Source organism: Dyadobacter subterraneus (assembly GCF_015221875.1).
Classification (GTDB): domain Bacteria; phylum Bacteroidota; class Bacteroidia; order Cytophagales; family Spirosomataceae; genus Dyadobacter; species Dyadobacter subterraneus.
This window is the reverse complement of sequence record NZ_JACYGY010000002.1, coordinates 1,036,259-1,093,376: the sequence shown is the minus strand read 5'-3', so window position 1 is coordinate 1,093,376 and position 57,118 is coordinate 1,036,259. Positions and strand designations below refer to the sequence as shown.

Genomic DNA, 57,118 nt, shown 5'->3' with positions numbered 1-57,118 from the left:
TGGCCAATCAGGAAGTTTCTGAGTAACAATTGCAAATGTAGAATCAGCAGATAAATACATATTTCTTTTGTTAGCAGCAATTTGTGCGCTATCGCCAGCAGCATTATTCAATGATCCCAAAGCACCAGCTGATTGAAACTTAGAAAGACCCAGGTAGTAATAGTCATTTGCAGTTGCCTTCGCTGTATCCAAAGCAATACCTTTGTAATAAGTTTTTGCTGAATTAGGGAAGTCCTTAGCAGCATAGTACAGCGCACCAACTTCTTTGTAAGTAGTTGCAGCATCTGTTTTGCTCGTATCCATGTCAGCACCTTTCAAAATGTAAAGTACACCTGTAGAATCGTAACCTTTTCCGTCAGTCACTTTTGCATTGTAAGCACGTCCAAGATATTTATAGTCATCTCCAATAACTTTATCCGGAGCTACTTTAATGAATTCATTCAAATTTTGAATGGCCATATCAGGATTATTTGTCTTGGCATAAGACCAACCATACATACGCAAAGTAATCGGGTTGTTAATTTTTCCTTTCATTTCATCCAAAATCTGTAATGACTTTGTATAGTCATCGGCTGTAAAGGCAAACTGTGCAGCGCGAAGCTTTGTTTCAGGATCCGATGCAAGACTTTTTTGCATATATAGATCGTAGTTTTCAGCTGCTTGTTTGTATTTACGTGCAAAGAAATAAAGCTCAGCAAGATCCTGATAAGCAGGTGCAAAATTTGGATCAGCTTCAAGTGCTTTTTTGTAGTTTTCAAGAGCAAGATTGTAATTTTTACCTCTCAAATACACTGAACCAATTCTGTTGTGAGCAACTGCATAATTTGCTTTTGCAGTTAAAGCATATTCATAAGCAGTCACCGCAGCACCACCTTCGTTGCGCAACATTAAGGCATCACCTTTTATAATGTAAGCATCAGCCAGATTTTTATCTCTTTTGATAGCTTCGTCAGCTAATCTTATAGCTTCCGCAGGATCACTTTGTTTTTCAAACAAAGTATAAGCTTCCGCTATACGGAAAAGAACCTCAGCATCTTTACCTTTTTTCTTCTCAGCAGCAGTAAACAATTCCTTCGCTTTCGCACGATCTCCTTTTCCAAGTGCAACAGTACCAAGACCAATCTGGTTAAGTACTGATTTCTCATCCAGAGATATACCCTTTTCAAAAGCCTTTTGAGCTTCATCCAATTGCTTATTGATTACAAAATAATAACCAAGGTAATATTGATTGTCAGCCGAAGGAGTACCTGTGGCCAATTTTGTAAACAATTCTCCCGCTTCTTTATTACGTTCAGCATGTATTAAGGCCAAACCGTCCTGCACCGTTTGTGCCTGCACATTTACTACTGAAAAAATGCAAAATACCAGTGCTACTAACTTCATTCTCATGTTTCTGTTCATTTTTACCCGGTTAATATAATGACAAAAAATTTGGTTTTTCAATAAACAAGTTCCAAATGTAATAAATTGTATAAGAAGACTAAAGATTTTGTCCCGTCCTTATTTCCAGCTCTCTCGGATACACAATTGTTGGTATTAAACCCATCTTTTGGATAATAAGTCCTCCAACATCTCTGGCTATGTAATTAACCATTCCATTGCCAAGTCCTGCATAACCTTCTCTGATGATAATATATACATCACGTGAAAGTGGATAATTTTTTAATTCCAATCCGTTTTGGAAAGGCTGATAATATTCTTTGACAGAGACAGGATTAGCACTTTTGGAAACACCCAAAACTCTGATTCCCTTTGATAGTTCTATCGCCAAAGCATCATGCCCGTCACTGATCCAGTTTACGCCAATAAAACCAAGGCTTAAAGGATTCTTTTTAATTTCATTGATCACATTTGCATTGGAGCCAGCCGAAGTTATTCTGAGTTTCTGGATACTTTTGAGGTTAAATTTGCTCATGACAAAATTCAGATTGCTCGAATTTGCATTATCAAAAACCAATGTAATAGGACCTGTCTGACTGCTGCCTTTTAACTGGGACCAATCAGTAATCTTACCCTCGACAATGGACTTCACTTCATCCATTGTAATCAAACTATCCTTATTAATTCCATTCACAACTAGTGCCAGACCATCCAGTGCGATGTGATGCGCTTTCTGAATACCTTCCTGCTGTTTTACCATGGCAATCTCATTCTCACTTAGCTGCCTGGACGTAAAAACCATTCTGACACTATCCTTCAATAATTCCAGAATTGCCTGCTGTTCCGGCTTATAAACTATATTAAAATGAGCTCTTGGATAAATCCCCTGATATGCTTGTGTTAATGCGTGTACCAGAGGTTTAAAAGATTCATCTGCTGCTATTGTTATTGTCCCCTGAACAGGATTATCTCTTTCCTTTGAAGATTCTTTTGCACATCCTGAAACCAGGATTACTATAAACAGGGAGATACTTATGCCTGCACCAAACAAATATTTCATGCCTCTTGTTAAATAACTCATTTTCTCAAAACCCTGTAACCTCGGTAAAAACCGTACAAAATAAGTATGCCAGCAAAAGCGTAGCGCGGCATACTTCCAACAGGAAGCAAGCTAAAAGATAAGGAGGAGGAGATCAAGTAGATCCCTCCTCCTATATATATCAGAGCCATTAACAAAGAAGCAATAATAACTACTTTCTCATGCAATGGTTTTTCCTTCATGAGTTATTCAAGTTGGAAATTGATAGGCAAGTTATACTTAACCCGTACTGCACGTCCTGATTGTTTACCTGGTTTCCACTTTGGCATTGCTTTCACAACACGAATAGCTTCTTCATCACAACCAAAACCTAAACCTTTTAGAACTGCAACGTCCTGAATACTTCCATCAGTATTAACAACGAATGACATAAATACTCTTCCTGAAACGTTAGCACGTGAAGCTGCACTTGGGTATTTAATATTCTTTCCTAAGTACTTGTACATTTCAGCAGTTCCTCCTGGAAATTCTGGTTGTTGTTCTACCACAGTGAAGACTTTTTCCTCAGCTGGTGCAGCTTCAACAACAGTTCCTTTACTTGGAGCAGCAACTTGTTCCGGAGCAACGATTACCTCGTTTGCATTTGGATCACCTTCTACTGTTTTATCAGCAATTACTGCTTCCTTCAAATCCTCAACCGTTGGAGGAGGTGTTTCTTCAGGAACCTTTTCATCCATTTTTACCTCAGGAGGCAAGAACTTCACCGTTGCTACCTTAGGCTGCTCAACTGGCGGCGGTGGCGGTGGTGGCGGTTCAGTAGGATCTATCGGCGGAGGCGGCAAGTTCATTAAATCCACGTTAACCATTACTTCTTCTTTCGCTTCATCGCCTTTCAGTGCATTAATAAGTGCAGGTGAAAACATTGCGAAAACGAAAAGAGCAGCGCCGATCAAAGTTGATTTGGTAATATCTGCACGATATCCCTTTCTCAATGAAAATGCACCATACGCCTTATTACGATTGGCAAACACTATATCATCCAGTGTCGCATTCGGGCTAACTTCTGCCATGGCGTTTAAATTAAATGTTTAAAATATTTTATTACTATCCCAGAATTAAATCAAGGTTTTGCTTTGTCTCCAAGCAACTTCTTTTCCGAATCGGTAAGTTCGTCCACAAGTGCATACTTCTTAGACTTGGTAATGGCCATTTCGTCAAGCACATCAACCATGTTTTTATAGGTAGACACAACCAGAGGTTTAATTACAACAACAAATGCACCAAAACCTTTCTCATCTTTTGGATAAGCCGCATTGATACGTTTTGAAGATTCAAAAATTACGCTTCTTAAATCAGAACCAAAACGAGTTGTTTTAAGCGATTCCTCTGCCTTTGGATCATCTGCTGCTACACCATCCAGATAATAAACATCATCGTTTTTACCCAGAAACAATGTAAGAACTTTTGATGCTTTCAATGGTTCTGTTTCTACTTTCTCAGTCTTGTCAGGCACGTTCAATGTCATCGACGTAGGTTTAGACATTGTTGTTGCAAGCATAAAGAACGTAATTAGCAAGAAACCCAAATCAACCATCGGGGTCATATCAACATTGGTGTTCAATTTCTTGCCACGAACTTTGCCGTCGCCTTTACCACCACCACCGGTTTCTACTATTGCTGACATATTAGTCTTTCTTTTATTTCAGTGAAATACTTAATCCATGCTAAAACCGGCAGGCGCTTGTTCGCTAGCGGTAATCAGATTGAATCGGTTAATATTCTGAGACTGAAGATTTCCCAGCACATCCTTGAAAACAGGGAATTTAGCTATGTTATCTCCTTTCAAAGCGATTCTCAATCCCGGATCTGCTTTTCTCGCAGCATATACCCAATCAGCCAATTGACTTGTACCTGTTGAATCCACAGGAATACCAGGTTGTTTGATTTGAGCCATTTGTGCGTCTGGTGTGTTCAAGAAAGCTTTCAACTGATTAAGAGGAACACCGAAGCTCGACTGAAGCGAAAACTTCTTTTTTTCTAAATCTGTGAAAGTAATTCCTTTTGACTGAGCGATGTTATCCAACATAGATATTCTAGTTGATTGAGCATCCACACCAAAGAAAACTTTACCATCTTTGTCAATACTAATGATCATAATTTTATCATCCGGCACTTTAATCGTTGAAACCGAACTTGGAGTGTTAACCTCCGCGTCATTAGTCTTGAACGTCGCCGTCATAATAAAGAATGTCAGTAGCAAGAACGCCAAATCCACCATGGGCGTCATATCCATATGAGGTGGATGTTTCTTGGGCTTAACTATTGCCATAACTTTACAAATATATAAGTTTTTTTAATATTAACGATAATTATATATCAATAGTATATAATTATTAATAATGAGCTGCAAAATTTTGCTGAATGCTCAAACCAATTTCGTCAATACTGTAAGTAAGGTCATCAACACGACTGTTCAAATAAGCATAAGAAACAGTTGCAATCGCAGAAGTACCGATACCAATCGCTGTGTTGATAAGGGCTTCAGAGATACCCGCTGCAAGAGCACTTGAATCAGAAGCACCACCAGATGCACCAAGAGCTGCAAACGCCTTGATCATACCAAGTACCGTTCCAAGAAGGGCGATAAGTGTAGAGGCTCCAGCCAAAGTTGCAATGATTGTAAGGTTTTTCTGTAACATAGGAAGTTCAAGCGTAGTAGCTTCGTCAACTTCTTTTTGCAAAGCAGCAAGTTTTTGTTCTTTGTCAAGACCGCCATCAGCAGCAAGTTGTTTGTATTTAATCAAACCAGCTTTGATAACATTACCAACTGAACCTTTTTGTTTGTCACATTCTTTAATTGCTTCGTCAACTTGGTTTTTGTCAAGAAGACTTTTCACTTTACGCACGAACGAATCGATGCTGCCAGTACCGTTTGCTTTTCCAATTGTGATGATACGCTCAATTGTAAACACAAGTACAATAAGAAAACAAGTCATTAACAAAGGTACGATAGGTCCTCCTTCATGAACAATACCGAAATAATCACCTGGTTTTGGTCCTTTTTCGTGGTCTCCGTCGATAAAGTGATCAGGAGAACCTAAAACAAAAATGTAAACACAAAGGGCAATAACAAATAGTAGGGGGATTACCAATGCCGGATTCAAACCACCTGAGCCTTTTGGTGCTGCTGTTGCAGGCTTTGGTGCTGGTGCCGGAGTCGTTGCTTTCTTTTCCATCAGACTTACTTTTAAAGGTTAAATTGAGATTTTGGTTGTGAATTAAATAAAAGTTTTGGTTAAACCGTGTTTTTGTAAAATAAAATTTTGATTGTGGTGTTACGATTTTAAGTCCCTACAAAAGTATGAGTTTTCCTTTTAAAAAAAAGCAAGCTTTTGTCTGGTTTTTTTATTCTATATTTTTATTAATGATCATTCAATTGTATAATTTTAAGATTGTTCTTTCAATGAATTTGATGTTTCCATGCCTTTTTTTCATTGATTAAGAATGATATATATATAAATTTATAGGTTCTATAAAATTGTACTATACGCCTCAAATCCTAGGAACATCTTTTTTTAAATTGGCAAAAGCATTTTAAATTATTTTCTCATTTGCGTTCAAAAGCAAATATTATTCGCTCTCTACTTACTAAATATTATAATATTTTTAAGAATCTGTTTCCCTAAAATTATCATTTATACAAATTCGGATTATTTTTAACTCGGCCAATCCGTTTGCGTACCACCATTTTGGCAAAAAAAACAATCTGCCGTTTGAGTTCGCAAAAATGTGGTATTTTTGTGACCCGTTTCGCCAGGAATTACGAACATAACAAATTCTTAACATTATGAAAATCGATCACGAGTCTCTGAAAAAAATTGCCGGTCTTGCAAAACTTCATGTAAAACCGGAAGAAGAGGCCGCTCTACTCACCAGTATGGATAATGTTTTAACCTGGATGGAACAATTAAACGAAATAGACACCGAAAATGTTGAACCGCTTACCCATATAATGGATGAAGTCAACAATTGGCGTGAAGATAAAGGAAATAACAGCCTGTCAAGAAGTGAGGCTTTAGCTAATGCACCAAGTAAAAATGATACCTATATAAAGGTACCCAAAGTAATCGAATAGGTTACCTTATATCAAACTGGTCGGCATCAAGATAAGCGGGAAACGAATCTTGGTAAGACCGTAAAGCGGACTTAGAGAGTTTTATAACTTTTTCGGATTCTTTATCTCCCAAATGGAAAAGAGGTTCACCCAGAAAATCCAGGGCAACGGAATCTCCCTGATATTCAGCTCCATTGCCATCCAGCCCTATTCTGTTTACCCCCACAACATAACTAAGATTTTCTATCGCTCTTGCTTTCAACAGCGTATTCCAGGCGTGTGCACGGCGTTTGGGCCAGCTGGCTATATAAACAAGCAAATCATAAGGATTATCCGAAGAATTCCGGCTCCAGACCGGAAATCTTAAATCATAACAAACCAGGGGAAAAATCTTCCATCCTTTCCATTCCACAATCAGACGGGAATTTCCAGGTGTGTAAGTATCATGCTCCTCCCCCATTCTAAAAAGATGGCGTTTGTCGCTTTGAACAAAAGATCCATCCGGACGAACGCATAATAATCTGTTAAAAAAATGCCCTCCCTCTTTTACAGCAAAGCTTCCGATAATTAAGGCTCCGGTTTGCAAAGCCATGTGTTTCATCCACTTGGTCGTCGTCATATTCATATGCTCAGCTGTATTTGTGTTCATCGTAAAGCCTGAATTAAACATTTCAGGCAAAACGATAACGTCAACAGGATGATCGATATCAGCAATTTTTTCTTCAAGAGAAGAAAGATTGGCTGTTACATCTTCCCAAAATAAATCTGTTTGAATAAGACAAACGGCAAGTTCGTCAACCACTGGAATGGCCATACTGATCACATAAAATGAAAATAATTATCTACGGCCAGGAAAACGCATACGATAGTCAGCGTCTGTTTTTCCTTTTGAAATATCGGTCAGTTTCTTTTTGATCAATTGTTTTTTCAAAGTAGGAAGATAGTCCACGAAAAGTTTTCCAAGCAAATGATCGTATTCATGCTGGATAATTCTTGCCGCCATTCCCTTATATTCTTCTGTGATTTCATTCCAATCCGTATCCCTGTAACGAATTACCAATCTTTCAGGCCGGTAAACATCGCCACGAATTCCGGGAATACTTAAACATCCTTCCTCAAAAGCCCATTCTTCTCCATCCTCTTCCAGAATTTCAGGATTGATAAATGTTTTTTTGAAACCCACAAGGCTCAAATCAACTTCATCGTCTTCATCATCATCCTCATCTTTTTCACTGAAAGGCGTTCCGTCCGCAACAAAAACACGGATATTTAATCCCACCTGAGGGGCAGCTAATCCTACACCGTTAGCAGAATACATAGTTTCGAACATATCCGCCGAAAGCTTTTGAAGATCCATTTCATCTTTTTCAATAAAGCGGGTTGGCTTTCGTAATATAGGGTCGCCGTAGGCTACAATTGGGTAAATCATCTGATTAAAATATGAGATTTCTAAATAAAATATTCTTCAATAAATTGATTATCGGCGGCTTTCCATAAAGGATTGCAAAATAATAGTAGCGCTGATTTTATCAATATTTCCTTTTTCTCTTCTTTCACTTTTTTTGGAACCGCCTGCAATCATGGATTGTAAGGCCATGGACGACGTAAATCGCTCATCATGCATATGAACAGGAATATCAGGAAAACTTTTTTTCAATAACTTGATAAAAGTATGAACCCTGGCTGCATTTTCACTTTCAGTATTATCCAGTTTTCGCGGCATTCCAACAATAAATGCTTCGACAACTTCACTCTGTGCATATTTTTTCAAAAAATCCAGCAAGTCATGTGTTCTAACGGTATCGAGCGCCGTTGCTATAATTTGCAAAGGATCTGTTACCGCAATTCCGGTACGTTTTGCACCATAATCAATGGACAGTAGACGAGGCATTTTTTGATCAGTAAGTGAATAGTCAAACTTTGACTAAAATAATTTTGCAAAGATAAGACCTTTCACTTAGCTTTCCCTGATTCGGTGCGCGATAATAGATTTTGATACATGCATCACAGAATCCCATTATCTTTGTGATTATGATTGACAAGCGTTGGATACAAATTCCCGAATTACCCTCTGATCAACTTGAAGTTGCGCGTGAACTGGCTGAGGCTTTAAAAGTGAACCCGTTTTTGGCTACACTTTTGGTACAGCGCGGTGTTAAAGATTTTGAACAATCCCGTAATTTTTTCCGTCCTGATCTTACACATTTACATGATCCATACCTGATGCAGGATATGGACATTGCCGTTGAGCGCTTATCCAAAGCCATTTCCAACGGCGAAAAAATTCTTGTTTACGGAGATTATGATGTTGACGGAACTACCTCTGTCACGCTCTTTTATGGCTTTTTAAGAAAAATATACGACAAGCTGGATTATTATATTCCGGACCGTTACAATGAAGGTTATGGCGTTTCCTGGCAGAGTATAGATTTCGCCCAGGAAAATGGTTTTAGCTTAATTGTAACGTTGGACTGTGGTATAAAATCGGTCGATAAAGTTACTGAGGCGAATAAAAGAGGTATTGACTTTATTATTTGTGATCACCACCGTCCGGGCGATGAACTTCCTCCGGCCGTTGCCGTTCTGGATCCAAAAAGAGAAGATTGCCTTTATCCCTATAAAGAATTAACCGGCTGCGGCGTCGGGTTTAAATTATTGCAGGCTTTTTGTATTCAACATGATATTCCTCAGGAATCACTGTTTGAATATCTTGATTTACTGGTGGTTAGTATCGCAGCAGACATTGTGCCCATTACGGGAGAAAATCGTGTTCTGGCCTATTATGGACTTCAGCGCTTAAATGCTGCGCCACGGGTTGGTATGAAAGCATTGATAGACATTGCCGGAATTAAAGGTGTGCTGGATATTACCAATGTAGTTTTCGGACTTGGGCCAAGAATTAATGCTGCCGGCAGAATTAAACATGCCAAAGAAGCTGTTCGTCTTTTACTTTCGGAGGTTGAACAGGAAGCAGTTGATTTTGCTTATGAAATCAATCAGCATAACAGCGACCGCCGGACTTTTGACAGCAGCATAACGGAAGAAGCGCTGGCCATGATTGAAAGTGATAACTGGTTTACGGACGCAAGAAGCACAGTACTATATAAGGAAAGCTGGCACAAAGGTGTGATCGGAATTGTGGCAAGCCGGTGTATTGAAAAATACCATCGTCCTACTATTATTTTGACGGAATCCCACGGAAAAGCTGCCGGTTCTGCCCGTTCTGTACCTGGTTTTGACGTTTATGAAGCAATTGAAGAATGTGCTGAACTTCTGGAACAATTTGGTGGCCATACTTTTGCAGCCGGATTGACTATGCCGATTGAAAATATTGAAGCTTTCCGTGCCAAATTTGATCAGATTGTAAGCAGCAGAATTTTGCCGGATCAATTAATTCCAATGATCAATATTGATCTGGAACTGCAATTAAGTGCGGTTACTGCAAAATTCTATAATATTCTGCGCCAGATGGGTCCTTTCGGGCCGGGAAATATGACGCCGGTTTTTGAGAGCAAAGAAGTTTCTCTGGCCGGTCAGCCAACGATCATGAAAGAAAAGCATATTAAATTTGACGTAAAACAAAATGGCTCTCCGATTTTTACGGCCATCGGTTTTGGTATGTCGCAGTATTATCCGGAATTGATCAAAGGCAAAACTTTTTCTATTTGTTACAATCTGGAAGAGAATAACTTTCGGGACAAAAAAACGTTACAATTGTTCCTGAAGGATATTAAATTTAATTAGACCGTTGCGTTTTTGAATTACTAAAATCGAACAATGATATTAAGAACCGAAAATCTGGTAAAAAAATACGGTGCCCGTCTTGTGAATAACAATGTGAGCTACCAGGTTGAACAGGGCGAAATTGTAGGATTACTCGGTCCGAATGGAGCAGGAAAAACGACATCATTTTATATGGCCGTTGGCTTGGTTAAACCGAACAGCGGAAAAGTTTTTCTTGATGATAAGGACATTACGGATCTTCCCATGTACAAACGTGCGCGTTTAGGTCTGGGTTATCTGGCACAGGAAGCCTCGGTTTTTCGGTCGTTAACGGTTGAAGAAAATATCCGGGCGGTTTTGGAAATGACCAGTCTTTCCAAAAGCGACCAAAAAGCAAAAGTGGAAGAATTACTCGAAGAATTTCACTTGCAGCACGTTCGCAAAAGTAAAGGGATGGTATTATCAGGAGGAGAACGCCGCCGGACTGAAATTGCAAGATCGCTTGCTGTGGATCCTAAATTTATTCTACTGGATGAACCCTTTGCCGGTGTCGATCCTATTGCCGTGGAAGATATTCAAAGTATTGTTGCCAAACTGAAAACCAAAAATATTGGTATCCTCATTACCGATCACAATGTGAACGAAACACTTTCGATTACTGACAGGGCTTATCTTTTATTTGAAGGAAAAATTCTGAAACAGGGAAGTGCAGAAGAACTTGCGGAAGATGAACAGGTAAGAAGAGTTTATCTTGGACAAAACTTTGAATTGAAACGTAAAGTTTAATTCAAAAAAGTCTCAAGCATAGAAAAGGGAACGCTCTGGGCACTCCCCCTCTTACAATTATTCACCATGAACTGTATTATTTTTTAGGGCACTTTTTACAGTATTTCCCTTTCTTTTTATAGTTTTTGCAACAATCCTTAAAAACGCATGAATCGTTTAGAATCAGCGATTTTGACCAAAAATTGGCAGGCTCTACAAGTATTGTTGGTTCATTCGAAATCAACGCGTTCATTCCATTTCCGTTATTGATGAGACAAATGTAGTATCTATTTAGAATCATTCAAAAGCTTTTTTCAAAATTATTTTGAACAAATCTAAATAGATCGTGTCAGACGGAGTGAAATTGTGATTATAAAACAGGAAATGGATCCCGAAATTTCTCCCCTTTTTCCATCAGAATAATTTCCTGATTTGTACACAAGCACAGCTCCAAATCCGATAAAATAAGCTCTTTGTCAAGATCTTGTCCGATAATCACAAGTTCATTCGAACGATCGCCAAAACGTCCCCAACGCGATTCAATCGATTCACGATTTTCCATATAAGCCTCATAACGAATTCTTTGACTAAGCGGCATACTTGCCCACCAGACACCCGCACCTTCTGCCCGCAAAGATCCTCCGGCCTGACTCCAATTCAATGCATCACTCGGTCGTGAAGCAATCCAGAATAATCCTTTGCTGCGAATAATTCCGGCTGGCCAGTTTTGGGTAAGATAATTCCAGAAGCGCTCAGGATGAAATGGTCGCTTATCCCGAAATACAAATGAATTAATTCCATATTCTTCGGTTTCAGGAATATGCGTACCATTTTCGAGTTTATTTAATTCCTGAATCCAGCCGGCTGACTGTGAAGCTTCGTCATAATTGAATAAACCTGTGTTTAAAATTTCCTTAGCTTCTATTTTTGAAAAAGAACTTTCAATTAATCTTGCGGACGGATTTAATGCATTGATAACTGCTTTTAATTCCGCCAAATGCGCCGTTGAAACCAAATCAGATTTATTAAGAATAATCACATCAGCAAATTCAATCTGATCTGTTAAAAGATTTACAATCGTTCTGTTGTCCGATTGATCGTCATTTAAATCCCGGCTAATAATCGTATCAAGTGATCCAAAATCTTTTGAAAAATTGAATGCATCTACAACCGTCACCATGCAATCAATTTCTGCCCATTTTGAAAGATCAATTCCATTTTCGTCATCGACAAAACTAAATGTTTGCGCAATCGGAACCGGCTCAGAAATTCCTGTACTTTCAATTAAAAGATAATCAAAACGCTTTTCCTTCGCCAGTTTTTCAACTTCAATCATCAAATCCTCACGGAGCGTACAGCAAATACAGCCGTTCGACATTTCTACCAGTCGTTCTTCTGTACGGCTCAGCGTATTTTCATTTTTGACTAGTTGAGCATCAATATTCACCTCACTCATATCATTGACAATCACAGCAACTTTTAATCCTTTTTTATTATGAAGAATGTGATTCAGTAATGTGGTTTTTCCCGCACCCAGGAATCCGCTCAGAACGGTGACCGGAAGTTTGTTATTTTTCATATTTCGCCGTTTTTATATTTGCAACATTGTTGCAAATATAAAAATAGAATATATATTTGCAACAATGTTGCATAACAATAAATTATCTCAATATGCTGAGCCAACGAATTCTTGTTCTGATCTTTTTTTCAATACTAACAATAGCTTGCGGAAAGAATAAGGACAAAAGCAAAGAGCTGATTAGAGCTAATGAAATTCATTTAGCGTCGATGCAGATTCATGAAAACATTGAAGAATATCTTGAAGCAAAGAAGCAGGAAGCTACTAAAAACAAGGATTCTGTTTCGATATACAAACTGGATAGTTTGGGTAAAATTCTGGAATTGTGGGAAGAAGGAGTTGTCGAAGTTCCAGGTTTTGAACATGAGCACCATCATGAAAAAGGTGGACTTCATGAACATAAAACCGGAGTTCAAATGACAGATGAGTCTATGCTGGAATATCAAAAAAGCTCCAAACAAGCGATTGAAGAATTACAAAAAGAAATTAAAAGTAAATTTTAGATGAAGAAAGCAGTCGTTCTTTTTATACTAATTTCGGTGCTTGGCATATCCGGGCCGATGAGCCCGTTATTAATTACCTGGAAAAATCTTTCTGATGTTCAGTTTACTAGAAAACTGAATAAAGAAGTGAGCATGTACTTTTTATACCCGACTTTCGGACAAAGTGTCAAAGCGCTTCAGGGAAAAGAAATTCAGATTAAAGGCTACATAATTCCCGTCGACGAAAACGAAAATATTTACGTTGTTTCTGCACAACCTATGGCGATGTGCTTTTTCTGTGGTGGTGCTGGCCCGGAATCTATTATGGAATTACAGTTTAAAAATAAAAAACAGCGGTTCAAAACGGACGAGCAAAGAACGGTAAAAGGGATTTTACAACTTAATCCGTTGGATGTTGAACACCTTAACTACATTTTGAAAAATGCAGAAGTTGTAAATTAAAAAAGGTCTTTCCAATCTTTATGATTGGAAAGACCTTTTCAAAATATCTTGATAAACAATTTACATTTTCTCCCAAACCTCGTGAATTGGCTTACCGGCCGTGTTTGTTCCTTTATAATCCCAAACTCCGTTATCCAGTTTTGAATCAAAAATCTGGGTTGTCCCTACCCTGTTATTATCGCTTGATAAAAACTCGATTCTTTCGGTATATTTCCCGTTTTTAAAAGTGTAAGTTCCGCCTCCGGTTTTGTAAAAAGTTTTCTCAACTGTATCAAAAACGATCCATTGGAATCGGGTTCCGGATACTAATTTTACCGCTTTGCGAGTTCCGGTTAGTTGTGATTTCAAATCACCTGAATTGGAAACTTTCCAGGCGCCCGTAAAAGCTGAATTTCCACCATCATCGATTTTCATCCAAACCATAGCTTCATCATATTTCAGAGTCAGAATTCCATCCTTCATTGTAACAGTGTAAACAATGGGAATACCGACTTTGGCTGTATCCGACGGATTAAATTCTGGTGTGTAAGTCATCTGGTCGCCCTGAATTGTAAATGGACCGCCTTCTGTTCTTTCGTACGATTTATTTAAAACACTATATGATGCAATGATCATATAATTGTCTGTCACGATTAATGTTGAAGTACTGCCTGTTGGTTCCTGTGATTTCCACGCACCTTTTGGAGCTTGGGCAATAGCCAGTGTGCTGCATAAAAATAATGTAATAATAAGAAGCTGTTTCATTCGATTACTCGTTTACGTTTATTCTAATAATCTATCAAAAGTATGCCAATGTGGTTTTGATAGCTCCTGTTAATTTTGAATAATTATTTCAAAACCTCTCTCAAAACTTCCAAGGAACGAATTTCACCAAGAGAATCCATGTGAATTTTATAGAAGAAAATCAGTTTTTCAAGGATATCAACCCGTCTGGTACGATCAAGAGCCACCGAAATTCCGTATGGATTATGCAGCAAATATTCCGTTGCATTCAATTCTCTGGCATCAGCAATTTGCGGAAAATGATTTTCTTTCAATTCACTTTCCAGATCTTCAATCGTCTCTACGCCAAATCCAAGATATGACGCATATTGCAGTAAAAACTGAATATGAAAATTCTCAAATCCATCTTCCGCTTCGTCCAGATACATAACCGAATCTTCGATAAATTGAAATAGCGGCTCATTCGGCTCTTCTTCCCTCAATGTTTTCCCTAAAATTTCAGTCACAAACAATGCAAGGCTCGATTTGAAAACATCATATGGCAAACTTTGAAACGGAGCGTAACATTTAAGCTCTGAAATCCGATGAATAGTTGCCTCCTTACTTTTTTGATAAACAACCATATCCAGTAATGTAAGTGGCTGAAAAAGTGCGACTCGATTGGTTTTCGATTTGCTGTTTCTTACACCATTTACAATATAACTCTGAATCCCAAAGGCTTCCGTGTAAACCTTCGCAATAATGGAAGATTCACGATAACGGATATAATTCAGGGCAATACCTCTGGTTTTGTGTAACATGCTTTATGTTTATACTTTTCGCGAATGAAACTCAGCTTTGCAACAGAATAAATTCTATGTCTGGGTGAAATATTATCCTAGTATTAAGAAAATATTTAAAAAAATTTAAAAACTTTTTCATGGGTTTCAATTAGTCGTTACTCCCTTAATATATAAATAAATAGTGTTAATCTTTTCATAATCATAGCTCCTTGTAGCTGTCTTCATCTTTCAGGATACTTCTGCCATCTAATTATCGTCACAACAATAAAAAATCCTACACATTAGAAGTTTTTTAAGAGAAAGGATTTGTACCTTTATTCTGGGTTTACGAACTAACGACGATTTTCGTTCGTTAACAAATTATTAAAAAAGGAATAAGATTTGCAGCCAGCAAATGTTCATATTTCTAACTCATTATTCTTCTCATGAGCGACGCCATAAAGCATGAGTGCGGAATAGCACTTATCCGTCTAAGAAAGCCATTTCAATACTACATTGACAAGTACGACACGCCGCTATATGCCGTGCACAAGCTTTCAGTAATGATGGAAAAACAGGTTAACCGGGGACAAGATGGAGCCGGAGTTGCCAACATCAAAATCGATGTACCACCTGGAAAACGCTATATCAGCCGTTACAGATCAGTAGAACCTCAGCCACTTACCGACATTTTCTCGAAAATTCACAAGAAATTCAGGAAAGGACTGAAGAATAATAAAGAACGTATTACAGATGCCAAATGGTTACAGGAAAATCTTGCATTTACCGGAGAAGTTTGGCTGGGACATTTGCGTTACGGAACGCATGGCACCAATGAAGTAGAAAACTGTCATCCAATGTTACGTCAGAGTAACTGGAGAAGCCGGAATCTGGTTATGGCTGGGAATTTTAACATGACTAACGTTGATGAACTTTTTGGCAAACTGGTATCATTGGGCCAGCATCCAAAAGAGAAAGTTGACACCGTTACTGTAATGGAAAAAATTGGACATTTCCTTGATGAGGAAAACCAACGTGTCTTCGATCGCTTCAAAGGAATTTATGAAAATCCGACTTTATCGGATGTGATCGAAGAAAATATTGATTTACAGAGACTTCTATATAGATCTTGCCGTGATTTTGACGGTGGATACGCAATGTGTGGTTTGACGGGTTATGGAGCTTCTTTTGTAATTCGTGACCCGGCCGGAATTCGTCCTGCTTTTTATTATGCTGATGACGAAGTGGTTGTAGTTGCTTCTGAAAAACAAGCGATTAAGGCTGCATTTAATGTTGAATATTCTCAGATTCAGGAAATTACACCTGGTTCTGCACTTATAATCGATAAAAACGGAGAATATAACGAATTCCCGATTTTACCTCGTTTAGAAAAACGTTCATGTAGTTTTGAGCGTATTTATTTTTCAAGAGGAACTGATCCGGATATTTACTACGAGCGCAAGCAGCTTGGTAAATTATTGATCCCGCAGATCCTGAAAGAGATCAATTACGATCTTGAAAACACGATTTTCTCATATATTCCAAATACTGCTGAAACAGCATTTTTAGGAATGATTGAAGGTCTGGAAGAATATCTTGCAAAGAAAAGGAAACAGGCTATTATGGACGGAATTCTTTTTGAAGCTGACCTTGAAAAAGTACTTTCTTTCCGTCCACGTATTGAAAAGCTTGTAACGAAAGATGTAAAATCCAGAACGTTTATTACGGCTGATGCACTTCGTGATGATATGGTTTCAAATGTGTACGATACAACATTTGAAGTAGTTCGGAAAGGCGTTGATACTGTGGTGATTATCGACGATTCTGTTGTTCGTGGTACTACGTTAGAGAAGAGTATTTTAACAATGCTTGACAGATTGCAGCCTAAGAAAATTGTTGTTGTATCGTCTGCTCCGCAAATCCGTTTCCCAGATTGTTATGGTATTGACATGTCGAAAATGAAGGACTTTGTTGCTTTCAGAGCGGTGTTGAAATTACTGGAAGACCGTAACATGGAGGATTTAATCGAAGAAGTTTACACACAGGCTGTGGCTTCGATCGCAACGAAGAATTCATTCCATACGAATTACGTAAAAGCACTTTATGATCCTTTTACAGATGAAGAAATTTCAAATTCAATTGCTGAAATTATTCGTCCGAAAGATCTGAATGCTGAGCTTTCTGTGATTTTCCAAACGGTTGATAATCTTCATAAAGCTTGTCCAAACCATGTGGGTGACTGGTATTTTACAGGAAATTATCCAACACCGGGTGGAAATAAAGTAGTAAATAAAGCATTTGCAAATTCGCACGAAGGCAAGCTGGAAAGAGCTTACTAATAGAAGAATTTCTTATTATATTTTGTGATAACCGCCCGAAGTTTGGGCGGTTATTTTTTTGTTCAAAACATTAATATGCTAATGCGATTCGATTAAATTGAAAAATAACTTCTAATTTGGCATTTTAATAAAACCTAAATCCATATGACTCATCTCAACAAATTCAGTTTTAGTAAAATTTTATCTTTTCTAATTGTTTTCGCGCTGACTTGTTTCTCAGTGAATGCCCAGACTCCCACAACCACAGGAAGTCTGAAAGATATCAACTTTCTGGACGGACGCTGGAAAGGAAACTATAATGGCGGAACCATCGAAGCTTCATGGACGGCTCCGGAAGGAGATAATATCGTTGGATTTATCCGTATGGTGAAAGATGGAAAAGCTACATTGTATGAATTATTTGCTTTTGAACAAACAGAAAAAGGACCTGTTGCGCATGTGAAACATTTCAAACCGGGCATGATTTCCTTAGAAGAAAAGGAAGTTTCGGATACTTATAATTTTATTGAAGCAAAGAAAAATCAGGCTCTTTTTGAAAAAGATGACATTTCTGTTCGTATTATTTATGAAAGAAGAACGCAAAATCAGCTGGTGATCAGAAGAGGGAAACTGGAAAATAATAAGTGGGAATTTATGGATTTATTTGTTTTTAACCGTATTCCTTAATTTTTCAGGATCAGATAAACGCCCGCGATTAGCAATATTCCGCCACAAATTCTGGCGAAACTGATTGGATGTACTGCAAAACCTTGCAAGCCGTAGTGGTCGATGACCATTGCGGCTAACATTTGTCCGGCTATTACCAAACAGATCAAATTAGCCGGGCCGATATCCTTCACAATAAAAATAACCGTTACAACATAAAAAGCACCCAGGAATCCACCGGCATATTTCCACAAACTTACTTCCCGGAAGGTTGCTAAGGTTGGTATCGGATTTTGATTGAAAAAAGGAAAGGCTACCAGTAAAACGAAAAGTCCGAAGCTGAATGAAGTAATTGCAGCCATCAAAGGATTTCCCAAAGCTACACGAAGCTGTGCATTCACACCAGACTGCAATGTATTTGCCATTCCGATCATAAAGGCCAGCGCCAGGAACAACCAATTCATAAACGTGGCAGGTATAGATTTGTTTTCAAATTAATCTCTTTTATTTCTTCAATTGATTGATCTTATCCGGATCTACGGAACGGAAATGACCGTAAACGCGAAGAATAATTGCCAGGGCAACCGTAACTTCCGCAGCCGCAACCACAATCACAAAAAGAGCAAAAAGCTGCCCCCCGATTCTTTCGGGATCATGTCGACTAAACGCAATCAGATTAATATTGACGGCATTCAGCATCAATTCAATACCCAGTAAAATACCAATTAAATGTTGTTTGGTAATGGCTATTGCCAGGCCGATGCTGAATAACGCGGCTGCAACAATCAGATAATGTTCTACCGGAATATTAATCATGAGCGGGATTTCTGTTTAAGGCAAGATAAGCGGCGCCAATTAATGCAACCAGTAAAAGTATAGCGGCGATTTCAAAAGGCAAAAGATGGCTTGTCATCAATTCAACACCAATGGTTTTTAAAGTTGACCGGGAAATATTTGTTTCTCCCGTCATTTTGAAATTTGAGGTTGCAATAACGTAGGAAAGAAAACCAAACAAACCTGCTCCGACGATAAACCCAGAAAATTGTCTGGTTATGGATACCATCACCCGGTTTGGTGTTGAAGAGACTGCTGTTCTGTCTGCCTGTTGGGTAAGCATGATACCAAAAATCAGCAGTACCAGAATTCCACCAACATAAACCATAATTTGCGTCACGGCCAGAAAATCTGCTCCCGCCAGCACGTACAATGCGGCAACACCCAGAAATGTCAGGAATAAGGCAAAAGCCGCATAAATAAGGTTTTTTGAAAACAATATAAAAAGCGCTGCTACGATCGCCAATCCCGAGAAAGCATAAAAAGCCGCTATTTCCATTTGTTCAATAAGTTATTCCTGATCAGGTGATTTTGGCTTCGGCTTCATGGTCGGTCGAAATGCCGGTTTAGGCTTTGGAGTTTCCTCTTTTGGCTCTGTTATATCCTGCTCTGTTTTATTTTCAATTTTAATCTCAGGCATCTCTGAAACCGGCGGCTCAACCTTTGGTTTCATTGTGGGACGAAACGCCGGCTTTGCTTTTACGTCTTGATTTTCTACCTTTTCACCCATTGCTTCCGGAGTTTCAGAAGCAGGAGCTTTTGGCTTCATTGTTGGTCTGAAAGCCGGTTTGGGAGCAACTGGTTCTTCTGAAATTTCAGGTGTTATTTCAGCAGACGGAGTTTCCTCAACCTTTGGTTTCATCGTGGGACGAAACGCTGATTTGGCTTTTATTTCTTCATTTTCACCCTTTTCAACCGCTGCTTCCGGAGTTTCTGGAACAGGAGCTTTTGGCTTCATTGTTGGTTTGAAAGCTGGTTTTGGAGCAACTGGTTCTGCGGAAATTTCAGGTGTTATTTCAGCAGGTGGAGTTTCCTCAATCTTTGGTTTCATTGTAGGGCGAAACGCTGGTTTGGCTTTTACCTCCTCACTCTTCACTTCTTCACCAGATACCAATTCCTCTGACTCCATCACCGGCTTCGGCTTCATAGTTGGGCGGAAAGCTGGTTTTGCCTGAGCAGTTTCTTCTGAATTCGAAACCTTAGATTCAGCTTCGGAAGCCGTTTCTGTTTTGGGTTTCATAGATGGCCTGAAAGCTGGTTTCGCTTTCGGAGTTTCATCCGCTTCTGTATTAGTTTCTTCTTTTACTTCCGAAGGTTCAACCTTAGGTTTCATAGAAGGTTTGAAAGGCAATTTAGCGGCCGGTTTTTCAACAATTTCTTCCGGTGTTACATCACTTTCAGATTTTGCTTCTACCGGAGCAGGTATTCTTCGCTGGAATACTGGTTTTGGCTTTGGCGTTTCCACTTCCGCGGACTCCTCTTTTGCAGCAACTTCTTCCTGTTTTGGCTTGATTGTTGGTTTGAAAGCAGGGCGTGCAGCAGGCGCTTTTGCCATTACTTCCGAAGGAACAGCAGGTTTTTGTGCTGCCTTTAATGCTTCTTTTTCTTTTTGGAATTGTTCAAGTAAATCTCGTTTTTCCTGTGCTTCGTCAGCTGTCAGGTTTCCGAAATTATAGACCATATCCCGGATATCCATTTCGCTGTAATCGAAAGTCTTCGTCATCGTAAGACATTCCGTCGGACAAACCGTTGTACAAAGTCCGCAGTAGCAGCACTTCGCCATATCAATATCAAATTTCGCCGCATAAAGACGTATCGGCGAACCGTCCGAAGCGCGACCCACTTCTTCAATTGCTTTAATAGGCTCAATTTCAATACAATCGACCGGACAAACCTTTACGCATTTATCACAGACAATGCAGTCGTCCATTTCATTGTGCAGACGATAACGGCCATTATCCGGAATAGGAATTGTTTCCTGAGGATATTGAATGGTAACCATACCATCCTGCAAATCATAGAAATTATTCGAACGGATATCATTATTAGACCGACGCGTTCTCGCCTCAAATAAATGGCGTAACGTCAGTTTCATACCCGTTAAAGTGGTACTGATTCCTTCCGATATGTTTTTAAAGTAAGTCGACAACGTTAGCAGGTCTCAATTTTCAATTCGTTACTACATCCGGGAAATCCGAAAATAAGCCTATTGCAAAGATAGAGTAATCTATTAAAAAACTTACTTTTCAACAGAAACACCTTCCAATAAGCCCAACAATTCTTTTTGCACGGATAATGTTTTATCGACCGAATACCATTTGTGAATATCCTCGGCAAATTCTTTAAACGGCTTATCAGGATTCTCCTTGTATAACTCCATCATACGCTGAGCGCCGGCTGGCCGTGGTCCCCAATTGAAAATCTCATTGAATTCTCCATCAACTGCAATCAATTTTGGAATAGAACGTCCGCCGTTGGTGAGATATTCATCCATCACATCAGGATTCTCATCTCTTAAAATAAGTTGAAGATCAATTAACGGATTTAATTTTGCAATAGCCGCCAATACGGGAATATTTTGCGCTGCATCTCCACACCAGGCTTCCGTCAAAACATACCAGGTTTGAGGAAACTGGATTTGGTTTATCGCAACTTTCAAACTTTCACTTAAGACAACAGTTTTGTTCAAACGCTGCATCCTATGCAAATTCAACTTTGTATAATGGTTTAAATCTTCGGATTGTTTTGGCCCTGTTGTTCTTTGTTCCATTACAACCAATTCCATCAATAACATATAATCGGAATAAGAATAAATTGTTCTCTCAATTCCGCTTTGAAATAAATCTGACAAGTTCTTCATGAGCGTATTTTTGTACAAAGAAAAAACCCTAACCTGCTCATTTCAGTTCAGACAACACGGTTCAAATATTTACTATAATCCGTCTGTTCGGCAAAATAATCTTCATTCATTAATGGAGATGTAAATAAAAAATCTGCCGTAGCACGATTGGAGGCAACCGGAATATTCCATACAACGCATAAGCGCAGCAACGCTTTCACATCCGGATCATGCGGTTGGGCCGACATAGGATCCCAGAAAAAAATCAGTAAATCAATTTTTTCCTCGGCGATCATAGAACCAACCTGCTGATCGCCGCCAAGCGGGCCGCTCAAAAGCAACGTTACGGGCTGGTTCAACAACGTTTCCAGTAATCTTCCCGTAGTCCCCGTGGCGTATAAAATGTTTTGGGATAATAACGCACGATTTGCGGTTGCCCAGTCCAGCAATTCAGCCTTCCGGTTATCATGCGCAACCATGGCTATGCGTTTGCTGGAGGCTATTTTTCTGATATGTGACATTTAAAATTCGGTTTATCAAAGGTAGATTTGAAATCAATAACATTTCAAAGATCCCGAATATAATTCAAATACACCTTAGCCAAAACTTCCCGGTCGAAATGATTTTTAACATAGGCATAACCATTATCTCCTTGCCGTCTAACGATGTCAGGATTATCCAAATAAAATCTGATCTTATCGGCAAAATTTTCCGGATTTTCCGGTTCAACAAATAACCCTGCATTGGCTTCCTCAATTAATTGTCTTGAAATCCCATCAATGGCCATTAAAACAGGCTTTTTACAGGACAAATAATCAAAAGTTTTATTTGAATAAATGGTTTTGAAAATATCCGCTTTCTTCAAAACCGATGTTCCGATATCAGAAGCCAGAATATATTTAAAGACTTCACTTTTGGACACAGAATCGATGAAACGGACATTGGTAAGTTTTTTACGTTTTGCCTCTTCAACCAAATCTGATTTTTCCGGACCATTTCCAATGAGTAAAAAAATTACATTGGTATCCATCAATAATTCTGCCGTTTTCAAAACCTGAGTCAGATGATTGGCAATTCCATGTGCTCCAACGTAGGTTATAATCAGTTTATCTTCAAGATTATGGATTTTACGAAAAGAAACTGAATCAAAAGAAGTGAGTAATTTGTCAGAAAAAATAAAATCTGCTCCGTTCGGAATACAAATAATTTTATCCGGATTGATGTTTTTCTCTCTGATCAAAATCTCCTGAAAAGCGGGTGTTAAAACACAAATTCCTTTCGCTTTTCGATACATCAATTTTTCAAACCAGAATGAAAAACGAATCAGGTATTTATTTTTCAAAACGCCGGTATCAATGGCAGATTCCGGCCAAAGATCACGGACTTCAAAAACAAAAGGAATATTCTTCCACCAGCTCAAAAAAATCGCAATCAATCCAACAAACAGCGGAGGAGAGGTGACAATAATGATGTCATATTTTTCTTTTGTGATGAATATTCCCACCAGGATTCCAGAAGCAACAAATGAGAGAAAAGACCATATCCTGCTGGCAAAACTTTTATCGCCTGTACAAACATGACAACGGATCACATTTACAGAATCCCGGTTTGTTGAAATATGAAAATATTTTCCGTCGTAATGAGATTTAGTATTTCCCATGTAATGCGTCATCCCAGCAAGAACTGTAATTTCATGACCTCTCTCAGTCCATATTCGGCTCATTTCATTCCACCGGGAACCGCCGCCTTCATGATCTTCAAGGAAAAACTGATGTATTAACAAAATGCGCATCGCCGATTTCCTTTGAAATTTTTAAACTGATTTCTGTTTTGATATATCGCTCTGTTGTACAAAAATCAATTCTATACGCCCGTTCTTTTTCTCCATAAGTATCAGAATACCAGCCTTCGGGTTTGGATAATTTAATTTTCTTGCCGTTTTTAGAAAAAGCGCTAATTCTAAATATTTCAAAAAATGTGGGATACGGATGCCAGATCTGATGCATCAAAATTCCTTTTGGTGCATTTTCAATCCAGTCTTCAATAATCCAGTGCTGCTCGCCTTTTTGTTTCGTGACTTTTCGCCTGTGAATTATCCCTTTCCCTAACTTTTTAAATCCCTCAAACCAACCTTCAAAAACTACTGCACCGTTTTCTTCCTTCCAGTTTCCTTCGCTTTTTTTAATCCAGTCATACCAGATAAATCTTTTGCCTCTTCGCATCTGGTCATTATTTCCCAGCATCACAGTGTTATGCGATGCCGTTCTTGAAAAGTAATTCGTCCATTTTTGATCTGTGTTATATTGATAAGATCCGGCATCACGCAAAATATTTTCGCCGTCGACCCAGACATCAAGATGTAAGTTATCCGACTGAAAAGGCCTGTTTTGGTAACTTCCGCAACGAAGAAATGTGATTATATTTTGATCTCTTAAAACATAATAACCGCTATTAGGAAAGGCAAAAATTTTAAAATCTTCTGGTGAAGTTTTTTCTTCTGTGATGTTGGGATTTAAACCAAGCCATATACTTTCCTCTTTCCATTGGCCATTGTTGTAATTGTGTTTTTCTCCAAGAACTGTCGCCAAAGCCATTAATTGCGGCCGGTAATCCCGGAAATGACAATCCGTTAAAGGGAAAAATAAAGCGCCATCATTATTGCCATAATTTGGCAACCAGCCAGTTTTAGTATCCTGACAAGTTTGAAGAAATTTCAAAGATTTTCTTGCACGGTCATATACAACTTCATCCCAGGATTCATAATTAAAATGCGCCAGCTGAATTGCCCATGTTAATAATTGAACGACGACGCGGTGATAGTTCATGGAAAATTGAAGAAAGGTGCCGTCATCATAAATCTGATAAGCTATTTCCTCTTCAAACCATTTCTTCCCATTTCTCTTCCATTCGCGGCTTTCATCAAAAAATGGGTATAATAGCCCGATCAGATATAAACCCAACGTTTCAGTAAGCGCATGATTATTTCTTACCGCAATACGTGAAAAATGAATATTTTCCGCAACATGGCGCATCTGTTGATGAATACTGTTAAGAATTTTTGAGAGAAGCGAATCGATCAGAATTGGCGACTTTTTATAATACTGCAAAGCAAAAGTCCAGTTTAAAACGCGAAGTGTAATTTCCTGGCTGCATCGCCAGTTGGGACCTTGATTTACAGGATTATTGTCAATCCAACTTTCCATTTGTGTAAAAACAGTTTTAGATTGATCTCTTTCAAAATGATGATCGTAACGGATCAGATCATACAGAAAAGTGAAACGGGATTTTTCCCAGACGTACTTGATGTCTCCGGTTTTCTCCGAGAAATCAGGAATTTCTGTCCAGTGTTTTGAAATGTCATATTGAAATCCATTTTCAGGATTTGTGAGCCAATCCGGAACGGTATAAAATTTCGAATTAAAATATAAAAATTGGTTTTGATGAATCTTTTCAACGCGTTTCGAAAGTGCACGATAATCCTGATGTTTTAGCTCCTGAAATGTACCCGGGAAGAAAAACGCAACCGGATAATTCCGCCATCCTTCAGGTGTGATTGTTTTCTGCCGAGGATTTGTAGGAAATCGAATTTTTAGTATTCCTGTTCTTCGTTGAAGTTCATACCAAATCCGAAAGCCAGTATAACGCCAACCCATATGCTGAACAAATTGGAAAACATCTGACACTGCGGAAAAGGCAATTTTCAGACTTTGGCGCATTTGTTTCATGATAGTGTGTATAAGGCTGAGCACTGATAAAATGAAAAACAACAAACTGGACGTAAATTGGTTTAAATTTCATTTTCATTATATTGGAATAAGACGCAGGCAAAAAGTAACGGGTAAAAGGATATCAATGCCCCTCAATTTTAAATTTAACTGTACCTTAATACCCAATTGTATTTTTGGTTTTAATTTGTGATCATGATTTCCAATACCTCTCCCCGATATTCAACGCCGGTTTTAAAGAAAGATCAACCTGACGATACCTATAAATTTCAGCCCTTACCCTCTCCTTCCGGCAAGTATCCTTACCGATTAGCATTAGAGAAAATAATTCCGGACGTCAATACTGAAAAAACAATTTTCCATATGCTGGGCGATACGGGAAGTATTGGCAGACCAACGTTTCAGCATTTGGTAGCGAGTGAAATGGGCCGACAATATGAAACTGATGAATCGGAGCGCCCGCAATTCTTATTTCATCTGGGCGATGTTGTTTACAGTTTTGGCGAAGCCAGCCGCTACTATACTCAGTTTTTTGAACCTTACGAAAAATATCCCGGACCAATATTTGCTATTGCCGGAAATCACGATAGTGACGTAAATCCAAACGCTACGCCCTATAAAAGTCTGGACGCATTTAAAGCTGTCTTTTGTGATTCAGAATCCAGAGATATTAGTTTCGGTGGTGGAGTTGACCGAAAAAGTATGATTCAGCCTAACGTTTACTGGACATTGAAAGCGCCGCTGGCAAATATTATTGGCTTGCACGGTAATGTGCCCAAGTTTGGAGTAATTACCCCTGATCAGCAAAAGTGGTTTAAAGAAGAACTTATATCAGCCAATAAGGAAAGGCCAGACAAGGCATTGATTTTATGTTTACATCATGCGCCTTATTCCGCCGATATAAATCATGGTTCAAGCCTTCGGATGATCACACTTTTAGAGGAAATATTTGAAGAAACGGGCGTCAGACCAGATATTGTTTTCAGCGGCCATGTGCACAATTACCAACGGTTCACAAAAGAATATAAAGATGGATTAAAAATCCCTTTTATCGTTGCTGGCGCCGGAGGATATGATGAACTTCATCCTGTGGCTTTAAAAGACGATAAGCGCTTTACCAACGAAATCGATTTATTTGAAAGTGTAAACCTGGAAACTTATTGTGGAGATAAACATGGCTTTCTAAAAATCGCCATCGAAAAAAGAGGTACCGGGTTAACTTTGAAAGGACAATATTATACGATTCCACACGAAGAAAAAATGGATAATACCATGAAGGCTTCGCTGGCAGATGAATTTGAACTTCATCTTTAACTGGTGTTAAAACAAAAAAGCAAATCATTTCTGATTTGCTTTTTTATTGTGGGCCCTGCTGGATTCGAACCAGCGACCCCCTGCTTGTAAGGCAGGTGCTCTGAACCAACTGAGCTAAGAGCCCTTTCGGGAATTCAAAATAATAACCTTTTTTTCAACTTTCTGAGAAAAAGTAAAACGAGTTATTGCTAACTCGTTTTCTTGTGGGCCCTGCTGGATTCGAACCAGCGACCCCCTGCTTGTAAGGCAGGTGCTCTGAACCAACTGAGCTAAGAGCCCCTCTTGTCATCATTCGGGAGTGCAAATATGCAGGACTGATTTTCTTTATCCAAATTATCCATTGAAAAAATTTTAACTTTTTTAAATATATTTTCCAATGAACTGATAATCAGAATTCTGTTTATTCAAAATTTAAATATAAAGTCACCGTATGAGTGGTAAGTTTACCAATTCCCACGGCACTTGAATTTTTTGACGGGTTCAGAACATTTTTTAAACCTGTTGAAAATCTTAATTCAGGAGCAAATTTGAAAAACTCAAAAAACCGCTCATAACCTACACCATAATCAAGTGTAAAATCGGATGTTTGCGTATCAAGCCGACCTCCTGAACTTCCTGTTCCGGCTGTACTTTTTTTCACATTGGTTTCAAGTCCGAGCGTCACACCCGCAATCATATACATACGTGTATTGACCCGTCTTTTGGATTTATATTTTACGAGCAATGGAATTTCAAGCCAAGTAGATTCCCGCTTATCAATTTTATCAGGACTATTCGGATAGCTATACTTGATCTGCCGTTCGTAAAGAGAAACCGACGGTGTTGTCCGGATGTCAAAACGTTCATTCAGATAAGCATTGATTATAAAACCCATCCGAAAAGCCGTTTTCATCGGCGACTGGATCAGATAAGCAGAATCGCCGGGAACAAATGCATCGCTATGACGGATGTTGTAACTTGTAAATGGCATAGCAAACAAGATACCGTAATGGATCGGTTTGTCGTCATAATATTCCAAATGCCGGCGTACATAACCTTGTCCCTGCGCCTTAACTTCCTGTGATACAACACACAGGATAGCGAAACTGATAATTATTTTTGTCCTGTATAAATGGAGCAAATCCCGAAGGTTAATGGTATGCATTTGGTATTTTTAAAACCTGCTTTTTTATAAATTTCAAGAAAAGCCTCCCCATCCGGAAATGCCTGAACGGATTCAGGAAGGTAGGTGTAAGCTGAACTGTCCTTTGAGACGGTCTTACCTATCGTTGGTAATATATATTTAAAATAAAAATTGTAAAACTGTTTGAAAGGGAACGAACGTGGTTTCGAAAATTCAACAACAACACAAGTTCCGCCCGGCTTCATAACGCGATTCATTTCCGTCAATCCCGCCAACAGATTCTGATAATTACGTACTCCAAACGAAACGATCACAGCGTCGAAATAATTGTTCTCAAAAGACAAACTTTCCGAGTCTCCGCTTTGTAAAGTGATGATATCCTGCTTTCCAAGTTTGGCGATTTTCTCACGTCCTACCGCAAGCATTCCTTCCGAAATGTCGACGCCATAAATTTTTTCAGGATTAAGAGAAAGTGCCTCAATGGCAAAATCACCCGTACCAGTTGCAATATCCAGGATCACTTTTGGCTGCTGTTTTTTCAGCAATTTTATCGCACGTTTACGCCAGTAAATGTCTACACCACCGCTTAGTACGTGATTCAATAAATCATATTTTGGCGAAATGTTATCAAACATTTCCGCTACCTGTTCACGCTTGCTGCCGTCCTTGTCTTTATAGGGTACTACACTCATTTTCGATTTTCATAAAATTAGAATTACAAAACTAACAGATATTTATTGGTTATCGTTTTGCTGCATATATGTAAAGTTTGCATAAAGCATTGATTTTAAACCGGAACACCAGAATAAAAATCACGATAGTTTTATATTTGTTTCAATACCACGCACACTTACTGCACATGATTCGCAAATTTTTACAATTAATTGTATTTATTTCTATATCCTTTACGGCAAATGCTCAGTACAGAAGCGCCTGGAAAGATGCGTATGAAAAATACAAACATGGCCATTCCAGACAAAAAACGATCTCACCTTATTCTCTAACTATTCGGGGTGGGCTAACCCAATTTTACGGTGAATTGGGGCAGCAGGATATGCCGGCAATGTATGGTGTAGAAGTCAACAGAGCCTTTAACAAAACGCTTTCTCTCAGCCTGGAATATTCTATGGGAAAACTTGGCGGACAAGAAGTTTCTTTTTTTAATTCTTATTTTATCAATGAATATAACGCCATAGAATTACTGGCAAAATGGAATTTGACCGAACAATTTGTTCCAAATAATGATGGAGAATTTAATATAAACCTTTATGCCGGATTGGGGTTAATGATGTTTAGCGCCAATGCTTTTGATATTAAAACAAACAACTTGTTACGATTTACGAATAGCAAAACGAGTGCCAGAAATCCACTTTTTTTACGCTGGGGAAAGCCACACGGAAAATGGGGAATCAAAAAAACGAATGAGCGAATTATTCCAATCGGAGCTTCGTTTGATTATAAATTGTTCGAAAAACTCATCTTCGGTTTTGATTATCATTTTTATTTTGTGCGTAGTGATAAGGTAGACGCCACTTCCGGTATGCGTTTGATTAATCCCGAAGAAGCAGATTCTTACAGCAAATCGCCTAATGATAAATTCAGTTTTCTGGCACTGTCAATGACATATAAATTCAGCGGCAATCAGAAAAAGAGAAGACGCTGAAATCTTAATTTTATACAAAATTTTTTATCCGCTTAATTTTCATCCCTTGGCCTCAATTGAATACAAGTTATATCCAACATTACTAAATCTTTTTGATCGTTATCAGAAAGGTTATATTGAAAAAACCGATTTTCTGAACCGGATCAATCGCGTCCCGATTCCGCAGACAGAATCCCAGGCGAAAGGATCATCTTTCGAAGAAGCGGTAATAAAAGGTGTTAATGAAAATACTTTTGACGCGGAAATACTCGACAAAGTCCGTGCATTATTACCACGGCCTATGATGAAAACGCAGGTTTATTGCGAACATCAGCTTGATAATGTTTTGTTATATGGCTATGTAGATGTAATTGGAAAAACGCTGGCAGTCGATATAAAAACGACCAATAACTACCAGCCCGGCAAATTTGAACATAGTCATCAAAATTTTTACCTGCCCGCCTTACGCTCAAAAGGAATCAGAACCTTGCGCTATGTAATTACAGATTTCCAGGATGTGTATCAGGAGAATTATGATCAAACGATAGATTTTTCCGTACAGGAAATTCAGATAAAGTTATTTTGTGATTTTTTGGAGGAGCATCGGGGTGAGGTGACGGACGGGAGAATTTTTGGGAAGTAGAACCTAATCAAGGCTCATATAGAACAAATGTTAAATCTGAAACCTGTCCAAATTGCTTATCAGCTGAAAGAAGTGGAACATCGAGAAAGATAGCTGTGGCAGCTACAATGGCGTCTGGTAATTTTAACGCGTAATTACGGCGGATTTGTTTTGTGATTTCTTTGATGCCAGATTAAGGTCAATAATTATACATTCTTCCAAAAATAATTCAACCCAGGTTTCTTCCTTCAAAGTAATTCCCTTGTATCCCAAAAGTTCGAGTTCATTAATAAAGAAACATAAGTCTCGACATCCTGCAAAATTAAACCTAGATTTTTGTCTCCTTTAAATAAGTAAAGAGCGATATTCGTATCAATCAGAATCTTACTCCCACTCATCACGGATCCGCTTTTGAATTTCTAACGGATCTTCTTTTAAATTTAGCATTCCAACATATTTTTTCGCATTGAGCCTCTTTTTACCTTTAGGCAATGAACCCTGAGGCAGAATCTCGTCGAGACGTTGGCCCTTTTTAAGTATGAATACCATTGCTTTTATATTTTATATCAACAAGTTAACAAATAACTATGGGAGGCACAAAAAATTAATTCAAATATCGATTGCGCTAAAACAAAAAATCCTGCTAGAATTTCTTCTAACAGGATCCTGTGGTGATGGACGGAATCGAACCGCCGACACAAGGATTTTCAGTCCTTTGCTCTACCGACTGAGCTACATCACCAGCTCAACTCGTTCCCTTTGGGACTGCAAAGGTAGAATTACGATTTGTTTTTCCAAATTATTTTGGAAAATAATTTGGAAAAAATTTCTTCACTTTATCTTCATTAAAGCTTAGAACTCTGATTTTCTTTAACTTAACTAACTAAAAAAAATTATTTATTTTTAAAAACTTGATGCTAATTACATTTTTACCATATTTGTTTTTAGTATGCTTGCATACTAATTTAAAGAAATACCGTTATTGATGCAGTAAAACCGAATTTTATGGCAATAATCCAGCAAATCATATTTTTAGCAATTCTTGGAATTGTCGGCTGGTTGGTTTTTAAACGGGCCAGTCTCATTCGAAATACCATCTTGTTAGGGCGTGATGAAGATCGAACAGATCAGCCTGCGGTGCGTTTCGCTACTATGCTTCGCATTGCATTTGGACAAAAAAAGATGTTTGACAGGCCGCTTATCGGCGTTATGCATTTTGTCGTTTATGCAGGATTTCTGTTGATTAACATTGAAGTATTGGAAATTGTGCTTGACGGAATCCTGGGGAAACACAGACTTTTCGCTCCTTTTCTGGGCTCGTTTTATACTTTTTTAATTGGCTTTTTTGAATTTCTTGCAGTCGGTGTTTTGGTAACCTGCACTATATTTTTAATTCGTCGTACGCTTTTAAAAGTTGAAAGATTTCAACCTTTCCGTCATAGAGAAATGAATGGCTGGCCGCAGCTTGATGGAAAAATCATTCTACTTTTTGAAATCGTTTTGATGGTTGCCATCTTGACTATGAACGCGGCTGATACAGTTTTGCAGGAAATGGGAAGTCATCACTATACCCGCACTGGTAACTTTGCTTTCAGTCAGTTTTTAAAACCTCTCTTTGCAAACTGGAATGAAACTTCACTGATAATTTATGAGCGGTTTGCCTGGTGGTTTCATATTCTTGGCATTTTCACTTTTGCAGTTTATGTAACTTACTCGAAACATTTACATATAGCACTGGCATTTCCAAATACTTATTTCGCCCGTTTGACACCAAAAGGAGAAATGAATAACATGCCGGATATTACCAAAGAGGTAAAAATCATGCTGGGTTTAACAGAAGCGACAGCAACCAACGGTGAAGAAAATGCCATTCCAGAACGTTTTGGAGCGAAGGATGTGCCTGATTTAAGCTGGAAAAATCTGATGGATGCATATTCATGTACAGAATGTGGGCGATGCACGGAAGCTTGTCCGGCTAACATCACCGGCAAGAAATTGTCTCCCCGCAAGATCATGATGGATACGCGCGACAGACTGGAAGATATTGGCAGGAATATGCAGGCAAACAACGGAAATTTTGTCGACGACGGAAAAAGTCTGATGGGCGATTATATCAGCAATGAAGAAATTCTGGCCTGTACAACCTGTAATGCCTGTGTACAGGAATGTCCGATCCTCATTAATCCGCTGGATATAATTCTTCAATTGCGCCGTTACAAAATCATGGATGAAGCACAGGCACCCAGCGCATGGAATTCAATGTTTCAGAATCTGGATACCAATCAGGCACCATGGAAATTCTCGCCGGGAGATCGTTTCAACTGGGCTGATAAATTGAGAAATGAAGTTTAAGTTTATTTGCTTAAAATCGATTCCCAATTAAATCTATCAAAAATTTCAGAATCAATGAGTGAAATAATAACATACAAAGTTCCAACCATGGCCGAAATGGCGGCTAATCATGAAATGCCGGAAGTGCTTTTCTGGGTTGGCTGTGCCGGTTCTTTTGACGATCGCTATAAAAAAGTGACGGTAGCTTTTGTAAAAATATTAAACAAAGCAGGTGTGAAATTTGCGGTCTTGGGAACGGAGGAAAGCTGCACCGGCGATCCTGCTCGTCGTGCCGGTAATGAATTCACTTTTCAAATGCTGGCCATGTCCAATATTCAGGTTCTGGATATGTATGGTGTAAAAAAGATAGTAACGGCCTGTCCTCATTGTTTTAATACGCTTAAAAACGAATATCCCGAACTTGGTGGAAATTATGATGTAGTTCACCATTCCGAATATTTGCAGCAATTAATCAACGAAGGCAGAGTCAGAATTGAAGGTGGGGAAACTTTCAAAGGCCGCAAAATAACTTTTCATGATTCCTGTTATCTAGGAAGGGCAAATGGCATTTACGAGGCACCTCGCCATGTTTTGGAAGCGTTAGATGCTGATCTGGTTGAAATGAAACGTTGCAAAACCAAAGGACTTTGCTGCGGCGCAGGTGGCGGACAAATGTTTAAAGAACCCGAAGCCGGCAAGAAAGATATCAACATAGAGCGTATTGAAGAAGCCATTGAAACTGGCGCAACAACAATTGCTGTTGCCTGCCCATTTTGCATGGTCATGATGACGGATGGCGTTAAAAACAAGGAAAAAGAAGATACGGTTAAAGTTTTTGATCTCGCAGAACTGATTGCACAGGCCGAGGGACTATAATTTCAGTTTTTCACATCGCTTATTGTTTTTGAAAACTTAACAAATAACCCGTAATGTCTGCCAGTGCCTGTTCGTCTAAACCCAGATTAATGGGTTCTGGCATTAACGAGTTAGGAAGTTTTTCGCGCTTTTTGATATCTGTTGACTTAATCACATATTTTGTTCCTGCAACATCTTTCAGTACTACATTATTCCCGTCACTTAATAAAAATCCGAAATAGGATTCTCCTTTTTTCGTAGTAACAGCATAGGCTTCGTAACCAAAAACAATATTGGCCGACGGATTTATGATCGCGTCAAGCAAGGAAGTTTTGTCAAATTTTTCATGAATTTTGGTAAGATCCGGACCAATTTCTCCTCCGTCTTCACCGTGTCTGTGACAAACTGCACAGTTGGTAATAAATATTTTTTTGCCGTTTTCAGGATTTGCGGTCATCCGGTTAATAAAATCAACCTTCATCACTTTTCCGTTTCGTGGAAAAAACTGACTGCCGACCGTCCGCACGTTTTGACTTGGGTTTTTGAAAATTAATTCACTCACTGATTTCGCAATCGTATCCGGAAGTTTTCCCTGAACTCTCATTTCAATCAACATATCACCGCCGGACGGATCCAGCGCCATTTGTTTTGCCGAAGAAATTCTTGCTGTTAAAGATTGTTTCTCATCAGAAAGCGTTCTTTTTAAAGTTACCATTTTCTGATTAACTGGTGCAGTTGTACCCGATTCAAAAGATTTCCAATCCAGCAAATCGGCCCAGTCATTGGTTTTTCTAAAATTCAGCCACCATGTAGCATCTGAAGACACATCCGGAAGTTTGGATTTCGATAATTCAAGCATTGCCACCGCTGCTTTTTTATCACGAATAAACGCCAGGGCAGTCACAGATTTTTTACGCTCCGATTTTAAAATACTTGCAGCCTCGGCCCGTAATTTCAAATCATTAACAGCTGCAACCGGATGTAATCGCCAGATAAGATTTAATTCCTGCGCTTTCCAGGATTTTGGTTCCTCCGGATAAATTTCCTTAACCAAAGTATAAACTTCCATTTCCTTCCGTTCTGAAACGGTTCCAATTGCTTCCAGTAACCACGGATCTTTTCCGTCATACTGTTTTAAAAGCTGGCGAATAATTTCTTTTGATTGTGAAAAAGGAATATCTCTTAAAGAAGTCGCAACCTCAGCTTGAACTGCGGCATCAGGATCTGCTGCCAGTTGTTTTGCATAAGACAAAATATCTGAATTTGTGGCCCTGAGTGCGCGATAAGCATTCAATCTTAAAGCCGCATTCTGACTTTTTAACAAAGTTTCAACTTCCGCTTTTCCTTTTTCTCCCAACTGTGCCAATAACCATATTGCCCTTGCCGAATGATAGGGATTTTCAGATTTTAAAAGTATTTTAACTGGCTCAACAGCGGTATCACCTTTCTTTTTCAATAAGTCAAAAGCCACTGCTCTGACATTGACAGCAGGATTTTTTAGTATTTCAATCAAACCTTCCGTTGTCGTAAAATCAAGTTTTGGAGCGACTGGTTTTTTATTTTTGGGTGTAATCCTGAAAATCCGACCGTATCCTTTTTTATCTTTCATCGCATGGCCGCCCACAATCGGATCATACCAGTCGGCGATGTATAATGCTCCGTCCGTGCCCGCTACAATATCCGAAGGCCGAAACCATTTTCTGGTATCATTATCGGTCTCAAACCATTCATATTTCTCCGAAGCCTGGGAAAAAGAACTGATCAGATTTTTTCTTTTCAAATCAAATCCTGCTCCGTTTTTTTCCGGTTTATAAGCAAAAATAACATTTCTTCCTGCCTCACAACTTAGTAACATGCCTCTGTATTGAGGCCCTAAACCATCTCCTTCATAAAACATAATTCCAGTTGGTGAACCCGCTCCGGTATTATCGCCAGCCGGCATCACGCCCGGATCTTCCTGATGCCAATGCGCTGTAAAAATATCTTGTCCGGGACGCCGATCTGCCTGCCAGAATCTTGTTCCATCCGACGAAAAATATCCTGCGTTTCCATATTCCGGCAAGTAAGAAGTGCGGCACGTAATTACCTGATCATCATTATCATTCTGCCAGCGATTTCCGTAGCTATCCATGCAAACTTCATAACTGTTACGAAAATTATGGCCGACTACTTTCAGTCCTGTGCCATCCGGATTAATTCTCAAAGCCAGCCCTCCTACCCAAATCCGGCCATCGTCAGATTTCATATTCCCCTCATTTTTCAAATTATAAGGCGTTCCTCCGGTATACAAACTTCCGCTTCTGAGCATCCAGCCACTTTTGTCCTTGACCATATGCGGACCGGCATTTCCCGTGTTGAAATACCACAAACCATCCGGACCAACAACCAGAGAATGCAAGGAATGATCATGATCAAAACCACCAAAACCTGTCAGAAAAACTTCCCGTCTGTCCGGTTTGTCATCACCATTATCATCCGTATAAATCAACAAATTCGGAGCGCAGGAAACGATAACTTTATTGCCGATTACAGCAATTCCCAGCGGTGCCGTCAACAAAGAATCTTCTACAAAAACTTTTGAATTATCAGCCTTTCCATCACCATCTGTATCTTCCAGAATCATCACCCGGTCGCCCTTTTGTTTGTGGGATAATCTTTCGGCAGGTTTTGTATTGAAATCGCGGTAATTAACGGCTTCGGTAATCCAGATTCTTCCTTTTGCGTCCACATCCATATTCGTGGGATTATTGAACATCGGTGCCTCTGCCCAAAGCGTCGCTTCCAGATCATCAGGTGTGTAAAGTTTTGATGTATCACCAGCCAGACTTTTTAGAGGATTTTTAGTTTTTATCAATCCATAATCAGTTGAATCTTTATCCGTCGAAAATGATAAAAACAGACTTAGCAGAAGTCCGGAAAAAGTTAGAAAAATCAGCGTTGGGCGCATATTTAATTAGAAAATGCAGGTGATTTTATTTATCAGAATTGAAATAGTTTATTCAAATATTTCTTATTGTGTTGATAACAGGTGACGATATCCACATCCTTTGGACTTGCCCATTCCAACTGCATCCAGCCCTCATAACCCATATCTTTAACCGCTTTTGCAATTTCCGGCCAGTTCAGCGTTCCTTCACCCAGTCGCTGTCCATTTTCCTTCATGTGAAGTTCACAGATCCGATCTTTACCGAGAATTTTCAATTCTTTGAAAACATCATTTCCTGCATCTGTTGCATTTCTGAAATCGTAGTAAACTTTTACAGATTTCGATCCGATCTGGTCAATAATACGGATATGTTCCTGAGCCGTCAGGTAAGATTCTATTCCTAATGTAATACCTGATTTCTCAGCGTAAGGCGCAGCTTTTTTCAGTTTTTCAATAACTGCATTTTGTCCGGAAATATCATTTCTTAAATCCCCTTCCGAAAAAAATGCCAGTAATATTACCTTGGCATCCAGCGCTTTGGCCGCATCAATACTTTTCAAAACCCATTCTTCGGCTCTTGGATCAGATTTATACGGTACCCGGTTTAATTCACCAATAGCCAGACTTGATATTTTTATTCCTGAATCCGTTGAAGCTTTCCTGATCATTTCCAGCGTTTTCGGATCTGATAAACCTGTTGGATCTTTGCTTGTGTTGTAGCTAACCTGCACGCCTTGCAAACCAATTTTTCTTGCAATATCAAAAGCGTCAGGTGATAAAGATTTGCCCAAAGACCAGTCGCAGGCCCCAAGCTTAAAGGCAGATTTTGCTGTCGGGAACAGTTTCATGCCTGCCGCAGCACCGAACATTAATGCAGATTTTTTAATCGCTTGCCGCCGGTTCATCTTATTTATTTGCTTTTCTAAAAAAAGAAAGAAACTTTGTATTATACTGTTGGAGAAATCTCGTTAAGCTGATTAAGCATTGAAATGACTGCATTCAGGATTACGAACTTAGTTTTCCTGTGACTTGTTTTAATACTTACCGCATCAACAGATTACATTTTTAATTTAATAAACTGATCACCATGTATATCCCTTTTAGTGAAATAGATTTATCAGCCCGTGTCTGGATTTATCAGGCTAACCGGAAATTTACAGATGAAGAAGTTGGTATTCTTACGGAAACTTTGAAAGCCGCTTTGGAAAATTGGGAGGCACACGGACATCCGCTTACGGCATCAGGGAAAATTTTCGAACACCGGTTTGTGGTAATCGCAGTGGATGAATCGAAAGAATTGCCAAGCGGTTGTTCTATTGATAAATCGGTTCACTGGTTACAGGAAATTGGCAGCAGGTTGAATATCGATTTCTTTGACCGTTCTCTGGCCTATCTTGATGATAACAATAATGTTGAAACCATTCCGGTTCCGAAAATTAAACAGGCCGTTACGGAACAGATCATTACACCATATACTACAATTTTCGATAATCAGGTAACAACCAAGGCACAATGGATGAAACGCTGGAAAACGCCGGCATCCAATTCATGGCTCAGTCGTTATTTTTCAGCTCAAACTGCTTCCTAGTTTTGAAAGGTTTATCCGGCGGCTTAGCTTTGCAAACTACTTACTGATACCTGCATGAAAACTTTTGGACTGTTTGCCACATTTTTTTTCGTAATTTTACTTACAGGATGCGACAAAAATGTTGTTTACAAAGCATACGAAGACATTGACGACGGCCAGTGGTTTATCAAAAATACGCCTTCTTTCAAGGTTGAAATCAAAGATAGCACGCAGCTTTATAATGTATTTTACCTGGTAAGGAATACGTTGCAGTATCCTTACTATAATTTATATCTGACAAGAAAAATCACGGGGCCGGACACCACTTTGATGTCAACAACGCTGCAAGAGATTTTTATCTCCAATGAAACAACAGGAAAACCATTTGGTAAAGGTTTGGGAGATTTATTTGATCATAAAATTCCTTTTCTGACAAATTATAAATTCCCAAAATCAGGTACTTATACTTTTACACTTTCCCAGTCGATGCGACAAAATCCATTGCCGTTTGTGATGGGAATTGGTATAAGTGTTGAAAAAGTTGAGAAGTAAACAAATAAGGATTCTCCGTGAAAGAGAATCCTTATTTGTTTTAAATATTCGAATTTGACTGATTTCCTGATTGACTTTCCGGTCTTTTACGCGGACGGTTTCGATAATTCCGGTATCGCTTTTTCTTAACTTCCTGTTGCTCCACAATCTTTTGCAGCTCTTCTGCCTTATCCTCTTCAACTTCGTGAACAGGTTCTCCAAGCAAAAATCCGTATGGTTCCAGACTTGGAATGGTGTCTAAAATAACTTTCAAAATTGCCGTAACCGGTAACGCCAGAATTAAACCTGATAATCCCCAAAGCTGTCCGCCCAAAAATAAAGCTACGATCGCAGCCATCGGATTCACACTTACTTTTGATCCGACGATGTTGGGTGTGATAAAATTTCCTTCCAGAAACTGAACAAAGCTCATCACCCCGATAACGCCTACTGCATACCAGTAAGAATCCATGGTAACAATACTCAACAAAGCCGGAAATAGTGAGCCAATCAAAATTCCGATGTAAGGGATCAAAATTAAAAATCCTGCTAAAAATCCGAAGAAAATAGCGTGCGGCACACCCAGAATTAAAAGTCCGATACTGTTTAAAACGCCGACAATAATGATAACCAGAAATAATCCGGACAAATAACTTTGGATTACGCTGTAAATCTTTTTCAGCAATGCATTCAGATCTTCGTTAGGAACGCCGGCTATCGCTTTGTAAAAAAATCTTCTGAAAAAATCCCGGTAAAGCAGGAAGAAAAAAACGTAAAGCGGAAGTAAAATAAATGTTGAAATGGCTCCGGTTGTCGTTACCAGTGTGTTTAATAATACAGCGCGTCCTTCGCTGAGCATATCAACCAGATATCTTTTCGCCTCAGTAACTTGCTGTGTACGGCTCAGACTTAAATACCGTTCGCCCATCGTTAAAGTCTGATCCAGAATGATTTCTGCCTTTTCCGTAATTCTCGGTAACTCCTCTGCAAAACCACCGATCTGGATTGTTACGACGTAGGCCAGAATAAAAATTATGATTATCAAAACCAGAATGCTTAATAAAATTGCGGCAATACGCGGAACACGACGATGTTCAAGCCAGACGCAAACAGGATGAAGAAGTATCGCAAGCAAAACTGAAAAAGCAAGCGGAATTAATGTTTCACGAAGTACAAAAAGAATATAAACACCTGAGATTATTGCAACAAGAACGCTGGCCAGCTTCAGGTACGCTGGTGTTTCTTTATCTTTGTTTGATAGTGATTGTAAAGGACGATTCATGAATAAGTTATATTATCTGTTATTTGCTGCAAAGACTGTTTTTTCTACCTGTAATCCGGATAAAGCGAATGGTTTTGACAAAGTATTTTCCCATTATACATTCACCAAAATCGGTAAATTACCGATCCAGGCAAATGAAAGTTCCGGTATAGCCAAAAGCCAGAACAAAAATGCCTTCTGGACACATAACGACAGTGGCGGAAAACCTGAATTATACGAAATTGACTTCCAAGGTAAGCTTCTGTCTACAAAACTTATTCCCGATGCAAAAAATTCAGATTGGGAAGATCTTGCAGAAGATAATAATGGTACGATTTATATCGGAGACTTTGGCAATAATGACAACACAAAACGTCAGCTGACGGTATATAAAGTTGCACCAGGAGATTCGACGACCGAAAAGATTACCTTTAATTATGCAGACCAGAAACAATTTCCGCCTTCACAAGACAATTTTAATTATGACTGTGAAGCAATGTTTTACCACAACAAAAATCTTTTCCTGTTTTCGAAAAATTGGAGTCGTACCAATAAATATGTAAGATTATATTCGCTGCCTGCTCAAAAGGGAAATTATGCTATTACGCCTTTTGACAGTATTCAGATTGACACGCCGGTTACCTCGGCAGATATCAGCCCGGACGGGAAAATATTTGCGCTGCTGACTTATGGAAAAATATTACTATTTGGAGTAGAAAATAATGAGATCAATTTTAAAAAACCTTTGGGTTGTTTTAAGTTTGTCAGAAAGCAAGCCGAGGGTTTAATGTTTGTCAATAATACCGATATGATTGTTACCAATGAGCAGCGTGAATTTTTCCGTATTACTTACCGCTGATATTATGTTTTTGTTAACAATGCAATAATGTAGATAATGTCAAAATCACAACAGCTAATTTCGAATTGGATTTAACACCGAAACATCACATGAGCAGTGCAAAAGCAACCCACTCAGCACCGAAGGTATTAGTAGTTGACGACGATTCAGACATAGTTGAGCTTCTGGAATATAATCTTGTTAAAGAAGGATATTCTGTCCAAACAGCCTCTAATGGCAGGAAAGCCATAGAAACAGCCAAAACTTTTATTCCTGATCTGATCCTTTTGGATATTATGATGCCTCAGCTTGACGGCATCGAAACAGGAAGAATTTTACGCCAGAACCCGGATATTAAGCATACCTACATTTTATTTTTAACAGCCCGTTCAGAAGAATATTCTGAAGTGGCCGCTTTTGAGGTTGGTGCGGATGACTACATTACCAAGCCAATTAAGCCCCGCGCGCTGATGAGCCGGATCAATGCTTTGTTCCGTCGTGAAGCACAAAAAGCAGATTCCGGAGATCAGATTGAAGTGCTGGATTTAGTAATTAACCGGAAAAATTATACTGTAACGCAGGGCCAGGATAAATCGATTGTGTTACCGAAAAAGGAATTTGAACTTTTGTTTTTCCTAGCCCAAACGCCGAATAAAGTTTTCAGTCGCGACGAATTGTTGCAAAAAATCTGGGGTGCTGATATTTATGTTTTAGAACGCACCGTTGACGTACATATCCGTAAACTTCGCGAGAAACTTGGTGACAGATATATTAAAACATTAAAAGGCGTAGGTTACATGTTCACAGACGAAGCAGAATAATCAGTTATTAACTTTTTCATCGGTTTTAACTTTTTCGTCCTTTTTGTCTTCCTCATTTTCCTTGTCATCTTTTTCTTCCTCGCTTTTTGGTTTCTTTTTCCTGAAAGCCAGTTTGATATTCACCTGACCTTTTTCATCTACGGCCCGAAGATAAATTCTTGAACCCTTTTTATTCTTCGGGTCGTTAGGACTAAGCTGATAGGTAGAATCACGACGACTCAGATTCCTCAACGGGATTTCAATACTGATATCTGTTTTGTTTCCAAAACTGTAAATCCCATCCAGAAATAAAGTCATCACGTTTGACTCGATTTCCATCGGTTTGATTATTATTTCCTCGCCATTCAAAACAAGGTCATTTCTAATTGGCGCAAAGCGTACCTGTTCCAGATTTCTGTTTTTGAATATCAGTTTTTTCATTTTCAAAAACGGCTCAAAATTGATAATCTGAGCTCTTTCCAAATCCAGTTTCACTTCCCCCTTCATACTTTTTGGTATGAGCGTTACATCGTTTTTAAGATTGGCAGAAAAGTTAAATTCCGTATTCAGTTTTCCTTTCAGATTCAAGTGAGTTACCGCTTTCTGGCCAAAATTGTTGAAGGAATAGAAAACCGAATGAACATCCGCATTATCAACTTTTCCTTTAATTTGTACACGAGGCGGCTCTGATGAATAAGGATTCATGATGGAACCGGAAATTTTCACACCTCCTCCAAATGCTCTCATTGAAAAGTTATTCAGCGCAACGGTGTTATTTTTTACAGTGACCAATCCTTTCATATCCTCCGCTGAAAAATGATGATAAACCATATGTTTGGATTGAATTTTAGCATCAATCTCCATCTGGTCTATTACATTATCAAGCATATCAGAAAGTTTAAATTTCTTTTTGCCTTTCTTCTGAGTTGTTGTTCTTTTTGCTACAAAAACCTCCATCCAGTTCATTTTCCAATTTGGAATATTCATATCCACAGAAGCTTTGAGTATCCGCGGAGACCCAAAAAGATATGGGATCAGGTTTGTAATTGCACCTTTCACATACATCGCATTATGCCCGTCGTTCATATTAAGCACAGGCATCAGAAAATCCTTTTCATCAAAATAAATGTCACCGTTTACCTTTGACATATGAACTTCTCTCGGAATATAATCCAGCGCCAGATTATCAAGTTTTACTCTTCCGATAAGTTTTCCATTAAACTGATCTGTTTTTGGATTATAAAAATTTCGTAAACTGCCATCATAATGAATCTGAATATACGCTTCCCCGCCCCTGACAACATATCGTTTTGGATCCAGCAATCCGTTGACAGTTGCAGAATCAGCTTTCACTTTTCCCCGGATCACCGCAATTGGATCCGTTATATTATCAATTTTCAGGTCAAAACTGAACGGCAGCGTTTCAAATAAACCTTTCACACCTGGCACATTAACCTGCGTATTCAGCAATCCCGGCGGTTTTGTTTTATCACCCTGATTTGTATATACGCCTTTTGCTTTCATGTCCCGGAGCACGCCAATCGGCAGTTGGTACTGAAAAGTATCCGTTTCAAAAACTACATGAACTGCCGGCGGTTCATGAGAGAAAATACCTTCAACACTTACACGGGTATCCACTTTTGTTTTAACGCCAATGGAATCCAGCATGCCGGAAATTTTTTTCGGAAGTAATACTATGGCGTTACTAACTTCAATTTTACGTGCCCCAAAACCCAGGTTGAAATGTGCCGGTTTTTCAGACAAATCAAACAATCCTTTTATCTCGATAAGATCCTGTGTAGCAACCCGAAGCTGGGAAGAAGGACGAAGGTAAAGATGTTTTTTACGTTGGTTATAAGAAAGTGAGAGGTTGGCAAAAGTCTCCTGATTAATCAAAAACCCACCTTTTTCAGGTTTAAAGGTAAGTCCTTCAAAAAATATTGGACCATTAATATTAGCATTCCAGGAGGAATCTGAATGACTGACCCGATTGGTTACGTCCCGAAAAACAGCTCCAAACTTTTTCCCGGTAGTAGAATCTGCGAAGTGAAAACCAAAATTATATAAGTGAATTCTTCCCAGTTTATCGATCAGCTGCTCACCTTTCGAATCCTTCTTTTTTTTGCCTTTTGTTTTTTTAGCGCCAAAAAGAGACATGTTTGTATAACCATCTTTTCTCACAAATAAAGTAGCATCTCCATCCTGAATGACAAGATTTTGCAACCGGATTACTCCTTTGTAAAAACTTCCAAAATCAAGCGCTACGTGGATAAGTTTGGCGTTAAGAAGATCTGTGTTATGCTGATTGTAAAGACTGTCGCGTAAAATGACGTTGTAAAGCGTGAAGTTAAATCCAAAACCATCCTGAAAAGGCCGGAATCTGAAACCTTCAATATCCAGACTTCCGTTAATTTCTTCATTGACAGCCGCCTTCACTTTTACAAAAATCTCTTCCTGATTTTTATAAAACCAAAGTTCCACGCCCGCAATCAGCAGACCAATGAAAAGTGCAAAAATTGCAATGCCTTTTAAGATTTTCTGAAACATTGAGGGGTCTCTACGTGTAAAGATAAAAGTAACTGATTTATATTGAAATGGCTACATCGCCATATTCAATATTGCAGGAGAAATTACTTTTAGATCAGATCATTCACCATAAATTAATTCTATGCAAATAATATGCCAAGGTATTCCGGCTTTTTTTGCCCGGCTTGTGATCTTCCTTTGAACAACTTCGGTATTAACAGCAAAAAATGCTAATTTTGCGCACTCTTTTGCAACTCAAAGAGTTATCATTTTCATTAATATAGTTATAAAATGCTACTGAGCGAACAGGAAATATTGCGCCGCCAAAAGCGCGAGGAATTAATCAGGATGGGAATTGAACCATATCCTGCTGAGGAATTTGTAGTAAATGTTACTGCGGCTGATATCATAAAGAATTACGAAAACAATAAGATAGATTATAAGAATGTTTCGATTGCAGGCCGTTTGATGGGTTTCCGGATCATGGGAAGTGCCGCTTTTGCTGAAATGCAGGACAGTACGGGCCGTATTCAGTTGTATTTCCGCCGCGATGACCTTTGTCCGGGTGAAGATAAAACGCTTTACAATACCGTATTCAAAAAACTGCTTGATATTGGTGATATTATTGGTGTTCAGGGATTTGTGTTCACTACGCAAACCGGAGAAATTTCCATCCATGTTCAGGAATTCAAGATTTTAAATAAATCGCTTCGTCCTTTACCCGTTGTAAAACGTGATGAAGATGGTAAGGTCCATGATGGATTTACCGATCCGGAATTGCGTTACCGTCAGCGTTATGTGGATTTAATCGTAAATCCGGAAGTGCGCGATATTTTCATAAAACGTGCGCGGATCATTACAACCATGCGTTCGTATTTTGATTCAAAAGGATGGCTGGAAGTTGAAACTCCGGTATTGCAAACCATCCACGGTGGTGCTGCAGCGCGTCCTTTTCAAACACATCATAATGCACTTGATACAGATCTTTTCCTGCGCATTGCTACTGAACTTCACTTAAAACGTTTGATCGTTGGTGGATTTGAAGGTGTTTATGAATTCGGGAAATTGTTCCGTAACGAAGGTATGGACCGTACGCATAATCCGGAATTTACAACGGTTGAGCTTTACGTTGCCTACAAAGATTATTTGTGGATGATGCGCATGACTGAACAAGTTTTGGAACAAGTCGCCATTGCAACCAACGGAACTACAAAAGCACAATTTGGTGATGTTGAACTGGATTTTGCAGGACCTTACCAAAGATTGAGTATTACGGACGCAATTCACCAATACACAGGATTGAACGTAGATGCCTTGGATGAGGCAGCAATTCGTGAGCAATGCCGCGCCTGGGGCATGGATGTGAACGATAGCATGGGGAAAGGAAAACTGATCGATGAAATCTTTGGCGAAAAAGTGGAAGAATTTATCATTCAGCCAACATTCATTACGGATCATCCGGTGGAAATGTCTCCGTTGACTAAAAAACATCGTGAAAAACCAGGTATGGTTGAGCGCTTTGAATTATTTGTGAACGGAAGAGAAATAGCGAATGCTTATTCAGAGTTAAACGATCCGATTGAACAACGTGAACGTTTTGAAGATCAGCTGAAACTGAAAGAACGAGGTGATGATGAAGCCATGGAAATGGATGAAGATTTCCTTCGCTCGCTTGAATATGGTATGCCGCCAACATCAGGAATTGGTATCGGTATTGACAGGCTTACGATGTTACTGACCAATAATTCAAGCATTCAGGAGGTTCTTTTCTTCCCCCATATGCGTCCGGAGAAGAAACAGGAATTGGCAAAAGATGCTGATTATATCGCGGCCAATGTTCCGGCTGTATGGATTCCTGCTTTGCAGAAAATGAATATTTTGACGATTGAGCAATTGAAAGCAGCAAATCCGAATAAAATATTTAACGATTTGGGCGGAATGCGTAAAAAATTGAAGATTGACGAAAAAATGCCCGGACTTGAAGATGTTAAAACCTGGGTTGAGTAATTCTTCATTCCTATAAAACAAAAATACCGCAACTTGACACTGCGGTATTTTTTTGCTCTGACAAGCTCCCGACAAGAAAGAAAAACTATATTTTTTTTACTTGTACAGCGTTTAGTCCTTTTTTTCCCTCAACGACTTCGTATTCAACTTGGTCGTTTTCACGGATAGTAAGTCCTCCCAATCCTGTCACGTGAACAAAGATGTCTCTGTTTGTGTCGTCTTCAACGATGAAGCCGTATCCCTTAGCTTCATTGAAAAATTTTACAGTACCTGTTGGCATAATAGTGGAAATAAAAAAATGAAATAAGTTGAAAATACATCAAGAATTGCAAACGTTCCATTAGTAATCTTTAACGCTATTTTGCCAAATTATTGAGGGAGGCTCAACCGATTGACAGAATAAATTTTGGATATTTTTACCGGGGCTTCCCAATAATAATGTACCATTTACAATTTCTCTAATCACAAAGAAACAAAAATTGTTCGGAAAACAATTTATTTGCACCAAGAATTTGAAAATTTCCAAGTTAACGGTCAAATTCTTATAAATTACGATCCGTAAAAATTACTTTACTCTTTGTATATTGCAGAGAAAATTGCTAGTTATGAGCTAATTATTCCAAAAGCTAATATGAATCGTCTTCGTTATTTTGTAGAGAATCAGATATTTGGAGTTTGTGCAAGAATGGGTGAAAAACTCAATTTCCCGGCTAGTAGTATTCGCCGTTACTTCATTTATGCCACTTTCATGACCTTCGGTTCACCGATCATTTTGTATCTGGTGCTTGCCTTTTGGATGGAAATGCGTCAAAACTGGCGAAAACACAATACGCCTACGATTTGGGAGCTTTAACAGGAAACATAATCCTTGTGAGTTCTGAAAAGCGGTGTTTTCCTAAAACAAAATATTCCCATACAATACTTCTGTAATAAAGCGGAGCCCTGTAAGTGGTTTGCTCGCGCTCTTTTATCAATTTGGGCATCATGGCATAAAATGCAAAATGAGCTCTGATAATAGCAAAAACGTCGGGCCAGGCACCTGAGGCTATAAATCGTGCGCTTGAAATTCCGTCTAAAATTAACCTGAAAAACAAAGTTTTCTTTCTTCTGCCAATTGGCAGATTTTTGAAAAGCATGATCAGGTTATTACGATAGTTAAGGAAAGTTTTTTGAGGATTGGACTTGTGAAGTGTTCCACCACCCACGTGGTAAACCACTGATTTTCCGCTAAATGTGATTCGGTAACCTAAGTCCAGCAGGCGCCAGCAAAGATCAATTTCTTCCATATGTGCAAAAAAACGCTCATCAAAACCATTCGCCTTGTGAAAAGCTTCTGATCTTACAAAAAGACAGGCCCCGGTTGCCCAGAAAACATCGATTTCATCATCATACTGGCCCAGATCTTCTTCCCTTGTATCGAAAATCCGGCCGCGGCAAAAAGGATAACCGAGATAATCCATGTAACCTCCGGCTGCTCCTGCGTATTCAAAATGGGTTGGAAGATCGTACGCCCTTATTTTAGGCTGACATGCTGCGATGTTTACATCCGTTTCCATAAAAGAAATCACCGGCTCAATCCAACCCGGCGTTACTTCTATATCAGAATTTAACAGAACATAATATTCCGCATTAATCTGGCTCAACGCTTTATTATAACCTCCTGCATATCCTTTGTTTTCAGAAATCGAAAGTGTTCTAACATCAGGATACTGACTTTCAAGCCATTCGAGGGATTGATCCGTGGAAGCATTATCTGCTACCCAAATTTCATAACCCTCAGAATGATTTAAAACTGTCGGAAGAAACTTTTCAAGATAATGCCTGCCATTATAATTCAGGATAACAATTGCAACATTTGAAGTCATTCTAATCGGAGGATGTTATTTCATAAATCCCCCTAAGTCCAATCCGGGAATGTTGGGAAGAACTCCATCGGTAGCTTTTGCTAAATGTTCTTTTATTTTAGGTTCAAGATTTTCAAACGCTTTATTAACAGCTGCAACAATTAAATCCTGAAGCATTTCTTTATCGTCCGGATTAATCAGATCCTTATCAATTTCCAGCCCGATCAGTGTTTTTTGGCCATTTACAGTTGCACGAACCATTCCTCCACCTGATTCGGCAGATTCTACAATACCAGCCAGCTGATCCTGAGCTTCTTTCATTTTGGATTGAAGGTCTTTCATTTTACCCATCAGCCCCATCATGTCTGCCATATTTCCAAACATATCTATTCTATATCTTAATGATGTATTAAAACAAGTCTCTTATTATTTCAAGAGCACAAAAGTACCGTTTTTTTTAACGGTTTGATTTATATTATTAACAATTTCAATATTGAAAATGTAGGATCCAACGGCCGCTATTTCGCCTTTAAACATCCCGTCCCAACCTTTTGTTATGTCATTAGAATGAAAAATAACTTCACCCCAACGATTAAGAACAGACATTTTGAAAGATTTATACATAGAGACTTTCACTTCAAAAGTATCATTGATCCCATCCTCGTTTGGCGAAAATGCTGATGGCACAAAAATGTCTGCGTCTCTCTTGTAATTGATAACGTTGGAATAACTCTGAAAATTTCCATTTTTGGAGTCAGCGCGGATTTGAAAAGTATAGGACGGATCATTTTCTTTATTTATCTGCGGTGCAAAATTATTCAGGAGCTTCATATCAATTTCTGTTTTAGAACCCGAAGAAGCGATTTGAATCATTTTGTAAGATTGAATCTCATCAAAAAATGGTTTTTCAGTTGTCCATGTAAACAAAGAATTCTGATTTTGTAAAAGTATAGAACAAACCGGCTCGGAAACAGGCGCTTTTTGACCGCATGCATTTTGATAAATTAATCGATAGCAGTAAGAATTTTTATCTGCCTGAACATCAAAATCCTGATATATGGTTTCGCCATAAAGCGTATTGACCTTTTTAAAGGTGCCGCCCGCACCATCTGCTCTTTGAATCAAAATTTCATAGTTTGATTTAGAGCCAGCACCTGGAATATTAGCATTTAATTCAATTAAATCGTCACTATTCACGGTAACAAACATCTGATCAACAGGTTTTGGTGATGTTGTCGTCGTTTTAATAATCACCGGAGCAGAAATTGACTGAATTGTTTTGGTTACCGCAACAACCGAATATTCAAAACTATCCCCGCATTGCACATCCTCATCTACGTAGGAAATTGTCTTAATATCATTGAAAGATTTTAGTACAACACCATCTCGCATCAGCTGATATTCCTGAAAATCCGCTGCATTCTGGTATTGATTCCATGAAATCGAATTCTTCTCATCACCGGAAACACCCTTTAAAACCATACTGGTCACGATTTCACTATCCTGCTGTCCTCCACATAAATCCTTCGATCCAAGTTTTACCTGATAAACCTGAGCTGCATTAAGATTGGGAACACGATAGAATTGAGTACCACCAGAAGTTCTGGTACCACCAACAATATAACTTGCACCTCCATCGCTGCTTGTCAAAATATCCGTTGCAATAGAAGTCACACCTTCATAGGTAACTTCCAGACTTCCATTGCCTTTCATTTCAACCGTTTTGATTTGAATATTTTTTAAAAGTGGTTGTTGAAAAGATATTCCAAAGGATAGTTCAGTACCTTCTGAGCAAGCCGGATTTGAATTATACAAACCTTTTATTTTCATAACTGGACTTATAGATACGTCGACATAATTATGTTCAAGTTCCAGTCCGCTACCTTTATTCCAGATATCTTTGGTATTGTCCCCCCAGTTAATTTCTACTTTGTCATAAGCTTGTAAAATGACATCATCGCTGAACAAAAGCTTTATCTTTCCGCCCCCACAAGATGTATATTGCACATTTAGATTTCTGCTTTCAAAAACTTTAATTTTTCTACATGCATAAATAGGTCCTGTTGACACACTTCCTCCTTGCAGCATTGTATAATTTCCTGCATAATAATATGTTACAGAAGGCAGCCCTTGAGCAAGTAAGGGATTTTGAGATTGGCCGTCATAGCTTATGTCATAGCCAACGCTAAATGAATTGGGAACCGTGTTTTTAATTTTTACAGTCAGCGGTGCACAACCTTCATATTTATCAAGCTCAAATCCACCTCCTCCATTATCACACAAACCCTGGCTGAAGAGATCGGAACTATTACCTAAAAGCAGGCAAGACAGAAAAGTTATAAGTAATCGTTTTTTCATATGTGTGTATAAAGAGGATTTTAGACTGTCAAGAGGAAGTAAAATTGAATTTAGTCCAAGAATTCAAAGTTAAAATTTTTGGGATTAAGATGTTCATTTCCAATCGAAAAGATATTCCGATGTGTAATGACCAAATTATCTGATAAGCAAAAAAGCACCGCTTTTTGAAAACGGTTTATCCGAGCTGTCGGTTATTTCCGCTTTATAAACATAAGATCCAGCCGGTGCTTTTGCCCCATTAATCATTCCATCCCAGCTATTGTTGATATCGTTGCTCTGGAAAACAACTTGTCCCCAACGATTAAAAATAGACATTTTGAAAGTATTGACAAAGAGGCCTTTTACTTCAAATTTTTCATTGATATTGTCAGCATTTGGCGTAAAAGCGTCTGGTACAAGCAGAACAAATTCCTGCGAATAATTTACAATATTGGAAAAACTTATAAGATTCCCGCCCTTGGAGTGTGCAACAACCTGAAAAGTATACGTGGCTTGATTTTGCGTGCTCATGTTCAGCGTATAGCTATTTACCAAACCAACAGGTGTATCCGTAGCACCTGTGTTCGATTCATTTTCAATTACATCATAAGATTCAACTCCCTGAGAAAATGGCGTTTCACTTGTCCAGGAAATATCTTTTGGCGACTGCTGTAATAATATAGAACAAACAGGATCACTCGGTTCTGAGCGCAGCGGACAGGAATTTTCGTAAATAAACCGGTAACAATAAGATTTGGAGGCAGTATTTACAGTTTTATCCTCAAATTCAGTTTGTTGATTTTTCACACCGGAGATCTGCGCAAAATTTGAACTTCCAAGGTCAGCCCTTTCTACAATAAGATTATAGGTTCCGGTTAGTCCTTCACCTGCCGGAACAACCTCCGTCGTTATTGCATTCGGAGCCGATACGCTTACACTGGCCTGTATGATTTTTTCCGGTTTGGAACTTGTCATGGTTACCTTTTTGGGTGCAGAAGAGGATCTGAATATATCTGTTAGTGCAATGATTCGATATTCATAAGTTTGTCCACAAACAGCTGTTTCGTCCACCCATTTAGTATCATTTATTGACTGAAATCCATGAATAGGCAAATTATCCCTCAAAAGCTGATAACCGGTAAAATCACCCGGATAAGCATATTTATTCCATTCAAGTAAATTTCCGGTTTTTTCGGTACTACTTTTTAATATCATCGTCCCAACCTCATCACTGATCAGGGAACCGCCGCATGCATCCTTGGCAATTAGTTGTATATTATATTGATTGTCAGGATTGAGATTGTCAATTAAAACACCAACGTCTCCACCAGATGAATTTTTATCAACAGATGTCAGGGCACCGCTTCCGTCACCGTATAAAATTTCGGTTTCTGTTTTTTCTAATCCTTTGTATAAAATATTAACAGTACCATTAGCGGTCATCTCCACTCTCCGGATCTTGACAGAATCAAGTGATATGTTTTGAGAAGTAGCAGATAATATATTTTCCAGTCCCGTACAGCTAACGCCTGGTTTATTAATTCCCTTCACTGAAATTTGTGGTACGGTACCTGTAAAGGCATGTGTGAATACCAGGCCGTTGCCAACTCTCCATTCCGAATTAGCTTTCCCGTCTCCCCAATTAATTTCGAGATGATCGTATGATCTTGCTATGGCATCATCGACGATTGTAACCTTTGAAATAGTCCCGCAGGATTCCAGTAAGGCATTTACCATTTTTCTTTCGTAAACAGTCACCTGCTTACACAAAGTAAAACCTACTCCTGCCTTGCTCCCACCTTGTAAAATTGTATATGTTCCCGGCTGACTATATGTTTCAGAAAAAACATCTTTAAGACCGGACGGTACGCTGGTTCCATCATAATTTGTAATATATCCTACGTTCTGCGCGCCAACAACATTGTTTTTTAATGTGACAGTGACACTTCCACAACCCACAGCAGGAACCACATCAAAATCACCTCCGCCCGTGCTGCAATAACCGGTAGTTACAACAGGCGCTTGACCATTGGCATAAAAAGACTGAAATAATAACGTTACGAAAAATATAGACAGTAGTTGTAATCTCATGAAGTATGTACTAAAATTGAGTAAAGACACGTACAAACCTGGAAATAACACACTTTGAAACCCTTCATTGAAATGGATTGTTCATTCATTGAAGGCGCAAAATTAAGACATTTCGACATTAAGACTGTACCTTTATATCCTAAAACGTGTTTTCCCGTAAAACTATTTTTTGTCTACCCGAATAATGAATAATAATAGTAATTCCATAGTACTGGATTCGATAGAAGATGCCATTGAAGCGATCAGAAACGGACAAATGATTGTTGTCGTTGATGATGAAGATCGTGAAAATGAAGGTGATTTTATTTGCGCTGCTGAACTGGTAACCCCGGAAATCATCAACTTTATGGCCAAAGAAGGCCGCGGATTAATTTGTGCACCTATTACAGAAGAACGTTGTGTTGAGCTTGAACTGGACATGATGGTTGGAAATAATACTGCCCTTCATGAAACTGCCTTTACCGTTTCGGTCGATTTACTGGGTAATGGTTGTACAACCGGAATTTCCGCCAGCGACCGTGCAAAAACGATTCAGGCACTTGTAAATCCTGATACAAAACCATCTGATCTTGGTCGTCCGGGACATATTTTTCCTTTAAGAGCAAAAAAAGGCGGTGTGTTAAGACGCACCGGACATACAGAAGCTGCTATTGATTTTGCAAGACTCGCAGGATTAGCTCCTGCTGGTGTGTTGGTTGAAATTTTGAATGAAGATGGTTCGATGGCACGCTTGCCTCAGCTTCGTGAAATTGCCAATCGTTTCAATCTGAAATTGGTCAGCGTTAAGGATTTAATCGAATATCGATTACGTAAAGAATCTCTGATCAAAAGAGAAATCGGTGTTGATATGCCAACTGAATGGGGTCATTTTGATCTGATTGCTTACCGTCAGGTTAATACCGGTGATTTGCACTTGGCTTTGGTAAAAGGAACCTGGGAAAAAGATGAGCCCGTTTTGGTTCGCGTTCACTCTTCCTGTATGACCGGTGATATCTTTGGTTCATGCCGTTGCGACTGCGGTCCTCAGCTTCATGCCGCCATGGATTTGGTTAGTAAAGAAGGAAAAGGTGTGATCGTTTATATGAATCAGGAAGGGCGCGGAATCGGTTTGTTAAATAAATTGAAAGCCTACAAGCTTCAGGAAATGGGTCGTGATACCGTAGAAGCAAATATCGAATTGGGTTTTGGAAGTGACGAACGCGATTATGGCGTTGGTGCTCAGATTCTGCGAGATCTTGACATTACCAAAATTAAACTGATTACCAACAATCCGAAAAAACGTGCCGGATTAATCGGATACGGACTGGAAATTGTGGATTCGGTATCAATAGAAATCCCTTCAAATCCCTACAACGAAAAATATCTGCTGACCAAGCGTGATAAAATGGGACATAATCTTAGTCACTTATCTTTCCCTGGAACTCAGGTATGACAAACATACAAGTTGTTGCGTCGGATAGCGACATCCTAAAATGCCGCAGTGCTATTCAAGCACTGCGGCCTACTTTAACAGATGATTTGTATGTTGAAGCAGTGCAAAAAACACTTGCAGACAACAGGCAAATTATTTTCATTGAAGATGGCGGTCGGGCAGCAGCCGTTGCTGTTTTTGAAACCGGATATAATCTCTTCCGGGGAAAATACATTTATATTGACGACTTATCCACACTTCCGGGAAACCGCGGAAAAGGATATGCAGGAAAACTGGTCGACTGGATACTGGATTATGCAAAAAAGGAAGGGTATTCCCAGGTTCATTTAGACTCCGGGGTGAGTGCCGCCAGAACGGACGCACATCGTCTTTATCTCAATAAACGTTTTCAAATCACAAGCATGCATTTTGTTGTTAATGTCTGATTGGTTTGATTTTTTCAAACCTTTATACGAATTTTGGCGGCTGTCGTTTAAAACTAGCGGTTTAAAATTCTTTCATCAACAACGGGAAACCAGGCAAAATTACTTTTAATGAATATCCATCAGGTTTTTGAAGCGTTCAATACTTTACGTGTTCTTGTCATTGGCGATGTAATGCTCGACTCCTATGTCTGGGGAAAAGTGGAGCGTATTTCTCCCGAAGCCCCTGTTCCTGTTGTCAATGTAAGCAATCGTGAATATCGTCTTGGCGGTGCTGGAAATGTACTTTTGAATGTTCAGGCATTAGGCGCAGAAGCGATTGTTTGTACTGTGATCGGTACTGACAGCTCTGGCGATCTGCTTGAAAAAAGTCTGAAAGAAAAAGGTCTGAATTGTGAAGGATTAATTCGCAGCGACGATCGTATTACTACAATTAAAGAGAGAATTATTGCTGGCTCTCAGCAAGTTGTAAGAATTGATACTGAAACAGATAAACCTGTTTCAGATAAAGAAAAAGACAGACTTGTAAACAAAGCAAAAGAATTGATTCCTTCCTGCAATGTCATTATTTTTGAAGATTATGACAAAGGCGTTCTCACTGCGGAATCAATAAAAGAAATTACAGATTTTGCCATTGAACACAATGTTCCAACGGTAGTCGATCCAAAAAAACGCAATTTCCTTTCTTATAATAATGTAACGCTTTTCAAACCAAACTTAAAAGAACTTCGTGAAGGTTTGAAAGTGGATTTCAATGTGGATAATCCTGCTGAATTAGAGGCTACGGTTCAGCAATTGAAAGAAACCTTGAACGCAAAAGGTGCTTTAATTACCCTTTCAGAGCGTGGTGTCATTATTGATTTCAAAGAAGAAGTTCACAAACTTCCTGCCCATATCCGCCAGATTGCTGATGTTTCAGGAGCTGGTGATACGGTGATCAGTATTGCAGCTTGCTGCGTGGCGCTCGGACTTCCTCCACGGTCAATTGCCGGAATTTCTAATTTGGGTGGTGGTTTGGTTTGCGAATTAGTTGGTGTTGTACCGATTGACAAAGCATTATTGAAAACCGAAGCTGAAAAATTTGGATTGGTTTAAGTTGATTATTGCGATGCGCCGCACCTACGGGTTTTATTGTAGGGTAATCTTTCTACAACTATTCCATTGTTCCGTACCCTTGCATATTACAGATTAGATAGCTTGTTTACAATATTTTATTTTTTCGTAAAACGCATAATTGCAATATCGCCGCTAATAAAGTTTAAAGTATTTCCGTCAGTCACAGCATAGGTGTTTACTTTATTCAATGTTTGAGTAAATACACTTTCGCCTTCTCCCGGACACATCATTTTCGTCATCACGTAAGGATCACGGAAACTGATTTTGTTACCATCAAGATTCAGTTTTCCTGTGAAAGAATTGCAGCTCGTATTTCCACTGAATCTTTTTTCACCTAATTCAAACTTGATTTCTGGTTTTTTATCCAGGTATAGTTCTTCAAAGGATTTTCCTGGCGCCATAAGATAATTCAACTGCCACGTACCTTCCAGCGATGAATGTGACAACGTAGTTTTTGAGGAATCTGAACTCATTTTTTTACTGTTTTTGCAAGCTGATAAAAAGCCGATTACAAATAGGATAGCAATATATTTCCTCATGATTTTCAGTGTTTATCTACCAGTTAATACCACCACCTCCGCCCAATCCCATTTTACGCGTAAATCTATTTGATAATTTTGATTTACTTGTAATATAACGAACGCTCGCTCCGATGTAAGGCGTTGTTGCGGGCGTGTAAGCCGTCAGTGTTTCATGGGCGCTGTTGAAAGTTTTCAATTGTCTGAAAGTCGTAACACCTGCTTCCAGAGAAATATTCAGTACCGTAAATAAATGCGCATTGGCAGAAACACCTAATTTGATCTGACGATAATTTTCCCGTCTCAGCATTTTTTCTTCTGGCGTTTGTATCTGGAAACCTCCACTATATCCATTCAAACCGGCCAGCATATCGACATTGAACCAGTTTGTAGAACGGTAATTGACATTCATCATAAACGGCAACAATGCAGAAACACGCCAGTCTCTTCCAAAACGCTTATTTAAACCAAAAACCGGAACAAAACGCACTTTCTGATTATACGTCAAAATAGAGCCATACATAATTTGTGTATGCAGTCCAAGAATATGCATCCGTGCAGCACCACCCCAGAAAAAAGGCTGGGGTGTAAAAAATGTTTCATTACTTTCCGTCATTCCCAGTCCGCCACCATAAACCCAAAGTCGGTCTTTGATACTGGCCTGTAATCTAATTACACCAAGAGAAAGCGTTTTATATCCATTGTCAGGGATATTTTTGCCTTCCACCGTGGGTTGAATTTGTGTGTATTGTGTGAGAAGAACCGTGTGTACAGCGCGTAGATCAAATTTCTTTTGCAGACTATATCCCAGCTGCACTTCACTTTGAATTGGCATGATTCCAAAAAATCCAGCTCTGGAATATCCAAAATCTTTTCCTGTTCCCCCGCCCAAATTTGACGGTACGTTGTAATCCGCTTTCAGCGTTACATTAGGATAAAACAACCGGCTCAAAGCAAAATGCTGAGCCTGAACCGACGAAACCGTCGTAAAAAGAAATCCGAAAAGTAAAAGTCGGGATAATTTCATGCGTTATCTGTCGGGGTGTTTTTCGGCAAATAACGAGGAAATGAATTCGGTATTGTATTTGTATCAGTTATGATTGAGACGGTTACCTTTTATCTTTATTGTAGATCGAAGAATCTGTATTTTTTATCCGGGTTTCAAAATCCTGAAAAGTCATGAAAAGTGGAGCGTTGTTAATATATGCTCCGGAGTAAACAATTCTCTCAACTTTTAATGATTTGCTCTGAATTATATCATAGAGAAGTTTTTCTCCCGGACGAACATTTTTACTACTGCTATCAGCACTGTATGGATTACCGTCAAGGTATACTATTTTTTCGTTTGGCAAATAATAGCTTACCCAGATATTGTCGTTTGCTTGATCTCTTTTTGGATTTAGAATCAAAGCTTTTACAGAATCATTTTGAAATTCTCTGTCAAAAGTAGTAAACAACCCTTTTTTCCGCACTGAAAACCTGATAGAGTCTTCTTTGGGATTGGAAGAAGAATTTTCGTCAGACAAAATTCCCACTCCTTTTGGTGCTGTAATGTGAATATTTTGGGAGAAATAATAGGTAAGACCACTTAGCCATGAATGATTT

General features: G+C 38.9%; 57 protein-coding genes and 3 tRNA genes (2 of these 60 cut by a window edge). 21 read left to right on the top strand and 39 right to left on the bottom strand.

Annotated features, from left to right (window positions below; all coding sequences use genetic code 11):
* From IEE83_RS30090 to IEE83_RS30065, 6 genes are all read right to left on the bottom strand, one after another.
* Nucleotides 1-1,401 carry the 5' portion of a tetratricopeptide repeat protein gene (locus tag IEE83_RS30090; protein WP_228102136.1) on the bottom strand. Its footprint begins 363 nt before the window's first position, so the window shows 1,401 of its 1,764 coding nt (coding positions 1-1,401); it begins with the start codon at nt 1,399-1,401; its stop codon lies beyond the left edge, outside the window.
* 79 nt (nt 1,402-1,480) lie between these two features.
* The gene (locus tag IEE83_RS30085) at nt 1,481-2,440 is read right to left on the bottom strand and encodes a PstS family phosphate ABC transporter substrate-binding protein (RefSeq protein ID WP_228102135.1); all 960 of its coding nucleotides are present in this window, start codon (nt 2,438-2,440) and stop codon (nt 1,481-1,483) included.
* Nucleotides 2,441-2,664: 224 nt separating this feature from the next.
* Entirely contained in the window at nt 2,665-3,489 is an 825-nt protein-coding gene (locus IEE83_RS30080) for an energy transducer TonB (protein WP_194124415.1), read from the bottom strand.
* A 50-nt stretch (nt 3,490-3,539) separates the two neighbouring features.
* A complete protein-coding gene (locus tag IEE83_RS30075) occupies nt 3,540-4,103 on the bottom strand; it encodes an ExbD/TolR family protein (RefSeq protein WP_194124414.1) in 564 nt (187 codons plus the stop codon).
* A 30-nt stretch (nt 4,104-4,133) separates the two neighbouring features.
* Nucleotides 4,134-4,748: an ExbD/TolR family protein gene (locus IEE83_RS30070; RefSeq protein WP_194124413.1), complete on the bottom strand. Its 615-nt coding sequence runs from the start codon at nt 4,746-4,748 to the stop codon at nt 4,134-4,136.
* A gap of 64 nt (nt 4,749-4,812) precedes the next feature.
* Nucleotides 4,813-5,655 (bottom strand): MotA/TolQ/ExbB proton channel family protein, encoded by an 843-nt coding sequence (locus IEE83_RS30065; RefSeq protein WP_194124412.1) that lies wholly within the window; start codon nt 5,653-5,655, stop codon nt 4,813-4,815.
* A 611-nt stretch (nt 5,656-6,266) separates the two neighbouring features.
* Here IEE83_RS30065 and gatC point away from each other — a divergent pair.
* Nucleotides 6,267-6,554 carry an Asp-tRNA(Asn)/Glu-tRNA(Gln) amidotransferase subunit GatC gene (gene gatC / locus IEE83_RS30060; RefSeq protein ID WP_194124411.1) on the top strand — a complete coding sequence of 96 codons (288 nt, stop codon included), beginning with the start codon at nt 6,267-6,269 and terminating at the stop codon, nt 6,552-6,554.
* A 1-nt stretch (nt 6,555) separates the two neighbouring features.
* Here gatC and IEE83_RS30055 read toward each other — a convergent pair whose 3' ends face one another.
* Genes IEE83_RS30055 through ruvX form a run of 3 tightly spaced genes read right to left on the bottom strand, consistent with a single transcriptional unit; the run spans nt 6,556 to nt 8,424 of the window.
* Nucleotides 6,556-7,347 carry an amidohydrolase gene (locus IEE83_RS30055; protein WP_194124410.1) on the bottom strand — a complete coding sequence of 264 codons (792 nt, stop codon included), beginning with the start codon at nt 7,345-7,347 and terminating at the stop codon, nt 6,556-6,558.
* A gap of 24 nt (nt 7,348-7,371) precedes the next feature.
* Entirely contained in the window at nt 7,372-7,962 is a 591-nt protein-coding gene (gene def / locus IEE83_RS30050) for a peptide deformylase (protein WP_194124409.1), read from the bottom strand.
* 48 nt (nt 7,963-8,010) lie between these two features.
* Nucleotides 8,011-8,424 (bottom strand): Holliday junction resolvase RuvX, encoded by a 414-nt coding sequence (ruvX, locus tag IEE83_RS30045; protein WP_194124408.1) that lies wholly within the window; start codon nt 8,422-8,424, stop codon nt 8,011-8,013.
* Nucleotides 8,425-8,564: 140 nt separating this feature from the next.
* Between ruvX and recJ the strand changes: the two genes are divergently transcribed.
* Together recJ and lptB are read left to right on the top strand one after the other, a co-directional pair.
* Nucleotides 8,565-10,277, top strand: a complete 1,713-nt coding sequence (recJ, locus tag IEE83_RS30040) for a single-stranded-DNA-specific exonuclease RecJ (protein WP_194124407.1) — start codon at nt 8,565-8,567, stop codon at nt 10,275-10,277.
* Nucleotides 10,278-10,310: 33 nt separating this feature from the next.
* Nucleotides 10,311-11,042, top strand: coding sequence for an LPS export ABC transporter ATP-binding protein (gene lptB / locus IEE83_RS30035; RefSeq protein WP_194124406.1), 732 nt, complete (start codon nt 10,311-10,313; stop codon nt 11,040-11,042).
* A 349-nt stretch (nt 11,043-11,391) separates the two neighbouring features.
* On the opposite strand, the gene IEE83_RS30030 is transcribed toward lptB, so the two are convergent.
* Nucleotides 11,392-12,600: a GTP-binding protein gene (locus IEE83_RS30030; RefSeq protein ID WP_194124405.1), complete on the bottom strand. Its 1,209-nt coding sequence runs from the start codon at nt 12,598-12,600 to the stop codon at nt 11,392-11,394.
* A gap of 92 nt (nt 12,601-12,692) precedes the next feature.
* Here IEE83_RS30030 and IEE83_RS30025 point away from each other — a divergent pair, with 92 nt between their 5' ends.
* Complete coding sequence (locus tag IEE83_RS30025) at nt 12,693-13,103, top strand: hypothetical protein (protein WP_194124404.1); 411 nt, start codon at nt 12,693-12,695, stop codon at nt 13,101-13,103.
* The gene (locus IEE83_RS30020) at nt 13,104-13,544 is read left to right on the top strand and encodes a DUF3299 domain-containing protein (RefSeq protein WP_194124403.1); all 441 of its coding nucleotides are present in this window, start codon (nt 13,104-13,106) and stop codon (nt 13,542-13,544) included. It abuts the gene before it with no gap.
* 60 nt (nt 13,545-13,604) lie between these two features.
* On the opposite strand, the gene IEE83_RS30015 is transcribed toward IEE83_RS30020, so the two are convergent.
* Nucleotides 13,605-14,288: a hypothetical protein gene (locus IEE83_RS30015; protein ID WP_194124402.1), complete on the bottom strand. Its 684-nt coding sequence runs from the start codon at nt 14,286-14,288 to the stop codon at nt 13,605-13,607.
* Between the two features lie 83 nt (nt 14,289-14,371).
* The gene (gene recO, locus IEE83_RS30010) at nt 14,372-15,067 is read right to left on the bottom strand and encodes a DNA repair protein RecO (RefSeq protein ID WP_194124401.1); all 696 of its coding nucleotides are present in this window, start codon (nt 15,065-15,067) and stop codon (nt 14,372-14,374) included.
* Between the two features lie 407 nt (nt 15,068-15,474).
* Here recO and IEE83_RS30005 point away from each other — a divergent pair, with 407 nt between their 5' ends.
* Nucleotides 15,475-17,367 (top strand): amidophosphoribosyltransferase, encoded by a 1,893-nt coding sequence (locus IEE83_RS30005; protein WP_194124400.1) that lies wholly within the window; start codon nt 15,475-15,477, stop codon nt 17,365-17,367.
* Between the two features lie 144 nt (nt 17,368-17,511).
* Entirely contained in the window at nt 17,512-18,033 is a 522-nt protein-coding gene (locus tag IEE83_RS30000) for a DUF6265 family protein (RefSeq protein WP_228102134.1), read from the top strand.
* Here IEE83_RS30000 and IEE83_RS29995 read toward each other — a convergent pair.
* The 8 genes from IEE83_RS29995 to IEE83_RS29960 form a co-directional block, all read right to left on the bottom strand.
* Nucleotides 18,030-18,476 (bottom strand): DMT family transporter, encoded by a 447-nt coding sequence (locus tag IEE83_RS29995; protein WP_194124399.1) that lies wholly within the window; start codon nt 18,474-18,476, stop codon nt 18,030-18,032. The two genes, IEE83_RS30000 and IEE83_RS29995, sit on opposite strands and share 4 nt — an antisense overlap.
* 40 nt (nt 18,477-18,516) lie before the next feature.
* Nucleotides 18,517-18,828 (bottom strand): NADH-quinone oxidoreductase subunit NuoK, encoded by a 312-nt coding sequence (gene nuoK / locus IEE83_RS29990; RefSeq protein ID WP_228102133.1) that lies wholly within the window; start codon nt 18,826-18,828, stop codon nt 18,517-18,519.
* Nucleotides 18,821-19,345, bottom strand: a complete 525-nt coding sequence (locus IEE83_RS29985) for an NADH-quinone oxidoreductase subunit J family protein (protein WP_194124398.1) — start codon at nt 19,343-19,345, stop codon at nt 18,821-18,823. The genes nuoK and IEE83_RS29985 overlap by 8 nt, the downstream gene beginning before the upstream one ends.
* A 12-nt stretch (nt 19,346-19,357) precedes the next feature.
* Nucleotides 19,358-20,941 (bottom strand): 4Fe-4S binding protein, encoded by a 1,584-nt coding sequence (locus IEE83_RS29980; RefSeq protein ID WP_194124397.1) that lies wholly within the window; start codon nt 20,939-20,941, stop codon nt 19,358-19,360.
* A gap of 144 nt (nt 20,942-21,085) precedes the next feature.
* Entirely contained in the window at nt 21,086-21,706 is a 621-nt protein-coding gene (locus IEE83_RS29975) for a thioredoxin family protein (RefSeq protein ID WP_194124396.1), read from the bottom strand.
* Between the two features lie 47 nt (nt 21,707-21,753).
* Nucleotides 21,754-22,206 (bottom strand): methylglyoxal synthase, encoded by a 453-nt coding sequence (locus tag IEE83_RS29970; RefSeq protein ID WP_194124395.1) that lies wholly within the window; start codon nt 22,204-22,206, stop codon nt 21,754-21,756.
* Nucleotides 22,207-22,250: 44 nt separating this feature from the next.
* Nucleotides 22,251-23,477, bottom strand: coding sequence for a glycosyltransferase family 4 protein (locus IEE83_RS29965; RefSeq protein WP_194124394.1), 1,227 nt, complete (start codon nt 23,475-23,477; stop codon nt 22,251-22,253).
* Entirely contained in the window at nt 23,443-25,410 is a 1,968-nt protein-coding gene (locus tag IEE83_RS29960) for a heparinase II/III family protein (RefSeq protein WP_228102132.1), read from the bottom strand. Before IEE83_RS29960 ends, IEE83_RS29965 begins: the two co-directional genes overlap by 35 nt.
* 195 nt (nt 25,411-25,605) lie before the next feature.
* Here IEE83_RS29960 and IEE83_RS29955 point away from each other — a divergent pair, with 195 nt between their 5' ends.
* Nucleotides 25,606-26,724, top strand: coding sequence for a metallophosphoesterase family protein (locus IEE83_RS29955; RefSeq protein WP_194124393.1), 1,119 nt, complete (start codon nt 25,606-25,608; stop codon nt 26,722-26,724).
* Nucleotides 26,725-26,773: 49 nt separating this feature from the next.
* Here IEE83_RS29955 and IEE83_RS29950 read toward each other — a convergent pair.
* The 4 genes from IEE83_RS29950 to ubiE form a co-directional block, all read right to left on the bottom strand.
* A tRNA-Val gene (locus IEE83_RS29950) sits at nt 26,774-26,848 on the bottom strand.
* 80 nt (nt 26,849-26,928) lie between these two features.
* Nucleotides 26,929-27,003, bottom strand: a tRNA-Val gene (locus IEE83_RS29945).
* A 121-nt stretch (nt 27,004-27,124) separates the two neighbouring features.
* The gene (porT, locus tag IEE83_RS29940) at nt 27,125-27,868 is read right to left on the bottom strand and encodes a type IX secretion/gliding motility protein PorT/SprT (protein WP_194124392.1); all 744 of its coding nucleotides are present in this window, start codon (nt 27,866-27,868) and stop codon (nt 27,125-27,127) included.
* Nucleotides 27,817-28,539 (bottom strand): bifunctional demethylmenaquinone methyltransferase/2-methoxy-6-polyprenyl-1,4-benzoquinol methylase UbiE, encoded by a 723-nt coding sequence (ubiE, locus tag IEE83_RS29935; protein ID WP_194124391.1) that lies wholly within the window; start codon nt 28,537-28,539, stop codon nt 27,817-27,819. The genes porT and ubiE overlap by 52 nt, the downstream gene beginning before the upstream one ends.
* Before the next feature lie 167 nt (nt 28,540-28,706).
* On the opposite strand from ubiE, the gene IEE83_RS29930 reads away from it, so the two are divergent.
* Entirely contained in the window at nt 28,707-29,510 is an 804-nt protein-coding gene (locus IEE83_RS29930) for a hypothetical protein (protein ID WP_194124390.1), read from the top strand.
* Nucleotides 29,511-29,556: 46 nt separating this feature from the next.
* Complete coding sequence (locus tag IEE83_RS29925; protein WP_194124389.1) at nt 29,557-30,132, top strand: hypothetical protein; 576 nt, start codon at nt 29,557-29,559, stop codon at nt 30,130-30,132.
* A 7-nt stretch (nt 30,133-30,139) separates the two neighbouring features.
* Here the strand turns inward: IEE83_RS29925 and IEE83_RS33230 are convergent, their stop codons facing one another.
* The 3 genes from IEE83_RS33230 to IEE83_RS29915 all read right to left on the bottom strand — a co-directional run bounded on the left by IEE83_RS33230 (nt 30,140) and on the right by IEE83_RS29915 (nt 30,853).
* Entirely contained in the window at nt 30,140-30,241 is a 102-nt protein-coding gene (locus tag IEE83_RS33230; protein ID WP_310588638.1) for a hypothetical protein, read from the bottom strand.
* 254 nt (nt 30,242-30,495) lie between these two features.
* Nucleotides 30,496-30,660, bottom strand: a complete 165-nt coding sequence (locus IEE83_RS33095; protein WP_228102131.1) for a VirB4 family type IV secretion/conjugal transfer ATPase — start codon at nt 30,658-30,660, stop codon at nt 30,496-30,498.
* Between the two features lie 120 nt (nt 30,661-30,780).
* Nucleotides 30,781-30,853, bottom strand: a tRNA-Phe gene (locus IEE83_RS29915).
* Nucleotides 30,854-31,116: 263 nt separating this feature from the next.
* Between IEE83_RS29915 and IEE83_RS29910 the strand changes: the two genes are divergently transcribed.
* Together IEE83_RS29910 and IEE83_RS29905 are read left to right on the top strand one after the other, a co-directional pair.
* Nucleotides 31,117-32,463 (top strand): 4Fe-4S dicluster domain-containing protein, encoded by a 1,347-nt coding sequence (locus IEE83_RS29910; protein ID WP_194124388.1) that lies wholly within the window; start codon nt 31,117-31,119, stop codon nt 32,461-32,463.
* 54 nt (nt 32,464-32,517) lie between these two features.
* The gene (locus IEE83_RS29905) at nt 32,518-33,318 is read left to right on the top strand and encodes a (Fe-S)-binding protein (protein ID WP_194124387.1); all 801 of its coding nucleotides are present in this window, start codon (nt 32,518-32,520) and stop codon (nt 33,316-33,318) included.
* A 19-nt stretch (nt 33,319-33,337) separates the two neighbouring features.
* Here the strand turns inward: IEE83_RS29905 and IEE83_RS29900 are convergent, their stop codons facing one another.
* Complete coding sequence (locus tag IEE83_RS29900; protein ID WP_194124386.1) at nt 33,338-36,244, bottom strand: PVC-type heme-binding CxxCH protein; 2,907 nt, start codon at nt 36,242-36,244, stop codon at nt 33,338-33,340.
* A 32-nt stretch (nt 36,245-36,276) separates the two neighbouring features.
* On the bottom strand, nt 36,277-37,128 hold the full coding sequence (locus IEE83_RS29895) for a sugar phosphate isomerase/epimerase family protein (RefSeq protein WP_194124385.1): 852 nt from the start codon (nt 37,126-37,128) through the stop codon (nt 36,277-36,279).
* Between the two features lie 182 nt (nt 37,129-37,310).
* On the opposite strand from IEE83_RS29895, the gene IEE83_RS29890 reads away from it, so the two are divergent.
* On the top strand, nt 37,311-37,811 hold the full coding sequence (locus tag IEE83_RS29890; RefSeq protein WP_194124384.1) for a hypothetical protein: 501 nt from the start codon (nt 37,311-37,313) through the stop codon (nt 37,809-37,811).
* A gap of 54 nt (nt 37,812-37,865) precedes the next feature.
* Complete coding sequence (locus IEE83_RS29885) at nt 37,866-38,342, top strand: gliding motility lipoprotein GldH (RefSeq protein ID WP_194124383.1); 477 nt, start codon at nt 37,866-37,868, stop codon at nt 38,340-38,342.
* Between the two features lie 40 nt (nt 38,343-38,382).
* On the opposite strand, the gene IEE83_RS29880 is transcribed toward IEE83_RS29885, so the two are convergent.
* Entirely contained in the window at nt 38,383-39,603 is a 1,221-nt protein-coding gene (locus IEE83_RS29880; protein ID WP_194124382.1) for an AI-2E family transporter, read from the bottom strand.
* Here IEE83_RS29880 and IEE83_RS29875 point away from each other — a divergent pair.
* Together IEE83_RS29875 and IEE83_RS29870 are read left to right on the top strand one after the other, a co-directional pair.
* Complete coding sequence (locus tag IEE83_RS29875) at nt 39,602-40,441, top strand: hypothetical protein (protein WP_194124381.1); 840 nt, start codon at nt 39,602-39,604, stop codon at nt 40,439-40,441. The two genes, IEE83_RS29880 and IEE83_RS29875, sit on opposite strands and share 2 nt — an antisense overlap.
* A gap of 89 nt (nt 40,442-40,530) precedes the next feature.
* A complete protein-coding gene (locus tag IEE83_RS29870) occupies nt 40,531-41,241 on the top strand; it encodes a response regulator transcription factor (RefSeq protein WP_159468620.1) in 711 nt (236 codons plus the stop codon).
* Here IEE83_RS29870 and IEE83_RS29865 read toward each other — a convergent pair whose 3' ends face one another.
* Nucleotides 41,242-43,767: an AsmA-like C-terminal region-containing protein gene (locus IEE83_RS29865; protein WP_194124380.1), complete on the bottom strand. Its 2,526-nt coding sequence runs from the start codon at nt 43,765-43,767 to the stop codon at nt 41,242-41,244. It abuts the gene before it with no gap.
* A 270-nt stretch (nt 43,768-44,037) separates the two neighbouring features.
* Here IEE83_RS29865 and lysS point away from each other — a divergent pair, with 270 nt between their 5' ends.
* Nucleotides 44,038-45,753, top strand: a complete 1,716-nt coding sequence (lysS, locus tag IEE83_RS29860) for a lysine--tRNA ligase (RefSeq protein ID WP_194124379.1) — start codon at nt 44,038-44,040, stop codon at nt 45,751-45,753.
* Nucleotides 45,754-45,838: 85 nt separating this feature from the next.
* Here the strand turns inward: lysS and IEE83_RS29855 are convergent, their stop codons facing one another.
* On the bottom strand, nt 45,839-46,033 hold the full coding sequence (locus IEE83_RS29855; protein ID WP_026629450.1) for a cold-shock protein: 195 nt from the start codon (nt 46,031-46,033) through the stop codon (nt 45,839-45,841).
* A gap of 351 nt (nt 46,034-46,384) precedes the next feature.
* On the opposite strand from IEE83_RS29855, the gene IEE83_RS29850 reads away from it, so the two are divergent.
* On the top strand, nt 46,385-46,606 hold the full coding sequence (locus IEE83_RS29850; protein ID WP_159468617.1) for a PspC domain-containing protein: 222 nt from the start codon (nt 46,385-46,387) through the stop codon (nt 46,604-46,606).
* Here IEE83_RS29850 and IEE83_RS29845 read toward each other — a convergent pair.
* The 4 genes from IEE83_RS29845 to IEE83_RS29830 form a co-directional block, all read right to left on the bottom strand.
* Nucleotides 46,587-47,618, bottom strand: coding sequence for a glycosyltransferase family 2 protein (locus IEE83_RS29845; protein WP_194124378.1), 1,032 nt, complete (start codon nt 47,616-47,618; stop codon nt 46,587-46,589). The two genes, IEE83_RS29850 and IEE83_RS29845, sit on opposite strands and share 20 nt — an antisense overlap.
* A 15-nt stretch (nt 47,619-47,633) precedes the next feature.
* Nucleotides 47,634-47,981 carry a YbaB/EbfC family nucleoid-associated protein gene (locus IEE83_RS29840; protein ID WP_137338145.1) on the bottom strand — a complete coding sequence of 116 codons (348 nt, stop codon included), beginning with the start codon at nt 47,979-47,981 and terminating at the stop codon, nt 47,634-47,636.
* 42 nt (nt 47,982-48,023) lie between these two features.
* A complete protein-coding gene (locus IEE83_RS29835) occupies nt 48,024-49,955 on the bottom strand; it encodes a T9SS type B sorting domain-containing protein (protein WP_194124377.1) in 1,932 nt (643 codons plus the stop codon).
* Nucleotides 49,956-50,090: 135 nt separating this feature from the next.
* On the bottom strand, nt 50,091-52,025 hold the full coding sequence (locus tag IEE83_RS29830; protein WP_194124376.1) for a T9SS type B sorting domain-containing protein: 1,935 nt from the start codon (nt 52,023-52,025) through the stop codon (nt 50,091-50,093).
* A 184-nt stretch (nt 52,026-52,209) separates the two neighbouring features.
* On the opposite strand from IEE83_RS29830, the gene IEE83_RS29825 reads away from it, so the two are divergent.
* From IEE83_RS29825 to IEE83_RS29815, 3 genes are all read left to right on the top strand, one after another.
* Nucleotides 52,210-53,457: a bifunctional 3,4-dihydroxy-2-butanone-4-phosphate synthase/GTP cyclohydrolase II gene (locus tag IEE83_RS29825; RefSeq protein WP_194124375.1), complete on the top strand. Its 1,248-nt coding sequence runs from the start codon at nt 52,210-52,212 to the stop codon at nt 53,455-53,457.
* The gene (locus IEE83_RS29820; RefSeq protein ID WP_194124374.1) at nt 53,454-53,882 is read left to right on the top strand and encodes a GNAT family N-acetyltransferase; all 429 of its coding nucleotides are present in this window, start codon (nt 53,454-53,456) and stop codon (nt 53,880-53,882) included. The genes IEE83_RS29825 and IEE83_RS29820 overlap by 4 nt, the downstream gene beginning before the upstream one ends.
* A gap of 108 nt (nt 53,883-53,990) precedes the next feature.
* Nucleotides 53,991-54,974 (top strand): bifunctional heptose 7-phosphate kinase/heptose 1-phosphate adenyltransferase, encoded by a 984-nt coding sequence (locus IEE83_RS29815; RefSeq protein WP_194124373.1) that lies wholly within the window; start codon nt 53,991-53,993, stop codon nt 54,972-54,974.
* Nucleotides 54,975-55,090: 116 nt separating this feature from the next.
* Here IEE83_RS29815 and IEE83_RS29810 read toward each other — a convergent pair whose 3' ends face one another.
* From IEE83_RS29810 to IEE83_RS29800, 3 genes are all read right to left on the bottom strand, one after another.
* Nucleotides 55,091-55,468, bottom strand: coding sequence for an META domain-containing protein (locus IEE83_RS29810; RefSeq protein ID WP_228102130.1), 378 nt, complete (start codon nt 55,466-55,468; stop codon nt 55,091-55,093).
* Between the two features lie 82 nt (nt 55,469-55,550).
* Nucleotides 55,551-56,540 (bottom strand): hypothetical protein, encoded by a 990-nt coding sequence (locus IEE83_RS29805; protein WP_194124371.1) that lies wholly within the window; start codon nt 56,538-56,540, stop codon nt 55,551-55,553.
* 82 nt (nt 56,541-56,622) lie between these two features.
* Nucleotides 56,623-57,118, bottom strand: partial view of a hypothetical protein gene (locus IEE83_RS29800; RefSeq protein WP_194124370.1) — the end only. 1,079 nt of this gene lie beyond the right edge of the window; only the last 496 of its 1,575 coding nucleotides appear in the window; its start codon lies off the right edge, out of view; its stop codon occupies nt 56,623-56,625.

What these genes read in the sequence shown, in the direction of transcription:
- IEE83_RS30075 (WP_194124414.1), bottom strand. Translation starts at nt 4,103, where the DNA reads ATGTCAGCAATAGTAGAAACCGGTGGTGGTGGTAAAGGCGACGGCAAA.
- IEE83_RS29965 (WP_194124394.1), bottom strand. Translation starts at nt 23,477, where the DNA reads ATGCGCATTTTGTTAATACATCAGTTTTTCCTTGAAGATCATGAAGGC.
- IEE83_RS30020 (WP_194124403.1), top strand. Translation starts at nt 13,104, where the DNA reads ATGAAGAAAGCAGTCGTTCTTTTTATACTAATTTCGGTGCTTGGCATA.
- IEE83_RS29975 (WP_194124396.1), bottom strand. Translation starts at nt 21,706, where the DNA reads ATGAAGAACTTGTCAGATTTATTTCAAAGCGGAATTGAGAGAACAATT.
- nuoK (WP_228102133.1), bottom strand. Translation starts at nt 18,828, where the DNA reads ATGATTAATATTCCGGTAGAACATTATCTGATTGTTGCAGCCGCGTTA.
- IEE83_RS33095 (WP_228102131.1), bottom strand. Translation starts at nt 30,660, where the DNA reads ATGGTATTCATACTTAAAAAGGGCCAACGTCTCGACGAGATTCTGCCT.
- IEE83_RS29870 (WP_159468620.1), top strand. Translation starts at nt 40,531, where the DNA reads ATGAGCAGTGCAAAAGCAACCCACTCAGCACCGAAGGTATTAGTAGTT.
- IEE83_RS29855 (WP_026629450.1), bottom strand. Translation starts at nt 46,033, where the DNA reads ATGCCAACAGGTACTGTAAAATTTTTCAATGAAGCTAAGGGATACGGC.
- recO (WP_194124401.1), bottom strand. Translation starts at nt 15,067, where the DNA reads ATGTTACACAAAACCAGAGGTATTGCCCTGAATTATATCCGTTATCGT.
- IEE83_RS29900 (WP_194124386.1), bottom strand. Translation starts at nt 36,244, where the DNA reads ATGCGCCCAACGCTGATTTTTCTAACTTTTTCCGGACTTCTGCTAAGT.
- IEE83_RS29830 (WP_194124376.1), bottom strand. Translation starts at nt 52,025, where the DNA reads ATGAGATTACAACTACTGTCTATATTTTTCGTAACGTTATTATTTCAG.
- IEE83_RS29850 (WP_159468617.1), top strand. Translation starts at nt 46,385, where the DNA reads ATGAATCGTCTTCGTTATTTTGTAGAGAATCAGATATTTGGAGTTTGT.
- IEE83_RS30025 (WP_194124404.1), top strand. Translation starts at nt 12,693, where the DNA reads ATGCTGAGCCAACGAATTCTTGTTCTGATCTTTTTTTCAATACTAACA.
- gatC (WP_194124411.1), top strand. Translation starts at nt 6,267, where the DNA reads ATGAAAATCGATCACGAGTCTCTGAAAAAAATTGCCGGTCTTGCAAAA.
- IEE83_RS30065 (WP_194124412.1), bottom strand. Translation starts at nt 5,655, where the DNA reads ATGGAAAAGAAAGCAACGACTCCGGCACCAGCACCAAAGCCTGCAACA.
- IEE83_RS29880 (WP_194124382.1), bottom strand. Translation starts at nt 39,603, where the DNA reads ATGAATCGTCCTTTACAATCACTATCAAACAAAGATAAAGAAACACCA.
- lysS (WP_194124379.1), top strand. Translation starts at nt 44,038, where the DNA reads ATGCTACTGAGCGAACAGGAAATATTGCGCCGCCAAAAGCGCGAGGAA.
- ruvX (WP_194124408.1), bottom strand. Translation starts at nt 8,424, where the DNA reads ATGCCTCGTCTACTGTCCATTGATTATGGTGCAAAACGTACCGGAATT.
- IEE83_RS29835 (WP_194124377.1), bottom strand. Translation starts at nt 49,955, where the DNA reads ATGAAAAAACGATTACTTATAACTTTTCTGTCTTGCCTGCTTTTAGGT.
- IEE83_RS29815 (WP_194124373.1), top strand. Translation starts at nt 53,991, where the DNA reads ATGAATATCCATCAGGTTTTTGAAGCGTTCAATACTTTACGTGTTCTT.
- IEE83_RS29985 (WP_194124398.1), bottom strand. Translation starts at nt 19,345, where the DNA reads ATGGAAATAGCGGCTTTTTATGCTTTCTCGGGATTGGCGATCGTAGCA.
- lptB (WP_194124406.1), top strand. Translation starts at nt 10,311, where the DNA reads ATGATATTAAGAACCGAAAATCTGGTAAAAAAATACGGTGCCCGTCTT.
- IEE83_RS29905 (WP_194124387.1), top strand. Translation starts at nt 32,518, where the DNA reads ATGAGTGAAATAATAACATACAAAGTTCCAACCATGGCCGAAATGGCG.
- IEE83_RS29960 (WP_228102132.1), bottom strand. Translation starts at nt 25,410, where the DNA reads ATGAAACAAATGCGCCAAAGTCTGAAAATTGCCTTTTCCGCAGTGTCA.
- IEE83_RS30070 (WP_194124413.1), bottom strand. Translation starts at nt 4,748, where the DNA reads ATGGCAATAGTTAAGCCCAAGAAACATCCACCTCATATGGATATGACG.
- IEE83_RS29930 (WP_194124390.1), top strand. Translation starts at nt 28,707, where the DNA reads ATGATTCGCAAATTTTTACAATTAATTGTATTTATTTCTATATCCTTT.
- IEE83_RS30080 (WP_194124415.1), bottom strand. Translation starts at nt 3,489, where the DNA reads ATGGCAGAAGTTAGCCCGAATGCGACACTGGATGATATAGTGTTTGCC.
- IEE83_RS29890 (WP_194124384.1), top strand. Translation starts at nt 37,311, where the DNA reads ATGTATATCCCTTTTAGTGAAATAGATTTATCAGCCCGTGTCTGGATT.
- IEE83_RS29845 (WP_194124378.1), bottom strand. Translation starts at nt 47,618, where the DNA reads ATGACTTCAAATGTTGCAATTGTTATCCTGAATTATAATGGCAGGCAT.
- IEE83_RS30085 (WP_228102135.1), bottom strand. Translation starts at nt 2,440, where the DNA reads ATGAAATATTTGTTTGGTGCAGGCATAAGTATCTCCCTGTTTATAGTA.
- IEE83_RS30005 (WP_194124400.1), top strand. Translation starts at nt 15,475, where the DNA reads ATGAGCGACGCCATAAAGCATGAGTGCGGAATAGCACTTATCCGTCTA.
- porT (WP_194124392.1), bottom strand. Translation starts at nt 27,868, where the DNA reads ATGCATACCATTAACCTTCGGGATTTGCTCCATTTATACAGGACAAAA.
- IEE83_RS29995 (WP_194124399.1), bottom strand. Translation starts at nt 18,476, where the DNA reads ATGAATTGGTTGTTCCTGGCGCTGGCCTTTATGATCGGAATGGCAAAT.
- IEE83_RS30000 (WP_228102134.1), top strand. Translation starts at nt 17,512, where the DNA reads ATGACTCATCTCAACAAATTCAGTTTTAGTAAAATTTTATCTTTTCTA.
- IEE83_RS29895 (WP_194124385.1), bottom strand. Translation starts at nt 37,128, where the DNA reads ATGAACCGGCGGCAAGCGATTAAAAAATCTGCATTAATGTTCGGTGCT.
- IEE83_RS29825 (WP_194124375.1), top strand. Translation starts at nt 52,210, where the DNA reads ATGAATAATAATAGTAATTCCATAGTACTGGATTCGATAGAAGATGCC.
- IEE83_RS29865 (WP_194124380.1), bottom strand. Translation starts at nt 43,767, where the DNA reads ATGTTTCAGAAAATCTTAAAAGGCATTGCAATTTTTGCACTTTTCATT.
- IEE83_RS29810 (WP_228102130.1), bottom strand. Translation starts at nt 55,468, where the DNA reads ATGAGTTCAGATTCCTCAAAAACTACGTTGTCACATTCATCGCTGGAA.
- IEE83_RS29885 (WP_194124383.1), top strand. Translation starts at nt 37,866, where the DNA reads ATGAAAACTTTTGGACTGTTTGCCACATTTTTTTTCGTAATTTTACTT.
- def (WP_194124409.1), bottom strand. Translation starts at nt 7,962, where the DNA reads ATGATTTACCCAATTGTAGCCTACGGCGACCCTATATTACGAAAGCCA.
- IEE83_RS29955 (WP_194124393.1), top strand. Translation starts at nt 25,606, where the DNA reads ATGATTTCCAATACCTCTCCCCGATATTCAACGCCGGTTTTAAAGAAA.
- IEE83_RS30015 (WP_194124402.1), bottom strand. Translation starts at nt 14,288, where the DNA reads ATGAAACAGCTTCTTATTATTACATTATTTTTATGCAGCACACTGGCT.
- IEE83_RS30055 (WP_194124410.1), bottom strand. Translation starts at nt 7,347, where the DNA reads ATGGCCATTCCAGTGGTTGACGAACTTGCCGTTTGTCTTATTCAAACA.
- ubiE (WP_194124391.1), bottom strand. Translation starts at nt 28,539, where the DNA reads ATGAGTGTAGTACCCTATAAAGACAAGGACGGCAGCAAGCGTGAACAG.
- recJ (WP_194124407.1), top strand. Translation starts at nt 8,565, where the DNA reads ATGATTGACAAGCGTTGGATACAAATTCCCGAATTACCCTCTGATCAA.
- IEE83_RS29805 (WP_194124371.1), bottom strand. Translation starts at nt 56,540, where the DNA reads ATGAAATTATCCCGACTTTTACTTTTCGGATTTCTTTTTACGACGGTT.
- IEE83_RS29840 (WP_137338145.1), bottom strand. Translation starts at nt 47,981, where the DNA reads ATGTTTGGAAATATGGCAGACATGATGGGGCTGATGGGTAAAATGAAA.
- IEE83_RS29910 (WP_194124388.1), top strand. Translation starts at nt 31,117, where the DNA reads ATGGCAATAATCCAGCAAATCATATTTTTAGCAATTCTTGGAATTGTC.
- IEE83_RS29875 (WP_194124381.1), top strand. Translation starts at nt 39,602, where the DNA reads ATGAATAAGTTATATTATCTGTTATTTGCTGCAAAGACTGTTTTTTCT.
- IEE83_RS29970 (WP_194124395.1), bottom strand. Translation starts at nt 22,206, where the DNA reads ATGTCACATATCAGAAAAATAGCCTCCAGCAAACGCATAGCCATGGTT.
- IEE83_RS30030 (WP_194124405.1), bottom strand. Translation starts at nt 12,600, where the DNA reads ATGAAAAATAACAAACTTCCGGTCACCGTTCTGAGCGGATTCCTGGGT.
- IEE83_RS29980 (WP_194124397.1), bottom strand. Translation starts at nt 20,941, where the DNA reads ATGAAACTGACGTTACGCCATTTATTTGAGGCGAGAACGCGTCGGTCT.
- IEE83_RS29820 (WP_194124374.1), top strand. Translation starts at nt 53,454, where the DNA reads ATGACAAACATACAAGTTGTTGCGTCGGATAGCGACATCCTAAAATGC.